53 protein-coding genes and 2 tRNA genes (1 of these 55 cut by a window edge) are annotated in these 56,786 nt (G+C 68.4%); 19 read left to right on the top strand and 36 right to left on the bottom strand.

Annotated elements, in window-relative coordinates; all coding sequences use genetic code 11:
- The 3 genes in view from sdhA to sdhC are tightly spaced (at most 4 nt apart) and all read right to left on the bottom strand, a layout consistent with a single transcriptional unit that may run on beyond the window.
- A protein-coding gene (sdhA, locus tag ASE02_RS04465; RefSeq protein WP_056731555.1) for a succinate dehydrogenase flavoprotein subunit crosses the window boundary here: on the bottom strand, positions 1-515 show its 5' end (the start). Its footprint begins 1,273 nt before the window's first position; 515 of the gene's 1,788 nt are visible here — the first part of the coding sequence; it begins with the start codon at positions 513-515; its stop codon lies beyond the left edge, outside the window.
- 4 nt (positions 516-519) lie between these two features.
- Positions 520-912, bottom strand: coding sequence for a succinate dehydrogenase, hydrophobic membrane anchor protein (sdhD, locus tag ASE02_RS04460; protein ID WP_056731553.1), 393 nt, complete (start codon positions 910-912; stop codon positions 520-522).
- Positions 912-1,310: a succinate dehydrogenase, cytochrome b556 subunit gene (gene sdhC, locus ASE02_RS04455; RefSeq protein ID WP_056731551.1), complete on the bottom strand. Its 399-nt coding sequence runs from the start codon at positions 1,308-1,310 to the stop codon at positions 912-914. The genes sdhD and sdhC overlap by 1 nt, the downstream gene beginning before the upstream one ends.
- Before the next feature lie 178 nt (positions 1,311-1,488).
- On the opposite strand from sdhC, the gene ASE02_RS04450 reads away from it, so the two are divergent.
- Positions 1,489-2,370 (top strand): LysR substrate-binding domain-containing protein, encoded by an 882-nt coding sequence (locus ASE02_RS04450; protein WP_056731549.1) that lies wholly within the window; start codon positions 1,489-1,491, stop codon positions 2,368-2,370.
- An 18-nt stretch (positions 2,371-2,388) separates the two neighbouring features.
- Here ASE02_RS04450 and ASE02_RS04445 read toward each other — a convergent pair whose 3' ends face one another.
- Positions 2,389-3,606, bottom strand: a complete 1,218-nt coding sequence (locus tag ASE02_RS04445) for a PLP-dependent aminotransferase family protein (protein WP_235536609.1) — start codon at positions 3,604-3,606, stop codon at positions 2,389-2,391.
- 196 nt (positions 3,607-3,802) lie between these two features.
- Positions 3,803-4,918 (bottom strand): cell division protein ZapE, encoded by a 1,116-nt coding sequence (gene zapE / locus ASE02_RS04440; protein ID WP_056731544.1) that lies wholly within the window; start codon positions 4,916-4,918, stop codon positions 3,803-3,805.
- A 150-nt stretch (positions 4,919-5,068) separates the two neighbouring features.
- Between zapE and ASE02_RS22210 the strand changes: the two genes are divergently transcribed.
- Positions 5,069-5,236, top strand: coding sequence for a hypothetical protein (locus ASE02_RS22210; RefSeq protein WP_156405904.1), 168 nt, complete (start codon positions 5,069-5,071; stop codon positions 5,234-5,236).
- Position 5,237: 1 nt separating this feature from the next.
- On the opposite strand, the gene ASE02_RS04435 is transcribed toward ASE02_RS22210, so the two are convergent.
- From ASE02_RS04435 to ASE02_RS04425, 3 genes are all read right to left on the bottom strand, one after another.
- Complete coding sequence (locus ASE02_RS04435; RefSeq protein WP_056731543.1) at positions 5,238-6,578, bottom strand: pyridoxal phosphate-dependent aminotransferase; 1,341 nt, start codon at positions 6,576-6,578, stop codon at positions 5,238-5,240.
- A 123-nt stretch (positions 6,579-6,701) separates the two neighbouring features.
- On the bottom strand, positions 6,702-7,343 hold the full coding sequence (locus tag ASE02_RS04430; RefSeq protein ID WP_056731541.1) for a hypothetical protein: 642 nt from the start codon (positions 7,341-7,343) through the stop codon (positions 6,702-6,704).
- A 43-nt stretch (positions 7,344-7,386) separates the two neighbouring features.
- On the bottom strand, positions 7,387-8,898 hold the full coding sequence (locus ASE02_RS04425; RefSeq protein ID WP_056731539.1) for a CoA-acylating methylmalonate-semialdehyde dehydrogenase: 1,512 nt from the start codon (positions 8,896-8,898) through the stop codon (positions 7,387-7,389).
- Positions 8,899-9,033: 135 nt separating this feature from the next.
- On the opposite strand from ASE02_RS04425, the gene ASE02_RS04420 reads away from it, so the two are divergent.
- From ASE02_RS04420 to trxA, 7 genes are all read left to right on the top strand, one after another.
- The gene (locus ASE02_RS04420; protein WP_156405903.1) at positions 9,034-9,912 is read left to right on the top strand and encodes a 1-acyl-sn-glycerol-3-phosphate acyltransferase; all 879 of its coding nucleotides are present in this window, start codon (positions 9,034-9,036) and stop codon (positions 9,910-9,912) included.
- The gene (tsaE, locus tag ASE02_RS04415; protein WP_056731537.1) at positions 9,909-10,391 is read left to right on the top strand and encodes a tRNA (adenosine(37)-N6)-threonylcarbamoyltransferase complex ATPase subunit type 1 TsaE; all 483 of its coding nucleotides are present in this window, start codon (positions 9,909-9,911) and stop codon (positions 10,389-10,391) included. The genes ASE02_RS04420 and tsaE overlap by 4 nt, the downstream gene beginning before the upstream one ends.
- The gene (amgK, locus tag ASE02_RS04410; protein ID WP_156405902.1) at positions 10,375-11,466 is read left to right on the top strand and encodes an N-acetylmuramate/N-acetylglucosamine kinase AmgK; all 1,092 of its coding nucleotides are present in this window, start codon (positions 10,375-10,377) and stop codon (positions 11,464-11,466) included. Before tsaE ends, amgK begins: the two co-directional genes overlap by 17 nt.
- On the top strand, positions 11,463-12,173 hold the full coding sequence (locus tag ASE02_RS04405) for a nucleotidyltransferase family protein (RefSeq protein WP_056731534.1): 711 nt from the start codon (positions 11,463-11,465) through the stop codon (positions 12,171-12,173). The genes amgK and ASE02_RS04405 overlap by 4 nt, the downstream gene beginning before the upstream one ends.
- Positions 12,170-15,166, top strand: coding sequence for a double-strand break repair protein AddB (gene addB, locus ASE02_RS04400; RefSeq protein WP_056731533.1), 2,997 nt, complete (start codon positions 12,170-12,172; stop codon positions 15,164-15,166). Before ASE02_RS04405 ends, addB begins: the two co-directional genes overlap by 4 nt.
- A complete protein-coding gene (gene addA, locus ASE02_RS04395) occupies positions 15,163-18,627 on the top strand; it encodes a double-strand break repair helicase AddA (RefSeq protein WP_056731531.1) in 3,465 nt (1,154 codons plus the stop codon). The genes addB and addA overlap by 4 nt, the downstream gene beginning before the upstream one ends.
- Before the next feature lie 80 nt (positions 18,628-18,707).
- Positions 18,708-19,031 carry a thioredoxin gene (gene trxA / locus ASE02_RS04390; RefSeq protein ID WP_056731529.1) on the top strand — a complete coding sequence of 108 codons (324 nt, stop codon included), beginning with the start codon at positions 18,708-18,710 and terminating at the stop codon, positions 19,029-19,031.
- A gap of 174 nt (positions 19,032-19,205) precedes the next feature.
- Here trxA and ASE02_RS04385 read toward each other — a convergent pair whose 3' ends face one another.
- The 11 genes from ASE02_RS04385 to aroA all read right to left on the bottom strand — a co-directional run bounded on the left by ASE02_RS04385 (position 19,206) and on the right by aroA (position 31,183).
- The gene (locus ASE02_RS04385) at positions 19,206-20,525 is read right to left on the bottom strand and encodes a folylpolyglutamate synthase/dihydrofolate synthase family protein (protein WP_056731527.1); all 1,320 of its coding nucleotides are present in this window, start codon (positions 20,523-20,525) and stop codon (positions 19,206-19,208) included.
- Between the two features lie 114 nt (positions 20,526-20,639).
- Complete coding sequence (gene accD / locus ASE02_RS04380; protein WP_056731525.1) at positions 20,640-21,569, bottom strand: acetyl-CoA carboxylase, carboxyltransferase subunit beta; 930 nt, start codon at positions 21,567-21,569, stop codon at positions 20,640-20,642.
- A 6-nt stretch (positions 21,570-21,575) separates the two neighbouring features.
- Complete coding sequence (gene trpA, locus ASE02_RS04375; RefSeq protein WP_056731523.1) at positions 21,576-22,409, bottom strand: tryptophan synthase subunit alpha; 834 nt, start codon at positions 22,407-22,409, stop codon at positions 21,576-21,578.
- Entirely contained in the window at positions 22,406-23,626 is a 1,221-nt protein-coding gene (trpB, locus tag ASE02_RS04370) for a tryptophan synthase subunit beta (RefSeq protein ID WP_162257134.1), read from the bottom strand. The genes trpA and trpB overlap by 4 nt, the downstream gene beginning before the upstream one ends.
- A 14-nt stretch (positions 23,627-23,640) precedes the next feature.
- On the bottom strand, positions 23,641-24,285 hold the full coding sequence (locus tag ASE02_RS04365; protein WP_056731519.1) for a phosphoribosylanthranilate isomerase: 645 nt from the start codon (positions 24,283-24,285) through the stop codon (positions 23,641-23,643).
- Between the two features lie 55 nt (positions 24,286-24,340).
- Positions 24,341-24,745 (bottom strand): large-conductance mechanosensitive channel protein MscL, encoded by a 405-nt coding sequence (gene mscL / locus ASE02_RS04360; RefSeq protein WP_056731517.1) that lies wholly within the window; start codon positions 24,743-24,745, stop codon positions 24,341-24,343.
- Between the two features lie 78 nt (positions 24,746-24,823).
- Entirely contained in the window at positions 24,824-25,105 is a 282-nt protein-coding gene (locus ASE02_RS04355) for an integration host factor subunit beta (RefSeq protein WP_056731515.1), read from the bottom strand.
- A 252-nt stretch (positions 25,106-25,357) separates the two neighbouring features.
- Positions 25,358-27,072, bottom strand: a 1,715-nt coding sequence (locus tag ASE02_RS23295) for a DUF3857 domain-containing transglutaminase family protein (RefSeq protein WP_369818522.1), incomplete at its 3' end; no start/stop codon positions are given.
- Between the two features lie 291 nt (positions 27,073-27,363).
- Entirely contained in the window at positions 27,364-29,076 is a 1,713-nt protein-coding gene (gene rpsA / locus ASE02_RS04345) for a 30S ribosomal protein S1 (protein ID WP_056731513.1), read from the bottom strand.
- A gap of 154 nt (positions 29,077-29,230) precedes the next feature.
- Positions 29,231-29,864: (d)CMP kinase (gene cmk, locus ASE02_RS04340; protein WP_156405908.1), on the bottom strand; the 634-nt coding region annotated here is incomplete at its 3' end.
- Positions 29,861-31,183, bottom strand: a complete 1,323-nt coding sequence (gene aroA / locus ASE02_RS04335; protein WP_056731511.1) for a 3-phosphoshikimate 1-carboxyvinyltransferase — start codon at positions 31,181-31,183, stop codon at positions 29,861-29,863. The genes cmk and aroA, both read right to left, overlap by 4 nt.
- 123 nt (positions 31,184-31,306) lie before the next feature.
- On the opposite strand from aroA, the gene ASE02_RS04330 reads away from it, so the two are divergent.
- From ASE02_RS04330 to ASE02_RS04315, 4 genes are all read left to right on the top strand, one after another.
- Positions 31,307-31,771, top strand: coding sequence for a TIGR02300 family protein (locus ASE02_RS04330; RefSeq protein ID WP_056731509.1), 465 nt, complete (start codon positions 31,307-31,309; stop codon positions 31,769-31,771).
- A 128-nt stretch (positions 31,772-31,899) separates the two neighbouring features.
- A tRNA-Ala gene (locus ASE02_RS04325) sits at positions 31,900-31,975 on the top strand.
- Between the two features lie 146 nt (positions 31,976-32,121).
- Positions 32,122-32,535 (top strand): Hsp20 family protein, encoded by a 414-nt coding sequence (locus ASE02_RS04320; protein WP_056731507.1) that lies wholly within the window; start codon positions 32,122-32,124, stop codon positions 32,533-32,535.
- Between the two features lie 44 nt (positions 32,536-32,579).
- Positions 32,580-32,834 (top strand): DUF1150 domain-containing protein, encoded by a 255-nt coding sequence (locus ASE02_RS04315; protein WP_056731695.1) that lies wholly within the window; start codon positions 32,580-32,582, stop codon positions 32,832-32,834.
- A gap of 102 nt (positions 32,835-32,936) precedes the next feature.
- On the opposite strand, the gene ptsN is transcribed toward ASE02_RS04315, so the two are convergent.
- The 3 genes from ptsN to ASE02_RS04300 form a co-directional block, all read right to left on the bottom strand.
- Positions 32,937-33,401: a PTS IIA-like nitrogen regulatory protein PtsN gene (gene ptsN / locus ASE02_RS04310; protein ID WP_056731505.1), complete on the bottom strand. Its 465-nt coding sequence runs from the start codon at positions 33,399-33,401 to the stop codon at positions 32,937-32,939.
- 74 nt (positions 33,402-33,475) lie between these two features.
- Complete coding sequence (hpf, locus tag ASE02_RS04305) at positions 33,476-34,114, bottom strand: ribosome hibernation-promoting factor, HPF/YfiA family (protein WP_056731503.1); 639 nt, start codon at positions 34,112-34,114, stop codon at positions 33,476-33,478.
- A 31-nt stretch (positions 34,115-34,145) separates the two neighbouring features.
- The gene (locus ASE02_RS04300; protein ID WP_056731501.1) at positions 34,146-34,769 is read right to left on the bottom strand and encodes an exopolysaccharide biosynthesis protein; all 624 of its coding nucleotides are present in this window, start codon (positions 34,767-34,769) and stop codon (positions 34,146-34,148) included.
- 287 nt (positions 34,770-35,056) lie between these two features.
- On the opposite strand from ASE02_RS04300, the gene ASE02_RS04295 reads away from it, so the two are divergent.
- Complete coding sequence (locus ASE02_RS04295; protein ID WP_056731499.1) at positions 35,057-36,100, top strand: aspartate-semialdehyde dehydrogenase; 1,044 nt, start codon at positions 35,057-35,059, stop codon at positions 36,098-36,100.
- Positions 36,101-36,169: 69 nt separating this feature from the next.
- Here ASE02_RS04295 and ASE02_RS04290 read toward each other — a convergent pair whose 3' ends face one another.
- The 6 genes from ASE02_RS04290 to ASE02_RS04265 form a co-directional block, all read right to left on the bottom strand.
- Positions 36,170-36,973, bottom strand: a complete 804-nt coding sequence (locus tag ASE02_RS04290) for a MetQ/NlpA family ABC transporter substrate-binding protein (RefSeq protein WP_056731497.1) — start codon at positions 36,971-36,973, stop codon at positions 36,170-36,172.
- Positions 36,974-36,990: 17 nt separating this feature from the next.
- The gene (locus tag ASE02_RS04285; protein WP_056731495.1) at positions 36,991-37,647 is read right to left on the bottom strand and encodes a methionine ABC transporter permease; all 657 of its coding nucleotides are present in this window, start codon (positions 37,645-37,647) and stop codon (positions 36,991-36,993) included.
- 3 nt (positions 37,648-37,650) lie between these two features.
- A complete protein-coding gene (locus tag ASE02_RS04280) occupies positions 37,651-38,631 on the bottom strand; it encodes a methionine ABC transporter ATP-binding protein (protein WP_056731493.1) in 981 nt (326 codons plus the stop codon).
- 83 nt (positions 38,632-38,714) lie between these two features.
- Complete coding sequence (locus tag ASE02_RS04275; protein ID WP_056731491.1) at positions 38,715-38,933, bottom strand: hypothetical protein; 219 nt, start codon at positions 38,931-38,933, stop codon at positions 38,715-38,717.
- Between the two features lie 30 nt (positions 38,934-38,963).
- Positions 38,964-40,457 carry an RNA polymerase factor sigma-54 gene (gene rpoN / locus ASE02_RS04270; RefSeq protein WP_056731490.1) on the bottom strand — a complete coding sequence of 498 codons (1,494 nt, stop codon included), beginning with the start codon at positions 40,455-40,457 and terminating at the stop codon, positions 38,964-38,966.
- A 97-nt stretch (positions 40,458-40,554) separates the two neighbouring features.
- Positions 40,555-41,298 carry a glutathione S-transferase family protein gene (locus ASE02_RS04265; protein WP_056731488.1) on the bottom strand — a complete coding sequence of 248 codons (744 nt, stop codon included), beginning with the start codon at positions 41,296-41,298 and terminating at the stop codon, positions 40,555-40,557.
- Between the two features lie 104 nt (positions 41,299-41,402).
- Between ASE02_RS04265 and ASE02_RS04260 the strand changes: the two genes are divergently transcribed.
- Complete coding sequence (locus ASE02_RS04260) at positions 41,403-42,128, top strand: YafY family protein (RefSeq protein WP_056731694.1); 726 nt, start codon at positions 41,403-41,405, stop codon at positions 42,126-42,128.
- 3 nt (positions 42,129-42,131) lie between these two features.
- Here ASE02_RS04260 and lptB read toward each other — a convergent pair whose 3' ends face one another.
- From lptB to ASE02_RS04235, 5 genes are all read right to left on the bottom strand, one after another.
- Complete coding sequence (gene lptB / locus ASE02_RS04255) at positions 42,132-42,890, bottom strand: LPS export ABC transporter ATP-binding protein (protein ID WP_056731487.1); 759 nt, start codon at positions 42,888-42,890, stop codon at positions 42,132-42,134.
- A gap of 8 nt (positions 42,891-42,898) precedes the next feature.
- Positions 42,899-43,441 carry an LptA/OstA family protein gene (locus ASE02_RS04250; RefSeq protein ID WP_056731692.1) on the bottom strand — a complete coding sequence of 181 codons (543 nt, stop codon included), beginning with the start codon at positions 43,439-43,441 and terminating at the stop codon, positions 42,899-42,901.
- 67 nt (positions 43,442-43,508) lie between these two features.
- Complete coding sequence (gene lptC / locus ASE02_RS04245; RefSeq protein ID WP_056731485.1) at positions 43,509-44,126, bottom strand: LPS export ABC transporter periplasmic protein LptC; 618 nt, start codon at positions 44,124-44,126, stop codon at positions 43,509-43,511.
- Positions 44,127-44,133: 7 nt separating this feature from the next.
- On the bottom strand, positions 44,134-44,751 hold the full coding sequence (locus ASE02_RS04240) for a ribonuclease D (protein WP_056731483.1): 618 nt from the start codon (positions 44,749-44,751) through the stop codon (positions 44,134-44,136).
- Positions 44,752-44,980: 229 nt separating this feature from the next.
- Positions 44,981-45,067 (bottom strand) — tRNA-Leu (locus ASE02_RS04235).
- Positions 45,068-45,236: 169 nt separating this feature from the next.
- Here ASE02_RS04235 and ASE02_RS04230 point away from each other — a divergent pair.
- The gene (locus ASE02_RS04230; protein WP_056731481.1) at positions 45,237-46,205 is read left to right on the top strand and encodes a complex I NDUFA9 subunit family protein; all 969 of its coding nucleotides are present in this window, start codon (positions 45,237-45,239) and stop codon (positions 46,203-46,205) included.
- A gap of 140 nt (positions 46,206-46,345) precedes the next feature.
- On the opposite strand, the gene ASE02_RS04225 is transcribed toward ASE02_RS04230, so the two are convergent.
- Entirely contained in the window at positions 46,346-47,146 is an 801-nt protein-coding gene (locus ASE02_RS04225) for an undecaprenyl-diphosphate phosphatase (protein WP_056731479.1), read from the bottom strand.
- A 222-nt stretch (positions 47,147-47,368) separates the two neighbouring features.
- On the opposite strand from ASE02_RS04225, the gene ASE02_RS04220 reads away from it, so the two are divergent.
- Both ASE02_RS04220 and gltB read left to right on the top strand, forming a co-directional pair.
- Positions 47,369-48,805 (top strand): NAD(P)-dependent oxidoreductase, encoded by a 1,437-nt coding sequence (locus ASE02_RS04220; protein ID WP_056731477.1) that lies wholly within the window; start codon positions 47,369-47,371, stop codon positions 48,803-48,805.
- A 77-nt stretch (positions 48,806-48,882) separates the two neighbouring features.
- Positions 48,883-53,466: a glutamate synthase large subunit gene (gltB, locus tag ASE02_RS04215; protein ID WP_369818521.1), complete on the top strand. Its 4,584-nt coding sequence runs from the start codon at positions 48,883-48,885 to the stop codon at positions 53,464-53,466.
- A gap of 71 nt (positions 53,467-53,537) precedes the next feature.
- On the opposite strand, the gene ASE02_RS04210 is transcribed toward gltB, so the two are convergent.
- A complete protein-coding gene (locus ASE02_RS04210) occupies positions 53,538-54,374 on the bottom strand; it encodes a hypothetical protein (RefSeq protein ID WP_056731475.1) in 837 nt (278 codons plus the stop codon).
- A gap of 60 nt (positions 54,375-54,434) precedes the next feature.
- Positions 54,435-55,607 (bottom strand): citrate synthase, encoded by a 1,173-nt coding sequence (locus ASE02_RS04205; RefSeq protein ID WP_056731473.1) that lies wholly within the window; start codon positions 55,605-55,607, stop codon positions 54,435-54,437.
- A gap of 75 nt (positions 55,608-55,682) precedes the next feature.
- On the opposite strand from ASE02_RS04205, the gene ASE02_RS04200 reads away from it, so the two are divergent.
- The gene (locus ASE02_RS04200; protein WP_056731471.1) at positions 55,683-56,768 is read left to right on the top strand and encodes a citrate synthase/methylcitrate synthase; all 1,086 of its coding nucleotides are present in this window, start codon (positions 55,683-55,685) and stop codon (positions 56,766-56,768) included.
- The last annotated feature ends 18 nt before the right edge of the window (positions 56,769-56,786 follow it).

Here is a 56,786-nt window from a genome sequence, read left to right as displayed (position 1 = left end):
AGGTCGAGGGCGAAGTACTCGATGAAGAACTCGGTGTCGTGCGCCAGGCTCTGGCCATACATCGTATGAAGCATGGCGTGGCCGGTGCGGTCGGCCGCCGCGCAGGTGCGCTGGATCGGGGCCTCGCCGAAGTTCTTGGTCATGCCGCCAAAGGCGCGCTGGTAGATCTTGCCTTCCGAGGTGCGCGAGAACGGCACGCCCCAGTGTTCCAGCTCATAGACCGCGGCCGGCGCGTTGCGGCACAGGTACTCGATGGCGTCCTGGTCGCCCAGCCAGTCCGAGCCCTTGACGGTGTCGTACATGTGCCAACGCCAGTCGTCCTCGCCCATGTTGCCGAGCGAGGCGGAGATGCCGCCCTGGGCCGCGACGGTGTGCGAGCGGGTCGGGAAGACCTTGGAGATGCAGGCGGTCTTCAGACCGGCCTGGGCGCAGCCGAGCGCGGCGCGGAGGCCCGAGCCGCCGGCCCCGACCACGACGACGTCGAACTTGTGATCGATGAACTGATAGTTCGCCATGGGATTAGTAAGCGCCTCCCAGCGCGACCTTCAGAATGGAGAACACCGCCAGCGCCCCGACGAGCGAGCAGACGAAGAGATTGAGCAGCAGCAGCCCGGCGCGGGTCAGGTGCTTTTCGATATAGTCCTCGATCACCACCCGCAGGCCGGCGTGCATATGCATGAAGCCGACAACCACGAAGAGGCCCATCAGCACCGGGTTGAGCGCTGAGGAGGTCAGCCACTCCACCGCGCCGTAATAGTCGGTGGCCGCCAGGCGCAGGCCGGCGAACACAGCCCAGATGACCAGCGGAACCAGCGCCACGGCGGTGACCCGCTCGGCGATCCAGGCGCCCACGCCATGCTTGGCGGCGCCGAGGCCGCGAGCGCGGCCCAGAGGTGTGCGATAGCTGGCCATCAGAGCGCTCCCGTCATGCCGGCGATAATCCAGACCGCGAGGGTGGCGGCGATGGCGAAGGCGATGGTGGCGATCGCCCCCATGGTCGCCGTCTTCAGATTGTAGCCGTGACCGGCGTCCCAGATCAGGTGCTGGATACCCTTGGCCAGGTGATAGAAGGTCGCCAGGGTCATGCCGAACATGACGACCTTGCCGAGCGGCGAGCCCATGACCGCCTTGAACATCCCGTAGGCCTCAGGCCCGGCGGCGAGCGTCATCGCCCAGATCGCCAGGATCAGACCCCCGCCATAGAGCGCGCAACCCGAGGCGCGGTGCAGGATCGAGGTGGCCATGGTCAAGTGCCACCGCCAGATCGTCGTATGTGGCGAGAGCGGGCGTTCGCGGGGGGCGTCTGTCATGAGCGTTCCGAACTGGAAGAAGCGGCTCCGCTTTTAAGCCGCAGCCCTTAAGTGTCAACGAAGGCGGCGCGGCGTGGCGAACAGACGTCGCCAAGCCTTCGCCAACGCCGAAGTTTCCCGCATTTTTCTTTTGATGCAATGCGTCTTTCCCGTAAGCATCCTTCGCGGGAGACGAAGGATGCGGTTCGACCTGATCGATCTGAGGCTGTTCTGCGAGGTGGCGGACGCCGGTTCCATCACGCGCGGCGCCGAACGCAGCGCCCTGGCCCTGGCGGCGGCCTCGACCCGCATCCGCAATATGGAGGACGCCTTGGGCGCGCCCTTGCTGGAACGCTCGCGCCAGGGCGTCACCCTGACCCCGGCCGGCCGCACCCTGCTCAAGCACGCCCGCACGATCCTTTCGCAGACCGCACGGCTGCGCGAGGACCTGGGCGCCTATGCCGGCGGCCTGTCGGGCGAGGTGCGGCTGCTGGCCAACACCAACGCCCTGACCGAATTCCTGCCCGAGGCGCTCAGCGCGTTCCTGGCCGGCCACCCCCATGTGAGCGTCAATCTGGAGGAGCGCCTCTCCGACGAGATCGTCGGGCTGGTCGCCGAAGGGGTCGGGGATGTCGGGATCGTCGCCGGCACCGTCGACATGGGCAGCCTGGAAACCTTCCCGTTCCGCTCCGACCGCTTCGTGGTGGTCAGCAGCGCGGTCCATCCGCTGGCCCAGCGCAGCTCGATGACCTTCGCAGACGTGCTCGGCTTCGATCTGGTCGGCCTGGACCGTGCCAGCTCGCTGCAACGCTTCCTCTCGACCAAGGCGGCGCGCGAGGGTCGCCCCCTGCGCCTGCGCGTCCAACTCCGCAGCTTCGACGCGGTCTGTCGGCTGGTGGAGTGCGGGGTCGGGGTCGGGGTGGTGCCGGAAACCACCGCCCGGCGCGCGGCGCGCACCATGTCGCTGGGCATCGTTCAGCTGACCGACGACTGGGCGCGGCGCGACCTGACCATCTGCGTGCGCGACTTAGGCCAGCTCGCCCCCTACGCCCGCGAGCTGGTGAACAGCCTGCGGCCGTAGGAGATCGCCAACGCGCGGCTAGGCTGCGCCCCTCATCGCCCGCTTCACGTTGGAGCCGGGATGGGCGAGCCGCGCTTCAACGACCCGCGCCAGGCGGCGCACGCCCTCGTCGATACCTTCTGGGCTGAGCAGCGAGTAGCTGAGCCGCAGGGTGTTGGCCTGGGGTTCAACGGCGAAGAACGGCGCGCCGGGCACGAAGGCGACCCTCTCCTCCGCCAGCGCCGCCTCCAGCAGGTGGGCGCCGTCGAGACCCTCAGGCGCCTTGAGCCAGACGAACATCCCACCCTGGGGCTTGGACCAGGTGACGCCCATCGGCATGTGCCGGGCGAGCGCGGTCTGCATGGCTGAGGCGCGTTCGCGGTAGTGGACGCGCAAGCGCTCCAGGTGGCCATCATAGTCCTCGGCGATCACCCGCGCGGCGACCATCTGGTTGATCGTCGAGACATGCAGGTCGCAGCCCTGCTTGAGCAGCACGAGCTTGTCGATCACCGGCCTTGGCGCGCAGACCCAGCCGAGACGCAGCGCCGGCGACAGGGTCTTGGAGAAGGTGCCGCAGTAGAGGGTCCGGGCGCTCTCGATCGAGCCTGACCGCGCCACGTCCAGCGCCAACAGCGACGGCTCGCTGGTCCCGGCGAAGCGCAGTTCGCGATAGGCGGCGTCTTCGATCACCACCAGGTCGTGGGCCGAGGCGCGGTCCAACACCGCCTCGCGTTCCCGGCGCGTCATGGTGCGGCCCGATGGATTGGCGAAGTCGGGGACCAGATAGGCCAGCCGCGCGCCGGCCGGGACCTCCTGCGCGTCCAGATCGCCATAGGTCGGCTCATAGGCGTTGAAGGCGCCGAGCGCGCCCATATAGGTCGGCCGCTCGGCCAGCACGGCGTCGCCTCGCGTCAGGAACAGCTTGCCGATCAGGTCGAGCGCCTGCTGGGAGCCGGCGGTGATGACGATATTGCCCTCGTCGCAAGACACGCCGTCGGCGCTCATCCGCGCGGCGATCCAGCGGCGCAACTCCGGCAGGCCCTCGCTCACCGAATACTGCAGCGCCTGGGCGCCAGCCTGCTTCAGCACGTCCTCGTACGCCGACTGGATACGCTCAGCGGGAAACAGCTGCGGATCGGGAATACCGCCGGCGAAGGACAGGATGTCCGGCTGATCCAGCAGCTTCAGCAACTCGCGGATCTCGGAGGCGCGGACATGCGTCATCCGTTCAGCGAAGCGGTCAGTCCAGGTGTTCATGGGAAGCTCCATCGTGTGCGGATGGAGCAATGTCTGGCCAATCCATCCGCAAAATTTGCGGGGATCGGCGGGGTGAGCAGCTAGCTGCGCACGACCTCGCGTCGCCCCGGAAGGGCGGCGGCTACTTTCAGAGAAAGGGCGGGGCGCTGGCTCATAACGGCGTGACCATAGGGGCCTGGCGCGCCGATGTCACCACCTAGGGCCGCTCTTCCAGCCAATCGGCCGAGCGCATTTCCTGCAGGCGCGAGGCGGTGCGCTCGAACTCGAAGGCGCCGTCGCCTTCCGGATAGAGGGCCGCCGGCTCAGCCTCGGCCAGGACGATCAGCCGGACGTGGGCCTCATAGAGGGCGTCGATCAGGATCACGAAGCGCCGCGCCTCCTCCCGGCGATTGGCGGTGAGCTTGGGCAGATCCTGCAGGAACACGGTGTGGAACCGCTCGGCGATGGCCACATAGTCGTTCGGTCCCAGCGCCACCGAGCACAGGCTGGCGAAGGTCGCCCGCACCATGCCGCCGCAGGTGTGCGGCAGGTGGACCTTGCGGCCCAGCACCTCCAGCGTCTCGCCGATCTCCTCCTCGGCCCCCAGCATGTCGCGCCACAGCGCGTCGAAGCAGCGTTGGTTGTCGGGGTCGTTCGGCGAGAACCAGGTGCCCGCCGCCCGCAGGCGGTCCAGCCGGTAGTCGTGCGGGCCGGCCACGCTCACCACCTCCACCTTGCTCTTCAGCAATTCGATGAACGGCAGGAACAGCTGGCGGTTGATGCCGTCCTTGTAGAGCTGGTCGGGCAGCCGGTTGGAGGTCGCCACCAGGGTGACGCCGCGGGCGAACAGCGCCTCGAACAGCCGGCCCAGGATCATGGCGTCGGCGATGTCGGTGACCTGGAACTCATCGAAGCACAGCAGCCGCGCCTGGCCGGCGACCACATCGGCCAGCGGCGGGATCGGGTCGTCACCCTTAGCCTGCCCGAACTTGGCCTTGCGCGCGGCGGCGTCGCCCTTGCGCCAGGCGTCGATCAGCCGGTGGATCTCACCCATGAAGACGTGAAAGTGGACGCGGCGCTTCTTGTCGACCGGCGCGCTGGCGAAGAACAGGTCCATCAGCATGGACTTGCCGCGCCCGACCGGCCCGATCAGATAGACGCCGCGTTGGCCCTCAGGCTTCTTGAAGAAGGCGGCGAAACCGCTGGGCTCGGCGGCGACAAGGTCGCCCTCCAGCCGCACCAGCGCGGCGAGCGCGGCGGCCTGGGCCGGATCGGGGCGTATCTCGCCCTGCGCCAGGCGGGCGTCATAGGCGGCTTGGAGCAGGGAGGCCATCGCGTCGGCCTAACCCGCCCTCGCCGTCGCCTCAAGCGGAACAGTCTTCACGCCTGGGCGGTTGATCTATTCTGACCAAGCCAGGAGCCCGCCATGCCCCCGAGAAAATCCAGTGTCACGGAAGCCCCCTCCTTCCAGCCTGAAGACGGATTGGATCCGGTCGTCACCGACATCGAAGAGATCGACGGGCTTGAGGCGGAGGGCAGTCACCAGGGCATCGGGCGACGCGCGGACAAGCCGCCCTCCGATCGCGAACACGGCCTGAAGACCCGCGCCCGCAACAAGGAGATCAACAGCGGTCGTCCGTTCAGCGGCTGACTTAGCCGGCCGCCGCCAGTTCAACGCCGAGCGGCCGCGCCTGCGCGCCGCTCGCCAGATAAGCGGCGAGCGCCCCGCGCAGGTGCTGCAGGATGGCCTCGAACTTTTGCTCGTCAGGCTCCAGCAGGGTGAAGCGGAAGCCCTCGAGATCGGAGTTGAAGCCGGTGGACAGCGGCACCACGCAGATCCCGGTGTTCCCGAGCAGGTGGTAGACGAACCGGGCGTCGAGCGCGTCACCAAGGTAGGGACCGATGATGGCCTCGACCTGCGGCGCCATGGGCAGGCTCTGGTCCGGCGCCAGGGCGCCCTCGCGGAACACCGCGGTCATGTAGAAGGCGCCGCGGGCCGGATGGATGATCAGCTCGGGCAGGCCGCCCAGCACCTCGACGGCGCGCTGGGCGCGGCGGTCGTAGGCCGAGACGCGGGTCTCCAGATAGGGATAGTAGCGCTCATCGCCCATGACCCGCGGCAGCACCTTCTGCGGCAGGGTGGTGGCGCAGACCTCCAGCATCTTGGCTTCCAGCAGCGACCTGGCGAAGCGGTCGAAGTTCTGGTCCTGATCGCGGTTGTAGATCTCGATCCAGCCGCAGCGCGAACCGGGCCAAGGGAATTCCTTGGAGATGCCGCGCATGGCGATGGCCGGCACCTTGCCGACGACCGAGGCAAGCTTGCGCATGCCGCTGCCGAGGTAGGCCAGGTTCGAGTAGATCTCGTCGGAGATGATGAACAGGTCGTGGCGCGCGGCGATGTCGACGATCGCGGCCAGGGTCTCCTCCGGATAGACGAAACCCGTCGGGTTATCCGGATTGATGATGATGATCGCCGCGATGTCGGGGTTGCCGATCACCTTGGCCTCCAGATCCGCCAGGTCGGGCTTCCAGCCGTTCTCGGGATCGAGGCGATAGGTGATGTGCGGCGCGCCGGCGTGGGCGGCTTCGGCCGACGAGTGGGTCGGATAGGCCGGGTTCGGACCGATGACGCGGGCCTTGGGGTGCAGCGCGCCATAGATGGTCGAGATGGCGTCGCCCAGGCCGTTGAAGAACAGGATGTCGTCCGGCGTGATTTGGATGCCGCCCTCGAGATTCCGCTCGTGGGCGATGTAGGCGCGCGTCTCGTCCAGGCCCTTGGTCGGCGAATAGGCGAAGCTCAGATCCTCGCCCGCGGCCTGGGTGACGATCTCCTTGATCCAGTCCGGGACGCGTTCGCCCTTGGCCACCGGGTCGCCGATGTTCTCCCAGCGGATGGCTGCGCCGGTCGTCTCGATAGCTCGCGCTACCTCCACGATCTGGCGGATTTCGTAGCGCAGGTTGTCCGCGCCGGGATGGACGATTTGCGTTCGCAAGAACTGGATACCCTTAACTCTGCGGGCCTGGCCGCAGCCGTCGCTGATCGACGGCCAGCGGTTCCTAGTCAATTGCGCGCTTGATGTGGAGCAGGAAATGGCTGCGTCCGCGTCGCAGGGGCCCTAGCCCTTCACGCCCAATTCCTTGCGCACGAAGCGATAGGTCTCGCGCTCTTCGCAGGCGCAGCCGCGCATCTTCCCGTCGGCCGTCCACCAGATCAGGGTCGGGTAGGCGAAGTTTATGCCGTTGGCCTTCAGCAGCGGCTGCAGATCGGTGACCATCTTGCGACCGGCCTCCACCACCGCGGTGCGGGCCATGTCGCCGTCGGCCGGGGCGATGCCTGGCGCCTTCCAGGCCTCGGCCGGGACGGACTCCCAGCGCTCCATCAACGGCCAGGAGCGGTTGAGCCAGATCTCGGCGACGGTCGAACGCTCCGCCGGCGTCGACTTGGACACGCCGTTGTGGTCGGCCCGGGCGATCTCGATCACGCGGGTGTCGACATTGGCGGCGTGCAGCAGCGGGAACTCCTCGGCCTTGAACTGCACGCAGTCCGGGCAGGTGCGGAACGAGACCATATAGAGCTTCGGCCCGGTCTTGCCGGGCGACACCCAGCCGGAGGTCTCTAGGATCTTGGTGATCTCGGCCTGGTGCTTGGTGATGGTCTTCGGGCGCCAGCGGAGCTCGTAGTTCCAGTAGGCCCAACCGCCGACCACGACGAGCGCCCCGACCAGGATCAGGATCGCCCACAACTGGAACCGCTTCATCTCAACCCCGTCACTCGACCCACGAACACCTACAGTAGAGGCGTCACTTCATGGTGGGAATGACGAAGGCGCTGTCCTCGCTCATGCCCTCCGGCCAGCGGGCGGTGATGGTCTTGACCTTGGTGTAGAAGCGCACGCCTTCGAGGCCATGCTGGTTGACGTCACCGAACGCCGAACGCTTCCAGCCGCCGAACGAGTGGTAGGCGACCGGCACCGGGATCGGCACGTTGATGCCGACCATGCCGACCTGCACCCGGCTGGCGAACTCGCGCGCCGCGCGGCCGTTGCGGGTGAAGATCGCCACGCCGTTGCCGTACTGATGTTGGCTGGGCAGGGCCAGGGCCTCTTCGAAGCTCTCGGCGCGGACGATCTGCAGCACCGGCCCGAAGATCTCCTCTTGATAGGTCCGCATCCCGGCCTTGACCTGGTCGAACAGGCTGGGGCCGATGAAGAAGCCCTGCTCGAAGCCCTGCAGCGAGAAGCCGCGGCCGTCGACCACCAGCTCGGCGCCCTCGTCGACGCCGAGCTGGATGTAGTCGGCGATCTTCTGGCGATGGGCGGCGGAGACCACCGGGCCGTATTGGGCGCCCGCGTCGGTGGAGATCCCCACCTTCAGCGAGGCGATCTCGGCCACCATCCGCTCGCGCAGTTCATCGGCGGTCTTCTGGCCGACCGGCACCACCACCGGCAGCGCCATGCAACGCTCGCCGGCCGAGCCGAAGGCCGCGCCCGACAGGTCCTTGATCACCTGGTCGAGATCGGCGTCGGGCAGGACGATGCCGTGGTTCTTGGCCCCGCCCATGGCCTGGACGCGTTTCCCGTGCGCCGTGCCGGTCTGGTAGACGTAGTGGGCGATGTCGGAGGAGCCGACGAAGCTCACCGCGGCGATGTCCGGATGGGTCAGGATAGCGTCGACCGCGACCTTGTCGCCGTGCACCACGTTCAGCACGCCCTTCAGGTCCATGCCCAGATTGGCCCCGGCCTCCATGAACAGCTCGGCCAGCCGCACCGGCAGGGTCGGGTCCTTCTCCGAGGGCTTCAGGATGAAGGTGTTGCCGACCGCGATGGCGATGCCGAACATCCACATCGGGATCATGCCGGGGAAGTTGAACGGGGTGATCCCCGCCGCCACGCCCAGCGGCTGGCGCATCGAATAGACGTCGATGCCAGGGCCGGCGCCCTCGGTGTATTCACCCTTCAGCACATGCGGGATGCCGCAGGCGAACTCGATCACTTCCAGCCCGCGCTGAATGTCGCCCTTGGAGTCGGCCACCACCTTGCCGTGCTCGGAGGACAGCAGTTCGGCCAGTTCCTCCATCCGCGCCTCGACCAGACGCTTGAACTCGAACATCACCCGCGCCCGGCGCTGGGGATTGGTCGCCGCCCAGGCCGGCTGCGCGGCCAGCGCCGCCTGCACCGCACCATCGACCTCCGCCGCCGTAGCCAGGGCGACTTTTGCCTGAACCTCACCGGTGTTGGGGTTGAAAACGTCGCCGAAACGGCCCGAGACGCCAGCAACCGCCACGCCGGAGATGAAATGTTGGATATCGCGCATACCGAAGTTCTAGGCCTTCGCGAAGCGCCTGGGTAGACCTGACGGGGCGTCAAACAAACACGGTGCGCGCCGGCGCGCCGAAAGCCCAAGCGCCCCTTGCCCTGGCGGCGAGGCGCGGCGCATTCTGGCGTGACTATGACGAGCGCCGCATCCACCGCTTCGGCCCTGCCTGCGCGCAGCGCCTATCACGACCACATCATCGATGTGCTGATCGCCGAGCGGGCGCCCAAACTGTCGGGCGGCGCGGCCTGGCCGATGATCCGCCCCCTGCTCTATCGCCTGCTGGACTACCGCAAGGCGCGCGCAATGGCGCAGGCGATCGGCCCGCTCTCGGGCCGCGCGGCGCTGGACTATGTGTCCGACATGCTCAGCGTGAAGGTGACGGCGTCCGGCCTGGACCGCGTGCCGAGAACCGGCCGGGTCATCTTCGTCTGCAATCATCCAACCGGCATCGCCGACGGGATCGCGGTGTTCGACGCCCTGAAGGGGGTTCGGCCCGACGTCTGCTTCTACGCCAATTCCGACGCCCACCGGGTGGTCCCGCGCTTTGACGAGGTGCTGATCCCGGTCGAGTGGGTGGAGGAAAAACGCACCCGCGACCGCACCCGCCTGACCCTGCAGCTGACCCGTGAGGCCATGGAGGCCGAACGCGCTCTGGTGATCTTCCCGTCCGGCCGCCTGGCCCGGCGCGGCGCCAACGGCGTGCTGGCTGACCCGCCCTGGATGCCGAGCGCGCTCTCCATCGCCCGCAAGTACGAGGCGGTCGTCGTGCCGCTGCACCTGACCGGGCCGTGGTCGACCCTGTTCCACCTGTTCAACCGCATTTCGCAGGAACTGCGCGACATCACCCTCTTCCACGAACTCTTGAACAAGCGCGGCCGCGAGTTTTCGCTGATCATCGGCCAGCCGATCGCGCCAGACGCCCTGGACCCGGACGCCAACACCGCGACCCTGGCGCTGAAGGCCTATGTGGAGAACACCTTGCCCCGACATCCCGACCGGCCGTTCGCATGATCGCCCCCGCCGACGGCGAGTTCCGCCTTGACGACGAGGCCGCCACCGCCCGGCTCGGCGCGGCGCTGGCCGCCGAGCTGAAGCCTGGCGAGGCGATCTGCCTGACCGGGCCGCTGGGCGCCGGCAAATCGACCCTGGCCCGCGCCCTGATCCGCGCCCTGACCACCGCGACCGAGGAGGTGCCCAGCCCAACCTTCACCCTCGTGCAGTTCTATGAGGGCGCGCGGCTGAAGGTCGCGCATTTCGACCTCTACCGCCTGACCTCCGCCGACGAGGCCTATGAGATCGGTCTCGACGAGGCGCTGGAGGACGGGGCGGCTGTGATCGAATGGCCCGAGCGGCTTGACGGCCACCTTCCTCCCGACCGACTCGATATAGAGATCGCCATCGATTTGGCCCCGGACGGGGGAGAGGCGCGCCGCGCCCGGCTGACGCCGGCGGGCGCCTGGGAAGGACGTGGGCTTGAGTTCCGATCGTGAGGGCCGCAAGGCCGAGTTCCTGAAGGCTGCCGGTTTCGAGGGCGCGCGCCGTGAGCCGCTGGCCGGCGACGCCTCGACGCGCGCCTATGAGCGCCTATATCGGCCAGACGGCTTGGCGGTGATCTTCATGGATCAGCCCCCGGCCCTGGAAACCACCGTCTGCCCGCCCGGCGCCACGAACGCCGAGCGCCTGGCCATGGGCTACAACGCCGCCGCGCGCCTGGCCGCGGGCTCCGTCGCCGCTTTCGTCGCCACCGCCGCCTTCCTGCGCGAGCGGGGCCTGTCGGCGCCGGCGATCCTGGCCCACGACATCGAACATGGCCTGGCGGTGCTGGAGGACCTGGGCGATGGCCTGTTCGCCACCCTGATCGCCGAGGGTCAGGCCGAGACGCCGCTCTATGAGGCGGCCGTCGACGTCCAGATCGCCCTACAATCCGCGCCGCCGCCGAAGGTCCTGACCACCGATGGCGCAAGCTGGCCGCTACTGGCCTACGACGCCCTGGCCCTCAAGGTTGGAACCGACACCTTCCTCGAATGGTGGCCGAAGTTCAGCGGCCTGCCGGCCCTAGGCGCCGTCGCCATCGCCGACTGGGACGCGCTGTGGGCGCCGATCTTCGCGCGCGGCGAGGCCGGGGCCAGCGTCTTCACCCACCGCGACTTCCACGCCCAGAACCTGCTGTGGCTGCCGGACCGGAACGGCGTGGCCCGCGTCGGCCTGCTCGATTTCCAGGACGCCCTGCGCGCCCACCCCGCCTGGGACCTGACCCACCTGCTGCAGGACGCCCGCCGCGACGTCTCGCCGGAGCTGGAAAGCGCCATGCTGGATCGCTTCCTCGCCGCCCGCCCGAGCCTGGAGCGCGAGGCCTTCATCGCCGACTACCGCGCCCTGGCCGCCTCCAACGCCGCGCGCATCCTGGGCCGGGTGTTCGCCCGCCAGGCCCTGCTGGGCCGGACCCAGTACGAAGAGTTCATGCCGCGCACCTGGCGCTATCTCGAACGCAACCTCGCCGATCCGCAGCTAGCTGGTCTGAAGGCCTGGTTCGACCGACACATCCCCCAGAGCGCCCGCCGATGAGCCAGATCAAGACCGCCATGGTGCTGGCCGCCGGGATCGGCTCACGGATGCGCCCGCTGACCGACGAGCGGCCCAAGGCCCTGGTCGAGGTGGCTGGCCGCACCCTGATCGACCGGGTGCTGGACCGTCTGGTCGAGGCCGGGATCGAGACCGCCGTGGTCAATGTCCACCACTTCGCCGACCAGATGGAGGCCCATCTGGCGGGGCGCACCGACCTCAAGATCCTGATCTCCAATGAGCGCGACGCCCTGCTGGATTCCGGCGGCGGCATCAAGCGCGCGCGGGCGATGTTGGGCGAGGACCCCATCTTGGTCGCCAACATCGACTCGCTGTGGATCGAGGGCGAGACCCCGGCGCTGGAAACCCTGAAGGCGGCCTGGAACCCCGAGATCATGGACCTCTGCCTGCTGCTGGTGCGGCGCGGCCATGGGATCGGCTTCGAAGGACCGCGCGGGTTCTTCATGGACGAGGCCGGGCGGGTCACCCATTCGGCCGAGCCGGAGCCGCCGACGCCCTACGCCAATGTCGGCTTCCAGATCCTCAAGCCGCAACTGGTCGACGACCAGCCGGACGGGCCGTTCTCCATCCTGCCGATCTGGTGGGAGCTATCGAAGCAGGGCCGCCTGTTCGGCGCGGTGATGGACGGCTTCTGGATGCATGTGGGAGATCCCGCCGCTCGGGAGGCGACGGAAGCGCGGCTCAAGTGAGCAGCCTTTTCACCAGCCCCGCCCCGCGCTGGTTCAGCATCCCGGCGCATCGCCCCTTCGTCCAGGACCTGGCTCAGGGCCTCTATGACGCGCTCATGCCGCTTGGCCCCGAGGCCTTGTCCCAGGCGGTGATCCTGACCCCGACCCGGCGCGGCGCCCGCTCGCTGGCCGACGCCTTCATCGCCGCGGGCGGCGGCGTCGCCGTGCTGCCGCCGCAGATCCGGCCGCTGGGCGACCTGGACGAGGGCGAGCCGCCGTTCGAACCGGGCGACCTCGCCGTCGACCTGCCCGCCGCCATCGCCCCCCTGCAACGCCGCTTCGAGCTGACCCGGCTGGTCAAGGAGAACGAGCGCGCGCTCGGCCGCGACCTCGACGCCTCGGCGGCGCTGGAACTGGCCGACGCCCTGGGCGGCTTCCTCGACAGCCTGCAGATCGAGGAGGTGCCCGGCGACGGGCTCGCCGATCTGGTCAGCGCCGACCTCGCCGAGCACTGGCAGGTCAGCCGCCACTTCCTGGAGACCGCGCTCAACGAATGGCCCAAGCGGCTGGCCGCCATGGGGCTGGTGGACACCACCCGCCGCCGCGTCGCCCTGCTGCGCCGCCTCGCCGAAACCTGGACGGCGAATCCCCCGCAAGGCGTGCTGATCGCCGCCGGCTCGACCGGCACGGCGCCGGCCACCGCCGACTTGCTGCGGGTGATCGCCCAGGCGCCGCAGGGCGCGGTGGTCCTGCCCGGCCTCGACGACAGCCTGGCCGCCGAGGCCTGGGACGAGGTCGGCGAACAGCATCCGCAGGGCGCGATGAAGCGCCTGCTGACCCGCGCCGGCATCACCCGCACCGAGGTCATGCCCTGGCCCGCCTCCCATAGCTTCGATTCCCGGGGCCGTTGGCGTCGCCGGGTGATCAACGAGGCCCTGCGGCCGGCCGAGCGCACCGCCGACTGGCTGACCGTGATCGAGAACCTGCGCGCCGAGGGCCAGACCGAGGGCGTCGATCCCATCGCCGAGGGCCTGGCCGGCCTTTCCGTCATCACCGCCCGCGCCGAGGAAGAGGCCGCGACCATCGCCGCCCTGCTGCTACGCGAGGCCCTGGAAACCCCCGGCAAGACCGCCGCCCTGGTCGCGCCCGACCAGACCCTGGCGCGCCGCGTCGCCGCCAAGCTCGCCCGCTGGGGCGTGGCGGCCGACTCCTCGGCCGGCCTGGCCTTGTCGGGCTGCCCAGGCGGGGCGCTGGCCGGGCTGGTCGCCAAGGCCGCCGTCGATCCGCTCGATCCCATCGTGCTGCTGGCGATCCTCAAGCACCCGTTCACGCGGCTCGGCCTCGACGCCGAGACCCTGGAACGCCGCCGGATCGAGCTCGAGCTCCAAGGCCTGCGCGGCCCGCGCCAGACCAGCTGGGAGGCGCTGGAAACCCAGCTCCGCCGCAAAGACGCGGGCGAGGCGCTGCTGCTCGTGGCCGATCTGCGCGCCGCGCTCACGCGCCTGGAAATCGAGGCCGAGACCCAGCCTCCGGCCGAGGCCGCGCGCCGCCTCACCGAGACCCTGGAAGCGCTATCGGCCGATCCGCTGGGCGACACCGGCGACCTCTGGGCCGGACATGGCGGCGAGACCCTGGGCCGGCTGCTGGCCGGGTTGATCGACGAATCCCACGGCCTGCCGCAAACCTCGCCCCGCGGCTTCGCCGACCTGCTGACGCGGCTGATGTCGGGCGAGTCGGTGCGGACCGGCGGCTCGACCCATCCGCGCCTGCGTATCCTGGGCGCCATCGAGGCCCGCCTGACCCGTGCCGACCGGCTGATCGTCGCGGGCCTGGAGGAAGGCACCTGGCCGCAGGGCGCGCCGCTCGACCCGTTCCTGTCGCGGCCGATGCGCGCCAAGCTCGGCCTGCCGCCGCCCGAGCGCCGCGTCGGCCTGGCCGCTCACGATTTCGCCCAGGCCGCCTGCGCCCCCGAGGTGATCCTGCTGCACTCCGAACGCCGCGAAGGCGGACCGGCGGTGAAGTCGCGCTGGCTGTGGCGGTTGGAGACCCTGGCGCGCGGCGCGGGGATGATCCTGCCCGGCCGCCCGGAGGTCATCGACTGGGCGCGCGGCCTCGACGCCGCCGGCGGCTACGCGCCGGCCAAACGCCCCTCTCCCAACCCGCCGATCGCCGACCGACCCCGCGTGATGGCGGTCACCCGCATCGAGGCCCTGACCCGCGATCCCTACGCCGTCTGGGCCCGCGATATCTTGAAGCTCTACCCGCTGGAGCGGCCCGACGAGGCGGTCGAGGCCAGGGCGCGCGGCACCGCGATCCACAAGGCCTTCGAACGGCTGGCCGAAGATCATCCTGACGAATTGCCGCCCGACACCGCGGCGATCTTCGAAGGGCTGTACGTCGCCGAACTGGAAGCCGCCGGCATGCCGCACGAGGCCCTGGCCCGCGAGACCGCCCTGGCCAAGGAGGCCGCCGCCTGGGTCGCCGACCTGGAGCGGCGCCGCCGCGCCGACGGCCGCACCATCCATGTCGAGCTGAAGGGCGAAATGACCATCGAGGCGCCCGCCGGTCCGTTCACCGTCAACGCCCGCGCCGACCGCATCGAGATCGACCCGCAGGGCTACGGCCACATCCTCGACTACAAGACCGGCAAGGCGCCGTCGAAGAAGGTGGTGGAGACCGGCTTCTCGCCGCAGCTCACCCTGACGGCGGCGATCCTGCAGTCCGGCGGCTTCCCGACGCTGGGCCATCCCGAGCCCGGCGAGCTGACCTATCTGGAGATCACCGGCCGCAAGCCGGCCGGGCGCGAGGAAGTCCGCGCCATGCCGGGCGACGAAAGCGCGCTCGCCGCCGCCAACGCCTATGAGGGCCTGGTCAAGCTGGTCAGCCAGTTCGACCACGGCCGGCCCTACACCTCGCGGACCGCCCCGCAGTTCGTGAAGCAGTACATGAGCGACTACGACCACCTGGCCCGGGTCTTCGAGTGGTCGACCAGCGGCGAGGAGGACGGCGAATGAGTCCCGATCCTCAACGGCTAGCCGCCGATCCCGGCCTCTCGGCCTTCGTCACCGCCAACGCCGGGTCAGGCAAGACCAAGACCCTGATCGACCGGGTCGCCCGCCTGCTGCTGGCTGGGGCCCAGCCCGAGACCATCCTCTGCGTCACCTACACCAAGGCCGCCGCCGCCGAGATGCAGCGCCGGCTGTTCCTGCTGCTGGGCGACTGGTCGGTCTGCGACGACGTCAGCCTGCGCGAGGCCCTGGCCAAGCTGGAGGGTGCGACCCCGGACGCCTACGACCACCGGGGTCTGTCGAAGGCCCGCGCCCTGTTCGCCAGCGCCCTGGAGACCCCCGGCGGCCTGAAGATCCAGACCATCCACGCCTTCTGCGAAAAGCTGCTGCGGCGCTTCCCGCTGGAGGCCGGCGTCTCGCCCGGCTTTAGAGTGATGGACGACGCCGCCTCGGCCGCCATCGCCGACGCCGCCCGCAAGGCCGTGGCGCGGCACGCCTTGAAGGGCGAGGGCCTGGTCGCCGAGGCCTATGCGCGGTTCTCCATCGCGCTCGACTTCGGCAGCTTCCAGTCGATGTTCGGGTCGTTCGAGTCCGCGCGCGGCCGCCTGGCCGACTACATCGCCCGCAACGGCGGACTGGCCGGGACGATGGACGACGTCTGGTCCGTCTGCGGCTTCGATGAAGCGACTGATCCGGACGCCCTCGAAAACGCCGTCATGGCGCAGCTCGACCGCCGGGCCTGGACCGAGTGCGCCGAGGTGCTGGCCCTGGGCACCAAGACCGACCAGAAGAACGCCGCCGCGCTGAAAGCCGTCGCCAGCAATCTCGCCGCGACGCTCGCCGACTGCCTGGCCGCCCTGTTCACCGAAAAGGGCGAGGGCACGCCCGCGACCTGGGTCGCCAAGACCAGCGGCCTGAAGCCCCGCGAGCAATTGCGGATGTTCCTGCTGTCCGAGCAGGACCGATTGGAGCAGGCCCGCGACCAGATGCGCGCCGCCCAGGTGGCGATCGACACCGGCTCGGCCCTGATCCTCGCCAACGCCTACCTGACCGCCTACGGCATCGAGAAATCCTCGTCCGGCTCGCTCGACTTCAGCGACCTGATCGAGAAGACCCGCGACCTGGTCGCCTCCCGCCCGATGGCCGCCTGGGTGCTGTTCAAGCTGGACGGCGGCATCGACCACATCCTGGTCGATGAGGCGCAGGACACCGCGCCCGAGCAGTGGGAGATCGTCCGCGCCCTGACCGAGGAGTTCTTCTCCGGCGTCGGCGCGCCCACCGTGCGCGAGCGGCTGGAACGCAACATGTTCGTCGTGGGTGACGAGAAGCAGTCGATCTACTCGTTCCAGGGCGCGCGGCCCGAGCTGCTGATCCAGGAATTCGAGTTCCACAAGGACCGCGCCACCGGCGCCGGGTTCCGGTTCGAGCGGGTGGACCTGCTGACCTCCTGGCGCTCGACGCCCCAGGTGCTGCGGTTCGTGGACGCGGCCTTCGCGCCGCCTGAACTGGCCGGCGCCGTCCTGCCCCGCGTCGAGGTCGAGCCCATCGTCCACACCGCCGTGCGCACCGACCATGGCTGCGTCGACCTGTGGCCGCTGGAGCGCGAGGAAAAGATCGAGATCCACGACGCCTGGGACGCGCCCCTCGACCAGGAGAGCGAGGGCAGCGCCAACAAGCGGCTGGCCGAGAAGATCGCGGGCGAGATCGCCGCCCTGATCGCCCGCGGCGACGGCGTGTTCGACAAGGATCTGCGGCAATGGCGTCCCGCCACCGCCGGCGACGTGCTGATCCTCGTGCGGCGGCGCAAGGCGCTGTTCGAAGAGATCCTGCGGGCCCTGAAGCACCGCAAGATCCCGGTGGCCGGCGCCGACCGGCTGGCGCTGTCCGAGCACATCGTCTTCGACGACCTGGTGGCCATCGCCCGCTTCGCCCAGTTCCCGTCCGACGAACTGACCCTGGCGGCCCTGCTGCGCAGCCCGTTCTGCGACCTCTCCGACGACAGCCTCTACGCCCTGGCCAAGGGGCGCGGCCGCGAGAACCTGATCGCCGTGCTGCACCGCCGCCAGGACGAGGCGCCGGAGTGGCGCGCGGCGGCGCAGCTGCTGACCTGGGTGCGCGACGCGGCCAAAACCCAGCGGCCGTTCGAGCTCTATTCGCGGCTGCTGGGTCTGCGCGACGGCGCCGGGCGCTCGATGCGTCAACGCCTGCTGGGCCGGCTGGGCAGCGAGGCCGAGGACGCCCTGGACGAATTCCTGGCCCAGGTGCTGGCCGCCGAGAACCGGGGCGTCGAGGACCTGGAGAGCCTGGCCGCCGCCTTCGCCAACCTCGACATCACCGTGAAGCGCGAGATGGAGTCCGGCCGCGACGAGGTCCGGGTCATGACCGCCCACGGCGCCAAGGGGCTGGAGGCGCCAATCGTCTTCCTGCCGGAGACGACGCTGTCGCGGACCGCGCGCGGCTCGCCGCTGCTGGCGACGCAAGATGGCGGCTTCCTGTGGAGCGCCTCGAAGGCCGGCGACTGCGAGGCCTCGGGCCGCGCCCGCGAATGGCGCGCCAAGAAGGACGAGGACGAGGCCTATCGCCTACTCTACGTCGCCCTGACCCGCGCCCGCGACCGGCTGGTGCTCTGCGGCCGGGTGGCGGCCAACGCCAAGGAAGAAAACATCAAGGGCTGGTGGGGCGCCATCAACGACGCCTTCGAACATGCCGACGTTTCCGGCGACAAACGGGCGATCCGCGCGAACGGCATGGAGATCGTGCGTTTCGGCCCTGATCCGCAGGCCCTGGGCGCCGGCGCCGCGATTGTGAACACGGTCTCGCCGGTCCCCGCCTGGGCGTCGATCGAGGCCAAGGCCGAGGCCTACGCCCGCTACGCCTCGCCCTCGCAGCTGGGCGAGGACGTCGTCACCCCAGCCGCCTCGCCGCTGATCCGCGCCCAGGGGCTGGGCCGGTTCCGACGCGGCGACCTGATCCACCGCCTGCTGCAGATCCTGCCCGACCTGACCGTCGCCGAACGCGCCTCGGCCGCCGGGCGCATCTTGGCCCGCGAACGCGACCTGACCGACGATCAGCGCGCCGAGATGATCGGCGCGGCGCTTGGCGTGCTTGAGGATGCAAGGTTCGCCGAGGTGTTCGGGCCCGGCAGCCGCGCCGAGGTTTCGGTGGCCGGGACCGCCAGCCGCCTGCCCCCTGGCCTGGCGATCTCGGGCCGGATCGACCGGCTGGTGGTGTTGCCAGACCGCGTGCTGGTCGCCGACTTCAAGACCAACCGCCCCTCGCCGCAGCGCATCGAGGACGCCGACCCCGCCTATCTGCGGCAGATGGCGATCTATGCGGCGGTGCTGGCCGACATCTTCGAAGGCCGCACGATCGAGGCCGCATTGGTCTGGACCGACGGGCCGAAGCTGATGGCGGTTCCAGAAAAGCTGTTGGCCGAAACCCTTGCTCAGCTTCACCGCGAAGGTTGATACCAGGGGCCGGCCCGCTTACATCGCGGACTGAGAGTCGTGGCCACGCGTTTTCCAGGCCGCGCTATGAGGAGCTTTTCATGAGCACCGTGACGGTCACCGACGAGTCCTTCGACAAGGACGTTCTGCAGGCTTCCAAGCCCGTGCTGGTGGATTTTTGGGCTGAATGGTGCGGCCCGTGCAAGCAGATCGCCCCTGCCCTGGAGCAGATCGCCGCTGAACTCAGCGATCAGGTCACCGTGGCCAAGCTGAACATCGAAGACAGCCCGACCACCCCTTCGCGCTACGGCGTGCGCGGCATCCCCACCATGATGCTGTTCAAGGACGGCCAGATGGCCTCGATGAAGGTCGGCGCCATGCCCAAGCAGAAGATCCTGGAATGGCTGAACGAGGCGGGGGTCTAACAGCCCTCGCAACGAGCCACGGTGTCACCCCGGAAGTCGCGCAGCGGCTGTCCGGGGCCCATGAACACCTGATGGCTCAAGATATCCGAGGCCTCGCCTCTTCCGGTGAGCCTCGCGCGAATGGGTCCCGGACAAGCGCTTCGCGCTTTCCGGGATGACATTCAGCACCGTGACCTAGCTCGGCCAGGTCTCCGGGCTCATGGCCAGCACCTCGCCCGCGAAGTGCAGCCCCCCGCAGATCAGCACGTGCGGCGCGGGACCCGGCGCCGCCAGCGCCCGTCGCAGCCCTTCCTCGACATTCGCAACCTGCTCGGCCGCCAGCCCGGCCTGCGTCGCCGCTGTCGTCAGTTCATCAGCGGGCGCGGCGTTCGGGGAATCGAAGGTCGTGGTGAAGACCTGCGGCTTCAGGTCGCCGAAAGGCTGGAAGAAGCCCAGCGCGTCCTTGCGGGCGAACATGGCGGCGACCAGCACCAAGGGCCGCGGATCACGCGCCACGAGGCGCCCGGCGGCCTCGGCCAAGGCGCGGCCCGCATGGGGGTTGTGCCCGCCGTCGAGCCAGAGGTCAGCGCCGCGCTCGGCCGCCAGCCGGGCCATCGGGCCATCGGTCAGGCGTTGGAACCGCGCCGGCCAGACCGCGCTGGAAACGCCCTTGGCCAGGGCCTCTTCATCAATGCGGGGATCATTCAGGGCCAGGGCCGCGGCCACGGCCAGGCCAGCGTTGGCGAACTGATAGCCGCCGAACAGGCTGGGGCCCGGCAGGTCGTAGAGCTGGTCCGGCATCTGGACGAGCAGACGACCGCGCTCCTCCCAGGCGTCGAAATCGCGGCCCATCAGGGTGGCGGGCGCCGACAGCTTCTGCGCCTCCTCCAGGATCACCGCCTCGCCCTCCTCGATCTGGCGGGCGATCACGACAGGGCGGCCCTGCTTGATGATCCCGGCCTTCTCCCAGGCGATCTTGGAAAGCTCGGGGCCGAGCATCTCCAGATGATCGTAGTCGACCGGCGTGATGACGGTGACGGCCGGTGCGGCGAAGATGTTGGTGGCGTCGAACCGGCCGCCCAGGCCGACCTCGACGATGCAAAGATCGGCCGGCGTCTCGGCGAACGCCTGGATCGCCAGCACGGTGGTGATCTCGAAGAAGCTGATCGGCTGGCCGGCGTTGGCCGCCTCGACCTTGTCGATCAGCACCGATAGCTGCTCGTCGGTGATCAGGGTTCCGGCCAGGCGGATACGCTCGGCGAAGCGGACCAGGTGCGGCGAGGTGATGGCGTGAACCCGCAGGCCCGCCGCCTCAGCGATGGCCCGCAGATAGGCGACGGTCGAACCCTTGCCGTTGGTGCCGGCCACGTGGATCACCGGCGGCAGCCGCTTCTCAGGATTGCCCAGGGCGTCCAGCAGGCGCTCCACCCGGCCCGTGGTCAGGTCGATCAGCGACGGGTGGTTGGCGCGCAGACGCAGGATCACCTCGTCGGAGGCGCGGATCGGATCATACATGGGCGTCTGGCTCGCGGTCGGTTCGTGCGCCTCTGGTCGCCCCGGCGCAGGCCGGGGCCCAGGTCGCAGAGGTCTGAGCCGGAGCGCAGACCTCGCAATGTTCAAGATGTGGCCTTAGGCGGCTTTCGAGCGATCGCGTCCCATCATCAGGGTCTTGAGGATCGAACCGAGCACGTCGCGCATTTCCGAACGCTGGACCACCCGGTCGATCTGACCGCGCTCGACCAGGAATTCGGCGCGTTGGAAACCCGGAGGCAGGACCTCGCGAATGGTCTGCTCGATCACCCGGCGGCCCGCAAAGGCGACCATGGCGTTCGGCTCGGCCAGATGGATGTCGCCCAGCATGGCGTAGGAGGCGGCGACGCCGCCGCTGGTCGGATCGGTCAGCACCACGATGTAGGGCAGGCCCGCGGCCTTGACCTCGTTCAGCGCCAGGGTCGTGCGGGCCATCTGCATCAGGGAGAGCGTGCCCTCCTGCATGCGGGCGCCGCCCGAGGCGGTGAAGATCACATAGGGGCAGTTGCGCTTCACAGCTTCCTGCGCGGCCTTGATGAAGGCCTCGCCGGCGCCCATGCCGAGCGAACCACCCATGAAGCTGAAGTCCTGCACGGTGACCACGACCGGCAGGTCCTGGATCTTTCCGTAGCCGCTGGTCATCGAATCCTGGGCGCCCGTCGCCTTGCGGGCGGCTTTCAGCCGGTCGCCGTAGGAGCGGTCGTCAGGGAACTTGAGCGGATCGTCGACCACGCCGGTCGGGAAGGGCAGCTTCTCGTACTGGCCGTCGTCGAAGGTGTAGCGCAGGCGCTGTTCGGCGCCGATCCGCATATGGCTGCCGGACGGCGTCACCCAGAGGGCGGCTTCCAGGTCCGAGCGATAGATCATTTCGCCCGTGTCCGGGCACTTCACCCAGAGGTTCTCGGGGGTCTCGCGTTTGGTGACGAGATTGCGCACGCCGGGCGCAATGCGCGACAGCCAGCCGCGCCGCTCCTTCGGACCCTGGGGTCCCTTGCCGGTCTTGTCGTTTCGCTGTTCAGCCATCGCCATGGGGTTCTACACCGTGAGGCTTTCGACTCGCGCGGAGCGCACAGCCTTAGCCAAGGATTCGACTTTGGAAAGAACCCGGTCAGTCACAGATTCGTTCATTGCCAAGCCTGTCGCAATCTCTTCGACCAGCGCCGAGCCGACCACGACGCCGTCGGCGACCCGCGCGATGGCGGCCGCCCGTTCCGGCGTCTTGATGCCAAAGCCCACCGCGACCGGCAGGCCGCCCGCCGCGCGCACCCGCGCGACATGGGGGGCGACGACATCGGCGTCGGCTTCCTTCACGCCGGTCACACCCGCGACCGAGACGTAATAGGCGAAGCCGGAAGTGCGGCGCAGGATGATCTTCAGCCGCGCGTCGTCGCTGGTGGGCGTCGACAGCAGCAGCAGGGAGAGTTGTTCAGCGTCCAAGGCGTCGGCCAGCGGATCGGCCTCTTCGGGGGGGATATCCACCACGATCAGACCGTCGGCGCCGGCGGCGGCCGCGTCATGGGCGAAGGTTTCGAAGCCGCGGTTCACCAGCGGGTTGGCGTAGCCCATCAGAATGACCGGCGTCGTCTGGTCGCCCTTCCGGAACTCGGCGATCATCGCCAGGGTCTTGGAGAGCGTCATGCCGTTCTCAAGCGCCCGCAAGGCGGCGCGCTGGATCGGCGGGCCTTCGGCCATCGGATCGGAGAACGGGAAGCCGACCTCGATCAGGTCAGCGCCGGCGGCCGGCAGGCCCTTGAGGATCTCCAAGCCGGTGGCGTAATCGGGGTCGCCGGCCATGATATAGGCCACGAAGGCCGCGCGGCCCTCGGATTTCAGGGCGGCGAAGCGCGCGTCGATACGAGCCTTGGTCAAATCGTGCGTCCCAGATGCGCGGCGACGGTCGCCACGTCCTTGTCGCCACGGCCGGACAGGTTCAGCACCACGATCCCGCCCTTGCCGACGTCCTTGGCGACGTCCGGCAGGCGGGCCAGGGCATGGGCCGACTCGATGGCCGGCAGGATGCCTTCCAGTTCGGCGCACAGCTTGAAGGCGTCGAGCGATTCGGTGTCGGTGGCGGTCAGATAGGTCGCCCGGCCGACATCGTGCAGCCAGGAATGTTCCGGGCCGATACCGGGATAATCGAGGCCGGCCGAGATCGAATGGGCCTCGGTGATCTGGCCCTCATCGTCCTGCAGCAGATAGGTCATGTTGCCATGCAGGACGCCCGGACGGCCGCCATTGATGGCCGCGGCGTGACGCCCCGTCTCCATGCCCTCGCCCGCCGCTTCGACGCCGATGAGCTTGACACCCTCGTCGTTGAGGAACGGATGGAACAGGCCGATGGCGTTGGAGCCGCCGCCCACGCACGCCACCACGGCGTCAGGCAGTCGGCCTTCCAGTTCCATTACCTGACGGCGGGTTTCCTGGCCGATGACCGATTGGAAATCGCGCACCATCTCCGGATAGGGATGCATCCCCGCCGCGGTGCCGATCAGATAATAGGTGTCGTGAACATTGGTGACCCAGTCGCGCAGGGCCTCGTTCATGGCGTCCTTCAGGGTCGCCGACCCCGAGGTCACCGGCTCCACCTGGGCGCCCAGCAGGTTCATGCGGAAGACGTTGGGCTTTTGCCGCTCGACGTCCACCGCGCCCATATAGACCACGCAGGGCAGGCCGAAGCGGGCGCAGACCGTGGCGGTCGCCACGCCGTGCTGACCCGCGCCGGTCTCGGCGATGATCCGGGTCTTGCCCATGCGGCGGGCCAGCAGGATCTGGCCCATGCAGTTGTTGATCTTGTGCGAGCCGGTGTGATTCAGCTCTTCGCGCTTCAGATAGATCTTCGCGCCGCCGAAATGCTCGGTCAGCCGCTCGGCGTAATAGAGCGGGCTGGGACGGCCGACATAGTGGGTCAGGAAGCTGTTCAGCTCGGCCTGGAACGCCGGATCGGCCTTGGCGGCGCTGTAGGCCGCGTCCAGGTCGTGGACCAGCGGCATCAGGGTCTCGGGCACGTAGCGGCCGCCGTAGTCGCCAAATCGCCCTGCGGCGTCGGGATAGGCGGTGTAATCGTTGGGTTTGGCTGGAGCGTTCACGGGGCTTTGCAACTTCAAGCGCGGCGGACAGCGTCTAGAAACGCCGTGATCAGAGCCGGGTCCTTTAGTCCGGGACCGCGTTCCACGCCAGAGGAAACGTCCACCAGGCCCGCGCCCGACAGCCGCACGGCCTCGCCGACGTTCCAGGGATCCAGGCCCCCGGCCAGGAACCACGGACGCTCGAAACGCCGTCCGGCGGTCAGGGTCCAGTCGAAACGAGAGCCGGTGCCGCCCGGCAGAACCGAATCCTTCGGCGGGCGGGCGTCGAACATCAGGTGATCGACGACGGTCTCATAGGCCTTGGCCGCGTCGAGATCAGCGGCGTCCGACACCGGCAGCGCCTTGATGATCCCAGCGCCCGTGCGGACCCCCGCCTGGCGCGTGCGGGCCGGGGTTTCCTTGCCATGCAGCTGAATGAAGTCGGGTTTCAGCGTGGCGGCCAGCCGGTCCAGCAGGACGTCGTCGGGATCGACCGTCACCGCGACGATCTTGACGCCGGCCGCCCGCGCCGGGGCGGCCAGGCGATCAGCCGCCTGCGGATCGATGTCCCGCGGGCTCTTGGCGAAGAATACGAAGCCGATATGACTCGCCCCGCCCTCGAGGGCGGCGCGAACCGCCTCGGGCGTGGAGAGTCCGCAGATCTTGGCGCGCGCCGTCATGCCCGGGAATTAGGGCGTTGCACGCGCCAAGCCAAGCCGATTACCGGCTTTTAGGCTAACGGGCCTTCAGCAGGTCGCGGATCTCGACCAGCAGGGCTTCGCTCGCGGAGGGCGCGGGAGGCGCTTCCGGGGCCTGGCTGCGCATGCGGTTCACGCCCTTGACCAGCATGAAGATCACCCAGGCGACGATCAGGAACTGGATCAGGGTGTTGATGAAGGCCCCGTACTGGATGGCCACCAGCTCACTGACCTTGGCCGTGGCCGGATCATCGGCCCTCAGCACCCACTCAAGCTTGGAAAAGTCCATGCCGCCCATCAGCAGCCCGATCGGCGGCATGATGATCTGGTTGACCAGACTATCGACGATCTTGTTGAACGACGCGCCAATGATCACACCGACCGCCAGGTCGATGACATTGCCGCGCGCGATGAATTCGCGGAATTCAGAGAAGATGCTCATGGTCCACCGTTGATCAGTGAAGATCAGGCAGGATCGACCCGCCCGTTCCCTCAGGTCAACTGGAAAGCAAAAACGATCTTAGTCGGCGTTCAGCCGCTCGCGGAGCTCTTTGCCGCTTTTGAAGAACGGCACATGCTTGGCGCGGACGTCGACCGCCTCGCCGGTGCGCGGATTGCGGCCGGCGCGCGCATCGCGCGAACGGACCGATAGGGCGCCGAAGCCGCGCAGCTCAACCCGGCCGTCAGTCTCCAGCGCTTGGATCATGCGCTCAAGAATGACACCAACCACGCGCTCGATGTCGCGTTGGGTGAGATGCGGGTTCTCCTCCGCCAGTTGGGCGATAAGTTCCGACTTGATCATGCCTATTTCCGGGTCCCCGAGCCGTTGGGGAGACGGCTCATAGGCGTTCAACTAGCAGCAAGCACTGCGCCAAGCGGGCGCTCTCCCAAAAATCGCTGGGAGCGAGCGGGACCATGGTCGAGTCCCGGAGGATGTTCAAGGCGCAAAGAGGGTTGATCGCCCATACACCCTTCCCCAGGGGCAGGTTTTCGGCCCGCCTGACCCCTGTTCGGTGTCAACGAGACTAACAGGCCCTATTTCGGGGCGCGCACNATTTCGGGCGACACCGAGCGAACGTCGGTGAAGAAACGGGCGACCCCGCCCTCGACCTTCGACACCTGCTTCAACTCGTAGCCGCCGATCATCTGCACGCCGTTCGGACCTCGGATCGTGAAACCGCGCCCGCCGCTCGGCAGCACCACCTCGACGCTGGAGCGCGAGAACATCGGATAGGCCAGGACGTAGGGCGCGTCGCGGTTGGGCCCGGGCTCCCGGCGCGGGAAGGCCTGCGCGCCGCCGGCGCCCGAACCCGGCAGCCGGAACTCCCGCACGCCCAGATCGGGGTTCTCGCGCCAGTCGACATCGGCCTCGCCGGTGATCACCAGCGAGAACGCGTCCTCGGCGGGGGCGTCCTCCCAGGTCACGGTCTTCAGGTCGATCCAGCTGAAGGTCGTTGAAAAGGTCTGGCGAACGGCCCGCTCCAGGTCGGGCTTGGCCGAGCGGGCGATCATCTGGCGCATGCCGTTGGCGGCGTCGCCCTGCATCCGCATGGTGATCTTGGCCGGCGCGGCGACCTCCAGCCCCTTGGAGGCGTCCAGCCGGATCGCGGCGGTCATTTGCGGGTTGTCGAGCGGCGGTTCGATCACCCGCTCAAGTTCCGCGCCCTGATCGCGCAGCGGCAGCGCCCAGCGCCAGTTCGGCGACCTCAGCGCGTCCAGCCCGCCCCGGTCGCCGGTCCGCGTGCCGTCCAGCCAATAGGTCTTTCCGTCGATCACCGCCCGGACCAGGACGTGGTTGAAGGCCGAGAGCGAGGGCAGGCGCTCGTCCATGCCGTCGCCGCCGCCCAGCGAGACCAGCGCCGCCTCGCTCTCGATCCCCAGCTCCTTGAGCAGGGCCGTCAGCAGGACGGTCTTGGCCTTGCAGTCGCCGAACCGGCGCTCCCAGGTCTCATCGGCGGTGGCCGGGATGTAGCCGCCCTCCCCCATGCCCAGGAACAGATAGCGGGTCTGGTCCTCGACCAGCTTCAACGCCGCGAAGGCGCGCGCCTTGGGGTCCTTCGACGCCGCGGCGATCTTGGCGGCCTCCTGGCGCACGGCCGAGCCGGGCTTCAGCACCGCGGCGCGGGCGAAGTGCGGGGCCATGATCTGCGAGACGTCGCCCCAGCTGGCGTAGCTGGAGGTCTCCAGCTCCCCCAGGCGCCGGAAGCGGGCCGGGGCACCCTGCGGCGGCTTGGGAGCCACGGCCTGCAACACGTCGCGCTCCAGCACCGTCCAGCCGTCCCTGGTCGTCACGGTCGGCTCGCCAAACCCCTCGGTCGCTTTCCAGCGCAGGGATCTGGCCTCGGGCCAGGACACCCGCACCCGGTAGCGGCCGGCGGTCCCGGGAAACGCCATCCGCTCGAAATCGAAGGAGCGCCCCTGGGTGATCGGATCGCGGCGGGTCACGGTCCAGGACATGTCGACGGCGTCGCCGACCTGCAGCCCCTCGATCTGGCGGTTGGCGGTCAGCCGTCCGTCCAGCATGGCGCGTTCCAGGCTGGTCTCGCGGCGCAGGACCAGCATGTCCTTGCCACCCTTCAGCAAGTCGATGGTCTTGCCGCCGCGAAGGATCCGCAGGCTATGCCAGACGACGGTTTCGGAGGCCGGGTCCCAGGTGATGCTGCGCGACTGGAAGCCTGGCAGGCCCTCGGTCTTGGTCACCTTGTAGATGCGGCGGTTGTAGTAGGAATCCCCGTCCGGCGCGAAGCGGGTCTGGTTGTCGTCCAGCACCAGCTGGACGGCCGCGGCCCCATCCTCGGGCGGCGCCTGCGGAACCTCGGCGCCCTGGATCCAGGCGGCTGGCGCGGCGTAGGAAATCTTGTCAGCGGCCAGGGCCGGAGAGATCGCGAGGATCTGCGCGGCGACCACGCCGGCGATCACGGGACGATAAAACACGCGCAGCACCTCGGAAGTCCCACCCGAACGCGGGCCGGGCACGATAGCGGCGGTGGCGAAAAAGAAAACGGCGGACCGGTTACCCGATCCGCCGCCAGCTCTAGGCGAAATTACCCGCCGTGAAGCTTAGTCCTTGCCGGCGTTCTTCTCGCGAAGAGCCGCGCCGAGGATGTCGCCCAGCGAGGCGCCCGAGTCCGAAGACCCGAACTGCTCGATGGCTTCCTTCTCGTCGGCCATTTCCAGAGCCTTGATCGACAGAGCGACGCGGCGCGCGGCCTTGTCGATGCTGGTGATCTGGGCGTCGACGCGGTCGCCCACGGCGAAGCGCTCGGGGCGCTGATCGCCACGGTCGCGCGACAGGTCGGACTTGCGGATGAAGGCCGTCATCGGGGCTTCTTCGTCGCCGAACTTCACTTCGATACCGCCCGAGGTGATCTCGGTGACGGTGACGGTGACGGTCTGCTTCGAACGGTAGGTGTCGCCCTGCATCGGGTCGCCGGCGAGTTGCTTGATGCCGAGCGAGATGCGTTCCTTCTCGACGTCGACGTCGAGAACGCGGGCCTTGACCATGTCGCCCTTGTTGTACTTGGCGATGGCTTCTTCACCCGACACGGTCCAGTCGAGATCCGACAGGTGCACCATGCCGTCGATGTCGTTGTCGAGGCCGATGAACAGACCGAATTCGGTCGCGTTCTTGACTTCGCCTTCGACGGTCGAGCCGATCGGATGAGCCGCCACGAAGGCGTCCCACGGATTGGCCATGGCCTGCTTCAGGCCGAGCGACACGCGACGCTTGGACGGATCGACGTCCAGCACGACCACGTCGACTTCTTGCGAGGTCGAGACGATCTTGCCGGGGTGGACGTTCTTCTTGGTCCAGGACATTTCCGAGACGTGCACCAGGCCTTCGACACCGGCTTCCAGCTCCACGAAGGCGCCGTAATCGGTGATGTTGGTGATGCGGCCCGTGAACTTCGCGCCGACCGGGTACTTCGCTTCCACGCCGTCCCAAGGATCGGACTGCAGTTGCTTCATGCCGAGGCTGATGCGCTGGGTGTCCGGGTTGATCTTGACGATCTGGACCTTAACCGTGTCGCCGACCGCGAGCACTTGGCTCGGGTGGTTGACGCGCTTCCAGCTCATGTCGGTGACGTGCAGCAGGCCGTCGATGCCGCCCAGGTCCACGAACGCACCGTAGTCGGTGATGTTCTTGACCACGCCTTCGCGGACTTCGCCCTCTTGCAGCTGGGAGACCAGCTCGGTGCGCTGTTCGGCGCGGGCTTCTTCCAGGATGGCGCGACGCGAGACGACGATGTTGCCGCGCGGACGGTCCATCTTGAGGATGGCGAAGGGTTGTTCCTTGCCCATGAGCGGGCCGACGTCGCGCACGGGGCGGATGTCGACTTGCGAACCCGGGAGGAAGGCCGAGGCGCCGCCGAGGTCGACGGTGAAGCCGCCTTTGACGCGACCGACGATCGAACCCATGACCGGCTCGTTCTTCTCGTACACGCCTTCGAGGCGCGTCCAAGCTTCTTCGCGACGAGCCTTGTCGCGGCTGATGACCGCTTCGCCCATGGCGTTTTCGACGCGTTCCAGGAACACTTCGACGGTGGCGCCGATGACGATCGGCGACTTGCCGTCGTCGTCAACGCCGAATTCCTTCACCGACACGCGGCCTTCGGTCTTCAGACCGACGTCGATGATCGCGAAGTCTTTTTCGATCCCAACGACGATGCCTTTGACAACCGTGCCTTCCATGAAGTCACGGCCGCCCATGCTCTCGTCGAGCAGGGCGGAGAAGTCGTCGCGCGTCGGGTTCAGGCTCATATCGTCAGCCATTGATGTTCTTTCGTCTTTAAATGACGTCGCCCCTGGAATGGGGAATGGCCCCGCCAACGCGCCATGGCGTTGAGACGGAGTCTCGGCGTCGGGTTAAGGGTTGCGACCGATAGCGCAGAGACCTGCGCCGGTGATTTGCCCGCGGCCGTGCGANGCGCGCGCGCCGCCTCGACGATACGGCGGGCCGCATCGGTGGCCTGGTCTATAGTCATTTCGGTGGTGTCCAGCAAGACGGCGTCGTCAGCGGGCCGCATCGGCGAGTCGGCCCGGCCGCCGTCACGGGCGTCACGCTTGCGGATATCGTCGAGGATATCCTCATAACTCACCGCCTCGCCCTGTCCCTGAAGCTGCTTCCAACGGCGCTCGGCGCGAACCTCCGGGGTGGCGGTGACGTAGAGCTTGGCCGGCGCGGCCGGCGCGATCACCGTGCCGATGTCGCGACCGTCGATCACCGCGCCGTCGGGCCGCAGGGCGAAGGCCTGCTGCATGTCGCGCAGAGCCAGGCGCACCGAGGGATGGATCGCCACGCGGCTGGCGGCCTCGCCGGCCTCCCGGGTGCGGAAGGCCGGATCGGTCAGCATCTCGGCGGTCAGGTCGCGCGCCACCTGGGTGGCCGCGGCGACATCGTCGAAATCGCCGCCATGCCGGGCCAGCAGCACGCCGACCGCCCGATAGAGCAGGCCCGAATCCAGCATGGGCATGTCGTAGGCGCCGGCCAGCCGACTGGCGATCGTGCCCTTGCCCGAGGCGGCCGGCCCATCGACGGCGATAACGAAGGGCGGCTTCACGAGATCTCGGCCCCCAAACCGCGCATCAGCGGCTCGAAGCCCGGGAAGCTGGTGGCGATCATGCCCGGCTCGTCCACGGCGACCGGCTGGTCGGAGGCCAGCCCCATGATCAGGTGCGACATGGCGATCCGGTGGTCGCCCTTAGTCGTCACCCGCGCGCCGCCGGCGACCGGATGGTTGCCGCGCACGGAGCCGATGACGATCAGACCCTCGGGCTCTTCCTCGACCCCGACGCCGCAGGCGGCCAGGCCGTTGGCCATCAGGGCGATGCGGTCGCTTTCCTTGACGCGCATCTCGCCGATGCCGCGCATGATCGTCGAGCCCTCGGCGAAGGCCGCGGCCACCGCCAGGATCGGATATTCGTCGATCATCGCCGGCGCCCGTTCCGGCGGAACCGAGACGCCCTTCAGCGCCGAGTGGCGCGCGGTGACGTCGCCCACCTGTTCGCCGCCCTCTTCACGGACATTGGAGACCACCAGGTCGCCGCCCATTTCCTGCAGCGTCGTGAACAGCCCGGTGCGCAGCACATTGAGCAGCACGCCCTCGACCGTGACCTCAGATCCCGGGGTCACCAGCGCCGCGACCAGCGGGAAGGCGGCCGAGGACGGATCGCCCGGCACCCGCACGGTGGTCCCGGTCAGTTTCTGGCCGCCGGCCAGCGTGATGTAGCGGCCGTCAGCGCGATCCTCGACCTCCACCACGGCCCCGAAGGCCCGCAGCATCCGTTCGGTATGGTCGCGAGTGGCTTCCGGCTCGATCACCTGGGCGCCGGCGCTGGCCTGCAGGCCCGCCAGCAGCACCGCCGACTTCACCTGGGCCGAGGGCTCGGGCAGCCGATAGGAGAGATAGGCGAGGTTGCCGCCTTGCAGGGTCAGCGGCAGCCGGCCCTTGGAGCGACCCGTCCAGGTCGCGCCCATCTGGCCGAGCGGCCCCAGCACCCGGCGCATCGGCCGGCCGCGCAGGGATTCATCGCCCGTGAAGGTCGCCGCGAAGTCGAAGCCGGCCATCGCGCCCATGATCAGGCGCACGCCGGTGCCGGCGTTGCCGCAGTCGATCACGTCGGACGGTTCAGAAAATCCGCCGCGTCCTTCGACCCGCCAACGGCCCTCGCCCAGGCGTTCGACGCCCGCGCCGAAGCTGCGCATGGCCTGGGCGGTGCGAAGCACATCGTCCCCTTCAAGAAGCCCTTCGATCTCCGTGACGCCTTGCGCCAGTGCGCCCAGGATCAGGGCGCGGTGTGAGATCGACTTGTCGCCTGGGGCGCGCACGCGGCCCCGCAGCGGGCCGCCGCGTTGCGCGGTCAGTCCTGCTGACGTCATGGGATTGCCAAGCCTCCTTAAGGCCGTGCTGTTGTCTGAAAGGGGTTTGCTTTTGACAGCGCTCTCCGCGCATGGCAAGGGAGCCGGCTTCAATTCGAAACCCGCTCTAAGAGGCTCAGCCCTTTGGCTAATCCCGAACTGGGCGCAAAGCAAATTTGCCCCAACTGCCAGGCCAAGTTCTACGACCTGACGCGACGGCCCGCCCATTGTCCGAAGTGCGGTCACGAGTTCGACCCGGACGAAGCCGTTCGTAATCGTCGTGTCCGCGCCCGCGCGGCGCCCGCCGACCACGATCATGAGGACGCCGAGGATCAAGTCCGCGGCAAGCCCGAGGCCGAGGACGACGAGGAAGACGAGGTCAAGACCCCGGAACTGGACGAAGTCGCCGACGAGGTTCCCCTCGTTTCCGACGACGACGACGAGGCGCCCGACGCCCCGGCGGAAGACCAGCTCTCGGAGTTCACCGAGGACGATCTCGAGGACGAGGATGACGCCGATGTGCCGTTCCTCGAAGACGAGGAAGACGACGACTTCGACGACACCGAAATCGAAGGCCTTCCCGGTGAAGGCGATGAGGACGATCGCTAAAAACCGTTAGAGAATAAGGGCTCGATCAACTCCGAAAAAAAACTTTCAGAGTGGGTTGATCGAGCCAAACTCTCAGACTAGGTTCCGCGCCTCTTCGGGGGGCGACCTACGAAGAGCCGGAAGACCCCGGGGCTATAGCTCAGCTGGTAGAGCGCTTGAATGGCATTCAAGAGGTCAGCGGTTCGACTCCGCTTAGCTCCACCATGGAGGCCCGCAGTTAGCGCTGCGGGCCTTCGCCTTTTCAGGCTCCCGTTGAAATCCTCACCGTTCATCGCCACATGAGTTCCAATCGGAACCCGCGCCTCGTTTTGGGCGGGAACCGGCGAGTCGCTTAAACTGAGGACTCTGGAATGAACCGGCCAATCGTCTTCGACAGCCCTTTCCTGCTGGGCTTCGATCACACCCGTAGCCTGATCGAGCGCGCGGCCAAGGCCGCCGCCGAGGGCTACCCGCCCTACAATGTCGAAGATCGCGGCGAAGGCTCGCTGCGGATCACCTTGGCCGTGGCCGGGTTCACCCCCGACCAGCTCCACGTCACCGTGGAGGATCGCCAGCTGATCGTGGCCGGCAAGCGCGAGAGCATCACCGACGAAGCCTACCTGCACCGCGGCATCGCCGCCCGCGGCTTCATGCGGACCTTCATCCTGGCTGACGGGATGATCGTCGAGGGCGCGACTCTCGAACATGGACTGCTGCACATCGACCTGTCCCGGCCCGAGCCGGAGCGGCGGATACAGCAGATCCAGATCAAGACGGCCGGCTGAACCGGCGGCCGTTCGACGCGTTGAGTTTTATGGAGGTGGTCATGATGACGCCGAATCTTACGACTGAAGCCTTTGCCGCCCTGGGTGCGCCGGACCTTGTCTATGTCCGTCCGATCCGGGCGTCCGAGATCATTGCGAACACGCCTGCGTCGCAGATCCAGGGCTTTCAGCTCGATCCCGATCAGGTCCTCTACGCGGTCCACCGCGCCGACGGCGAACGCCTGGCGGTGATGACCGACAAGGACTCGGCGATGGCCGCGGCCCTGGCCCACGAACTGGCGCCGGTGTCGGTGCACTGACCCCTACGCGCAGACCAGGCCCGCTTGGCGGGCCTGGCGAGGCGCTGAGCCCATTTAATGGATAACCGGAGCAATTCCCGCCTGACGTCGGCGGGAAGGCTCCTAGGCGGCCGCTGAGGGCCGCTCCTGCACCAGCAGGGCATGGATGGCGTCCGGCGTCCGCGCCTGGCGCAGGTGCTCACGCACATCGCCCTGACGCAGCATCCGCGACACCCGGGCCAGCGCCCGCAAATGTTCGGAGCTGGCGTTCGGCGGCGCGAACAGCGCGAAGATCAAATCGACAGGCTGATCGTCGACCGACTCGAACGCCACCGGCTGATCGAGACGCACGAAGACGCCGCGCATCCGGGTGAGGCCTTCGAGCCGGGCGTGGGGAGCCGCGACCCCGTAGCCGACGCCGGTCGACCCGGCGGCTTCACGCTCCATCAGAGCGTCCAGCACCACGCCGGCGTCCAGGCCGAAGTTCCGGGCGGCGATCTCCGCCACCACGGACAGGGCCTGGCGCTTGTTCGGCGCGCTCGCACGCGCCGCGATCGCGGCGCGCTCCAGTATATCGCCTATCTGCATAGTCTCGTGACGCCCAAACTCGAAAACAGCCCCGCCCGTACGCTTGGCTCGGGGAAAGGACCGAAGTCCAGCGCCTAGGCGCTGACTCCGTTCACTCCGGTCCCATTGAGCGATTTCGTACGTTCAGGATCGATCCAGCCGATATGTCCATCCGGCCTGCGGTACACCACGGACAATCCCCCGTGAGCGGCGTTCCTAAACACGATTGTTTGAGATTCCGTCAAGTCCAACTCCATGACCGCCATGGAAACAGTCATCTCGCGAACCGGCTTTTCGGTTTCCGCAATCACCATTCCAGACGGAGGAGTCTGGGAATGCTGCGACATTTCGCCATCATCCCACTCGACATCTTCTTCGCCCTCGGGCGCCCTGATGACGAAGTAGGAGGCGGTTTCGGCCTGCTTGGCCGTAGCCGCGGCCGAGTGACTCTTCAGCCGCCGCTTGTAGCGGCGTATGCGCGTCTCGATCTTGGCGAGCGCGGCGTCGAAGGCGCCGTGCGCGTCCGTGCCTAGGCCATGAGACTGCAACGCCTGGCCTGAGGCCAGCTTCACCGCACAGTCGACCCTGAAGGAATGGCCCTCGCGGCTCACCACGACATCGGCGTTGCCGCCACGGTCGAAGTATTTACCGATTGAACCGGTGATTTCGTCGGAGACCCGCTCGCGCAGGGCCTCTCCAACGGCGACATGCTTGCCGGACACTAAGACTTGCATGCCCTATCAACGCGCCGCTGCGGGGAAGGTGTCAAGCACCCCCGAGCCAGTTCACGAGAAGGCGAACACCGGCGATCACAGCGTCGGCGGCGAGGTACAGAAGCAGGGTGCTGAAGGCCGCCAGAACGTAGCCGGCGACGGCGAAAAGCCCGTCCCGCTGGAACAGTGAAAACCCCAGTACGCCGATGGTCAGGGCCGGCAGCAGGTTGCCCAGCGGGATCGGCAGAATCAGCACGAAGGACAGCAGCGCGCAGACCACGCCGATGGCCCGGTCGCCCACCGTCCCGAACATGAATCCCAGCCGCGGGCGGGAAATCTTTTCGATCCGCTCGACCCAAGGCAACAGCCGATTGAACACGCGGTTGATGTCGGCGCCTGAAATTTCACGGTCGTCCAGCCACCGGGGCAGCCACGGCGCATGGGCGCCCAACGCCACCTGCGGCGTCAGCAGCAGCAGCGGGGCCCCCAGCACGGTGGAGGAGCCCGGCGGCAGCGGCAGCAGGTTCGGGATCGCGAAGACGAAGAGCAGCGACCCGAAGGCCCGCCGGCCGAAACGATCGACGATATCGCCCAGCCGCATGCTGTCCTCGGCGCCGAGTTCACGCAGCACTGCGGAGATCGGTTTCTGTTGTTCCTCAGCCCAGCTATCCGACATCTAACTCTGCAGCAGCCCTTGTCAGCACCAGTCCCAGGATGAACGCGCCAGCACCCTGTTGGATTTGAGGCGACGCAGCCTGTTTACAAACAGGGTCTGTTTGGCATATCGGAGCGGCATGCGTCGTTCGACCATTAAAAGCGCGATTAAAACCACCATGCCCGCGGGGCTTGGGGGTTGGCGCGCGCACGCCGCGTAGCACCCCAAGGACCCCGCCGGCAGGCCGGGGTCGCACTTCCAACAGCGAAAGCCCTCGGCCTCTGGTTCAAACTGGAGAAGAGACCCCTATGCTTTCGACCAAGACCGACCTCCCCGCCAGCCAGCGCCTGTTCAACATCGCCATCGTCGGCGCCACCGGCGCGGTCGGCGTGGAGTTGATGGAGTGCCTGGCGCGTCGCAACTTCCCGGTTCGCTCGCTGAAGCTGCTGGCTTCGCCGCGCTCGGCCGGCCGCACCTACAGCTTCCAGGGCCGCCAGGTGGCGGTCGAGGCGCTGAGCGCCGACAGCTTCACCGGCGTCGACATCGCCATCTTCGCGGCCGGCGCCTCGATCAGCCGCGAGTTCGCGCCGATCGCCGCGGCCAAGGGCGCCCTGGTGGTCGACAACTCCTCGGCCTTCCGCATGCAGGTCGACATCCCCCTGGTGGTGCCCGAGGTGAACGGCGGCCTGCTGGCCGAGCGTCCGTCCATCGTCGCCAACCCCAACTGCGTCGCCGCCATCGCGGTGATGGCGCTACAGCCCCTGCACGCCCAGAACCCCATCCAGCGGGTCATCGGCGCCACCTATCAGTCGGCGTCCGGCGCCGGCGCGGCGGCCATGGAGGAACTGCAGCAGTCGACGGCCGCCTATCTGGCCGGGGAAGCCTTCGCCCCCAAGATCCTGCCGCACCCCTACGCCTTCAACCTGTTCAGCCACAACGCCGGGATCGAGGCCGACACCGGCTACAACGGCGAGGAGATGAAGGCGATGGAGGAGATCCGCAAGATCATGTCCACGCCCGACATGCGCCTGTCCTTCACCTGCGTGCGGGTGCCGGTGCTGCGCGCCCACTCGATGGCCCTGACCATCGAGTTCGAGCGGCCGATCACCCCGGCGGAAGCCGAAGCCTGGCTGGCCGAAGCCCCCGGCGTGCGCCTGGTCAACGACGCCCTGCGCAATCACTACCCGATGCCGAACGAGGCCTCGGGCCAGGACGACGTGCTGGTCGGCCGCATCCGCAGCGACCTCTCCGACCCGTCAGGCCGCACGCTCAGCATCTTCGCCGTCGGCGACCAGCTGCTGAAGGGCGCGGCGCTCAACGCCGTCCAGATCGCCGAGCGCCTCGCGGCTTAGGGGATTGTAGGGGCGGCGGGACTCCCCCGCCCCCTGATCGTCATGGCCGGCATGACGATTTTGAAGCAGCTAGAACGCCGGCTGGACGGCCCCGCCGTAGGTCTTCTCGATGAAGGCGCGGACGGCGGGGCTGGTCAGGGCGGCGGCCAGTTTCTGGACGCGCGGGTCGTCCTTGTTGTCGGGCCGCGCGACCAGGAAGTTCACATAGGGGCTCTTGCTGTCTTCCAGCAGCAGGGCGTCCTTGGTCGGGCTCAGCTTGGCGTCGAGCACGTAGTTGGTGTTGATCACCGCCAGGTCCAGTTCGCCCAGCACCCGCGGCAGGGTCGCGGCCTCCAGCTCGCGGAACTTAAGCCCCTTCGGATTGGCGACGATGTCGCTGAGCGTCGAGAGCGGATTGGCCGGGTCCTTCAGGGTGATCAGCCCGCCCTTCTGCAGCAGCAGCAGGGCGCGGCCGCCATTGCTGGGCTCGTTGGGAATGCCGACGCTGGCGCCCTGCGGCAGGTCGGCGAGGGTCTTCACCTTCTTGGAATAGGCGCCGATCGGCTCGATATGGACGCCGACCACGCGGACCAGGTTGGTGCCGCGCGCCTTGTTGAACTCGTCCAGATAGGGCGCGGTCTGGAAGTAGTTCACGTCGAGCTGCTTCTGGGCGACCTGCAGGTTGGGCTGCACGTAGTCGTTGAACACCCGGATATCGAGCTTCACGCCCTGCTCGGCCAGGATCGGGCGGACGGCCTCGAGGATCTCGGCGTGCGGCACCGGCGTGGCGGCGACCACCAGGGTGTCGGCGGCCCCGGTCTTGGCCGGCTGCCGGCCGCAGGCGGCGAGCGCCAGGGCGGCGACGGCGAGAACGAGCGTGCGGATGACAGGCATCGGAATTCCTTGGCAGGTCAGCGTCGGCTGACCTTGATGATCAGGCGGTCGCCCGCCCATTGCAGCCCTTGGACCAGGGCCAGCAGCATGACGACGGTCACCACCATGACGTCGGTCTGGAAGCGTTGATAGCCAAAGCGGATGGCCAGGTCCCCCAGGCCGCCTGCGCCCACCACCCCAGCCATGGCGGTGTAGGACACCAACGCGATGGCGGTCACCGTGGCCCCGGCGATGATCCCGGGCATGGCCTCGGGCAGCAGGGCCCCGAACACGATCTGGCGCGGGGTCGCGCCCATCGCCTGGCCGGCCTCGATCACGCCCTTGTCGACCTCGCGCAGCGCCGTCTCCACCAGCCGCGCATAGAAGGGCGCGGCGCCCACCACCAGCGGCGGGATGGCGCCGGCCACGCCCAGCGAGGTCCCGACCAGCAGCACGGTCAGCGGGATCATCACGATCAGCAGGATCACGAACGGCACCGAGCGCAGGACGTTGACCACAAAGGACAGCGCCATGTTGGCCGGCCGGTTGGCCAGCAGCTGCCTTGGCCCCGTCAGGAACAGGATCACCCCCAGCGGCAGGCCGAGCAGCACGCTGAACGCCAGCGACCCGCCCAGCATCACCAGGGTGTCGAGCGTCGCCTGGCCGATGTCGGCCCAGTTGATGTTGGCGAGCATCCCTTAAGCCTCCTCGACGCGAACGCCGGCCGCGCTCAGCCGCGCGCGGGCCTGCGCCACATCACCGCCCACCAGCGAGACCAGCAGTTGGCCATAGGGTTCGTCGCGGATCCGGTCGATGCGGCCGGCCAGGATCGAATAGTCGACCCCGGTGTCGCGGGCGATGCGGCCCAGGATCGGCTCATAGGTCGCAGCCCCCCGGAAGGTCAGCCGCAGGGTCGGCCCCGCGCCCAGCCCCTGGGCCACGAGCAGACCGGCGGCGTCGGCCACCAGGGCGCGGGTGACGGCGTGTTGCGGATGCAGGAAGACCTCGGCCACCTCGCCGCTCTCGACCACCGCGCCGGCGTCGAGCACGGCCACGCGATGGCAGACCCGGCGGATCACCTCCATCTCGTGGGTGATCAACACGATGGTCAGGCCCAGCTCGCGGTTCAGCCGGGCCAGCAGGTCGAGGATCTGTTCGGTGGTCTGCGGATCGAGCGCGCTGGTCGCCTCGTCGCACAGCAGGATCTTCGGGCCGTTGGCCAGCGCCCGGGCGATGCCCACCCGCTGCTTCTGGCCGCCGGAAAGCTGGGCCGGATATTTATGCGCCTGGTCGGCCAGGCCGACACGGTCCAGCAGCTCGGCGACACGCGGGCCAATTTCGCCGCGCGGTACGCCGGCCACCTTCAGCGGGAAGGCGACATTGGCGGCCACGGTCTTGGACGACAGCAGGTTGAAGTGCTGGAAGATCATCCCGACCCGGCGGCGCAGGTCGCGCAGCGCCTGCGGGTCCAGCGCCCCGACATCGGCGCCATCGGTGAGGACGTGGCCCGAGCTGGGCCGCTCGATGCCGTTGATCAGCCGGATCAGGGTGGACTTGCCCGCCCCCGACTGGCCGATCACCCCGAACACCTCGCCCGGCGCGATCTCTAGACTGACACCGACCAGGGCCGGCGCAGGCGCGCGGGCGAAGGTCTTGCCGACGGATTGAAAGCTGATCACGCGCTCTCCTAGCCCGCCGGCCGCGATCCTCAAGACAGAATTTCTCGGAAAGGGCTCAGATGGCGGGTCGATCCTGCCTCAAGCTACTTGATCGTGGTCACCTTGTAGACCGCGCCCGTGCGGTCATAGGTCGTCCACTCGCCGACCTGCTCGCCGCGCTCGAAGTGACCCGAGCGCAGCTTCGTCCCGTCCTTGCGGAACCATTCCCAGTAGCCGGTCGGCAGGTCGTCCAGGGTCTGGCCGCGCGCCCACAACGAGCCGTCCTTATGGAGTTTCTCGAACGGAACCGGCTTGGTCGGCATGTCTCGCTCCAGGGCTGGCCGCCCTGCGGCCTAGGCGGTTTCCTTCAGCATACGCCGTCGCTCGACCGAGGACGGGATGCGCATCGCCTCGCGGTACTTGGCCACGGTGCGCCGGGCGATGTCGACGCCGGTTTCCTTGAGGATGTCGACGATGCGGTCGTCGGAATGCACATCGACGTCGCTGCGTTCGGTCTCGATCAGCTGCTTGATCTTGTGACGCACGCTCTCGGCCGAGTGGGCCTCGCCGCCCGAGCTGGAGGCGATCGACGAGGTGAAGAAGAACTTCAGCTCGAACATGCCGCGCGGGGTGGTGATGTACTTGTTCGAGGTCACCCGGCTGACGGTGGATTCGTGCATGCCGATGGCGTCGGCCACGGTCTTCAGGTTCAGCGGCCGCAGATGTTCGACCCCGAAGGCCAGGAAGCCGTCCTGCTGACGGACGATCTCGCTGGCGACCTTGAGGATGGTCTTGGCTCGCTGGTCCAGGCTCTTCACCAGCCAGTTGGCCGAGGCCATGCAGTCGGCGACGAAGACCTTTTCCTGATCTGTCCGCGCGCCGCTGGAGACGCGGGCGTGATAGCGCTGGTCGACCAGCAGCTTGGGCAGGGTGTCGGTGTTGAGCTCCACGTGCCAGAGGCCGCCCAGGCCCTCGCGCACGAAGACGTCCGGGGCCACCGGCTGGCTGGGTTCGCCGCCGAAAGCCGCGCCGGGACGCGGCGTCAGGGCGCGCAGCTCCGCCACCATCTCGCGCATGTCTTCTTCGTCGACGCCGCAGATCTTGCGCAGGGCGTTCATGTCGCGGCGCGCCAGCAGGTCGAGATTGTCGAGCAGGGCGACCATGGCCGGATCGCAGCGGTTGACTTCCTTGAGCTGAATCATCAGGCACTCGCGCACGTCGCGGGCGAAGACCCCGGTCGGCTCGAAGCCCTGAAGGCTGGTCAGCACCTCTTCGATCGCGCTGAGCTCGCAGCCCAGGCGCTCGGCGGTCTCGACTAGGTCGCAGCGCAGATAGCCGCCCTCGTCGACCGAATCGATCAGCACGGCGGCGATCACGCCCTGGCTCGGCGAGAGGCCGGCCACGGAGAGCTGGTCGTGCAGATGTTCGCTGAGCGTCTTCTCGCGGGTCAGGCGACCTTCGAAGTCGTCGGAATCCTCGAACCCGCCGCCGCCCTTGCCGGCCTTGGACCAATCGATGGCGCCGCCGGCGTGCTGGGCTTCCTGGGCGTCGCCGGTGGCGTGCTCGCCGGGCGAGGCCTGGTCATGGCTGACATCCATGTCGGCCGCCGCGGCGTGGTCGGAAAGGTGCTCAGCGGAAAAATCTTCCGAGTCACGAGGCGCTTCCTCGCGGTCCGCCTCTGATTCGCGCTCGTCGCGCTGGAGCAGCGGATTGCGCTCCAGCTCGCCCTCGACATAGGCCTCGAGCTCCATATTGGAGAGCTGCAGCAGCTTGATAGCCTGCTGCAGCTGGGGCGTGATGACCAGCCCCTGCCCCTGACGAAGCTCCAAACGCGCGCCGAGCGCCAAATCCGCCTCCTGGCCTGAATCTTGCGTCCAAGCTAGGCGAGCTTCCCCCACCGATTAGTTAACTTCCGCGAACAAGCTTTGCGGCGGGATCGATTTGTCACGCCGCGACCGGCTGGGCCGGATGGCGCAGCGGCGTCCAGGCGAACTCCGGATAGATCCCGGCCATCATGCGATCAACATAGGCGGTCAGGTTGCCGAAGGTCATGGCGCGGTCGCGCAGCGGGCCGTCGAAGAACGGCGTCAGTACGCCGGCCAACACGCCGAAGGCCGCCGCATCGACGCTGGTTGGGCGCAGCCCCATCAGAAACGGCTTGTCCCCCAGCAGCGCCGACAGGGCCGCCAGCGACCGCGTGCCCAGGGCCAGGATCTCGGCCTCGGAGTGACGGCCGATTCCAACGGCGCGAACGTTTTCGGCCACCTGGCCCAGGGCCGCGCGGCGCACGTCCTCCTGAACGGTCGGGGGCAGTTGGTCGAAGAAATGGGCCGGGCCCTTGGCGAAGTTCTCCGGCGTCAGCCAGCGCATATGGATCAAGGTCCAGGCGAAGTGGTTCTCGACCATCCGCTCGAGCGCCCAGGCCTGGGCGCGTTCGACGACGCCGAGCCCCTCGTCGAAGTCGATCGCGTATTTCCGTTCAAGGTGCAGGCGGATGAAGTGGCTGTCGGCGATCAGCTCGCCGTCGTCGTCCATCCACGGCAACTGGCCCTTGGGCGAAGACTGCGGCCCGGTGGTTTCCTTGACATAGGGCAGGCCCGAGAGCCGCAGCTGGACCTCGGCCTTGGTGACATAGGGGCTGACTTCGGGAAGGCCGAAATTCTCGCCAAATCCGTAGAGCGTGATCATCAGGGTCTCTCCGCTTGAAACGACCCTGTTGGCTTAGGCGCGCGCTGCTGCCACCATGCTGTCAGCATCGACCGGCGATGCTCTCCTTCATGAAGCGGCTTTCCATGCGACGCGCCGACCGCCTGTTCCAGATCATCCAGATCATGCGGCGCGCGCGCGCGCCCATCACCGCCGACAAGATCGCCGAGGAGCTGGAGACCTCCAAGCGCACGATCTATCGCGACATCGCCACCCTGATGGGCCAGCGGGTGCCGATCCGCGGCGAGGCCGGGATGGGCTATGTGCTGGACCAGGGCTTCGACCTGCCGCCCCTGATGCTGACCCCCGACGAGATCGAGGCCGCGGTGCTGGGCGCCCAATGGGTGGCGACGCGCGGCGACCCGGCGCTGGCGCGCGCCGCCCAGGACCTGATCGCCAAGATCGCCGTTTCGGTGCCCGAACGCCTGCGCCCCTTCGTGCTCGAACCCACCGGCCGGGCCGTGCCCGCCTGGCGTCAGGTCGAACCCGACCGGCTGGACATGGGCCAGGTGCGCGCGGCGATCCGCGGCGGCCGCAAGATCACCCTCGACTATCGCGACGAACAAGACCGGGCCAGCCAACGGACCATCTGGCCGATCACCGTGGGCTATCATGAGACGGTGCGGCTGCTGGTGGGCTGGTGCGAGCTGCGCGCCGACTTCCGCAACTTCCGCACCGACCGAGTGGCGGGCGCCGAGTTCCTAGAGGAACGCTACCCCGAACGCCCCGCCGTGCTGCGCGCCCGCTGGCGCGCCAAGATCGAGGCCGAGCACAGACGCCACGCCGCCAAGAACGCGGCGTCGGCGGCGTAGACCTTAGCCGAAGTGGTCGCCGAGATAGACGCGGCGGACCTCGGGGTCGTCGACGATCTGGTCGGGGGTGCCTTCGAACAGCAACTCGCCCGAGGCGATGATCGAGGCGCGATCGATGATGTCCAGGGTTTCGCGGACATTATGGTCGGTGATCAGGATGCCGATGCCGCGGCCCTTGAGGTAGGTGATCACCTCGCGGATGTCGGCGATGGCCAGCGGATCGATCCCGGCGAAGGGTTCGTCCAGCAGCATGAACGAGGGCTCGCTGGCCAGGGCGCGGGCGATCTCGACCCGGCGACGCTCGCCGCCCGACAGTGAAATGGCCGGCGAGTTGCGCAGGTGCTCGATGCGCAGTTCGCCGAGCAGCTCGGTGACCGTGGCCTTGGCGCGCGACTGGCTGCGCTCGCGCAGCTCGACCACCGCCATCACGTTTTCCTCGACCGTCATGGCCCGGAAGATCGAGGTTTCCTGCGGCAGGTAGCCCACGCCCATGCGGGCGCGCTGGTACATCGGCTGGCGGGTGATGTTCTCACCGTCCAGATAGATCGAGCCGTAGTCGGCCGGAATCAGGCCGGTGATCATGTAGAAACAGGTGGTCTTGCCCGCGCCGTTAGGGCCGAGCAGGCCCACGACCTCGCCGCGCGCCAGGCGCAGCGAGACGCCCTTCACGACCGGGCGGCCCCGGAACGACTTGCCGACGTTATCGACGACCAATCCCTGGCCCGCGAGGGCCGGAAGCGACTCAAAGCGTTCCGGTTTCAAGGGCGCGCCTAACGTCGCGGGGCGGGCTGGGCCGCCGTTTGCTGGTTCGGATAGATGACGGCGCGGGGGCGGGCCTTGCCGCGCCCCTTGGCGCCGGACTCCATCTGGGCGTCGCCGGTGGCCACGTTCACCGTCAGCCGGTCGCCGCGGATCACGTTCTGGCCGGACACCGCGACCACGTCGCCGGTGATGACGATCTTCTCGGAGGTCACGTCGTAGTTGGCGTTGTTGCCGCGCACCCGCTGCTGCGGGGTGACGTAATAGACGTTACCGATCGCTTCCATGCGTTCGAGCGCGCCGCAGGGGGCCGATTGGCCGTTCGGGCGGGCGGCGCCCTTGGCGTTGTAGGTCTTCAGCACATCGGCCCGCAGGCGGGTGCGGTCCTGCAGCGCCTCGGCCGACCCGCTCCAGATCGACAGGCACTGGGTGTTGACCACCTCCAGCGCGTCAGCGGTGATATCCACGGGGGCGTCGGAATTCTGGGCGAGCTGCGCCGCAGCAGGCCCGGCCAGGCCCAAGGCGAGGACCGCAACGGCCACCAGCTTCGTCATTTCAAGCCCGCTCATGCTCATGAAGCCCATCTGGGAAGCCCAACGCCAAAGTTCGAGTGCTCAAGCTCTACTTCGAATCGAGGCGTCCGCGCACCCCGCCCTTGAAGACCAGGCGTTCACCCTTGTCGTACACGCCATAGGACTTTGCGGTGATTTCGCCAAGCGATCCGACGCCAGAGATCTGTCCCTGGCCCTCCAGTTCGCCCGTCGCGGTGTTGAATATCGAACTGGCGGTGTCGAAGTCGACATTGCTGCCGCTCATCTTGACGCCCCCATCCAGGTTCAACACCCGCCGATCCTCACTATAGACCCCGGTCTTGGCCGTCACCTTGCTCGGGCTGATGCCCTCGGCGTCGAGAACCAGCGACGGGTCCTTCAATAGCACCCGCTGATAGTCGCTTTCATCCCGCTCGGCCGAGGCGGCGGTGATGACGAAGGCGCGGCCCTTGTCGTCCTTGCCCACGAAGCGCGGATTGACCAGTTCGATCGGCGCGTCGCCCTTGGCCGGCGCGGCGTCGCGTCCCAGGAACGTGGTCTGCGCCACGAAACCCAGCATGCTGATCAAGATCGCGCCGATCGTCGCCGGCAGGATCACCCGCAGCTTGCGAATCAGCCGCGAGCGCCGACGCCAGCGTTCGAAGTCGCTTCGGATCTGCGGAGCTTCGGGCAGGGCGACGGCGGTCATGCCGGCCTCACGAATGGGAGAAGATGTCGACCTCTTCCCAGCCTCTGACGTCGAGCAGGGCGCGGTGAGGCAGGAATTCGAAACAGGCGCGGGCCAGGCCGTCGCGGCCCTCGCGGACCAGCATGGCGTCCAGCTTGGTCCGCAGGGCGTGCAGATGCAGCACGTCCGAGGCGGCATAGGCCTGCTGCTCGGGCGAGAGCGTGGTCGCTCCCCAGTCGGAACTCTGCTGGGCCTTGGACATGTCGACGCCGATCAGCTCCTTGGTCACGTCCTTCAGGCCGTGACGGTCGGTATAGGTCCGCGCCAGCTTGGAGGCGATCTTGGTGCAGTAGACGGGCGCGGTCACCACCCCAAGGTGCAGGTGGAACATGGCGATATCAAAGCGGCCGAAATGGAAGATCTTCACGACCTCCGGATCGGTCAGCAGCCGCTTCAGATTGGGCGCGTCATAGGTCGAGCGATCGAGCTGGACGATGTGGGCGTCGCCCTTACCGTCGGACAGCTGGACCACGCAGAGCGGATCGCGCCCCAGCGCCAGACCCATGGTCTCGGAGTCGATCGCGACGGCCTCGGCGCCGTCGAGGACGCCGTCGGGAAGGTCGCCCATATGCAGGTAGTTGGCCATGGGCCTCTCGCTCCGAACTGAACTTGTCTCTCTCCTATATAGAGAGAGGGACGGTCCCCAGGAAAGGACCGGGCCTGACCGATCCGAAGAACCGGGAAATGAAGCGCGCTGAAGCTCGCCTCGTTCCGCCTTGCGGATTTCAATGGATACTGCGGCTTCTTACGGCGCGCCGGGCGCCAGACATCTGCTGGCGCTAAGAAAACTACGAACACCATCCCTTGGAAAGGGATGGTGCCCAGGAGAGGACTCGAACCTCCACGACCTTACGGCCACTGGCACCTGAAGCCAGCGCGTCTACCAATTCCGCCACCTGGGCCCGACCCGCTTTGGATCGCGCGAGGGGCGTCTCTTAGGGCGCCGCCTGTTCACGGTCAACGCCCTCATTGCGAGATATGTAAGTCGCATTGCGGCGCGGGGCTGCATCGTCTATCCGAGCGGCTCCAAACCCCTTCGTTTTCAGCGCTTTTTATTCGCAGGCGGACGACATGCAGGATCTGGTCACGGTTTTCGGCGGATCGGGCTTTATCGGAACTCAGATTGTGCGGGCGCTCGCCAAGCGCGGCCTGCGCATCCGCGTCGCCGTTCGCCAACCGCACCTGGCCCACACCATGCGCCTGATGGGCGATGTCGGTCAGGTCGAGGTGGTCCAGGCCAATATCCGCGACGAGGCCTCGGTGCGCCGGGCGCTGCGCGGGGCCCAGGCCTGCGTCAACGCCGTCGGGGCCTTCTATGAGACGGGCCGCCAGAAGTTCGGCAAGCTCCATGTCGAAGGCGCGGCCAATGTCGCCCGCCTCGCCCGCGAGGCTGGTGTCGAGCGCTTGGTGCTGATCTCGGGCATCGGGGCGGACCCGGAGTCGCCCAGCGACTACATCGCCTCCAAGGGCCAGGGCGAGGTCGTGACCCGCGAAGCCTTCCCAGGCGCCGTGATCCTGCGGCCGTCGGTGGTGTTCGGCCAGGGCGACAGCTTCTTCAACAAGTTCGCCCAGATGGCGGTGTTCAGCCCGGTCCTGCCGTTGGTCGGCGGCGCCACGCGACTGCAACCGGTGTTCATCGGCGACGTGGCGCGCGCGGCGGCGACGGCTGTGGTCGATCCGACCTGCGCCGGCCGCACCTATGAGCTGGGCGGACCTGGCGTCTATACCGGCCGCGAAGTTCTGGAACTGGTCCTAGCCGAAACCGGCCGGCGTCGGGGCATCGTTCCTCTGTCATTCCAAGTCGCCGGAATGCTGGGCAAGCTGATGGCCCCCATCGCCCTCTTCACCCCCATCGCCCCGCCGATCACGTCTGGCCAGGTCGAGCTGCTGAAGAGCGACAATGTGGTTGATCCGGCTCTGCCCGGCCTGGCCGACCTGGGCGTGACCAACCCGATCAGCGCCGAGGCGATCCTGCCGACCTATCTCTACCGCTTCCGCAAGGGCGGCCAGTTCGCCGATCAAGTGGCTCCAGCGGCCTAAGCTGGCACACCGCAGATCCTCCCCCGCTGGGGGAGGTGGCGCGCGCAGCGCGACGGAGGGGGCTTACTGAAGAAGCCGTGGCCCCCTCACCCGGCCAATAGGCCGGGAGCTCCCCCAGCGGGGGAACATCTGGCGCTGGCCTAGGCTAGGGCCAGCACGCCTAGGCCGATCACCCCGACTGCGATCCGCCACCAGCCGTATGGCGCCAGGCCGTAGCGGTTGATGAAGTCGAGCATGGTCCGCACCACAACCACGCCGGACACGAAGCTGACCACGAAGCCCAGGGCGATGATCCCCAGATTGTCGCCGGTCAGCACGTCCTTGTTCTCCCAGAAATCGAGGACGAAGGCTCCGACCATGGTCGGAATGGCCATGAAGAACGAAAACTCCGCCGCCGCCCGCCGGTCGATGCCCAGATACATGCCGCCGACGATGGTCGCGCCCGAACGCGACACGCCGGGCACCATGGCCAGGCACTGACAGAACCCGATCCCCAGCGTCCGCTTCCAGGACAGCTGCATCGCGTCGTCCTCCTTGGGCGCGGGCGCGAAGCGATCGGCGAACAGCAGGATGATCCCGCCCAGGATCAGCATCACGCAGATCAGTTCGGCGCTCTCGAACAGCACCCTCTTGATGAAGTCGTGGGCGAAGAAGGCCGCGGCCATCGACGGGATCACCGACAGCACCACGCTGGCGGCGAACCAGCGCGCCTTGGGATCGCTGGGCAGGCGGACGAACACCCCCCACAGCCTTTGGAAATAGATCACCACCACAGCCAGGATCGCGCCCAGCTGGATCATCACGCTGAAGGTGTCCCAGAACCCGCTGGGCAGGCCGAGCAGCTTCTTGGTCAGCAGCAGGTGGCCCGTCGAAGACACCGGAATGAACTCCGTCAGGCCTTCGACAAGACCAAGAATGACGGCGGCGATCCAATCCGGCACGGGCGACTCCTTTGGGCGAAGATGGACGAACAGGGGCCGTGAACAGGGTAAATTTCACGTTCATCCCATTTATGGACTAATTGTCGAGAGCGGAACTCCCTGTCGCCACGCGTCGCGACCGATCTGCGCATATTAGTCTCACTATTTGACCATGCCGTTTCGCGACCCTGATTTCGCGTCTAGAACGCCTTCGCCCGAGGTTTGGGCGTGGAGGGTGCGGCCATGGCCGAGCGGATGCTGAAGTTCACGACGGTCCAGCGGACCACCCCGGCCAAGCGGGTGGCCGAAGCGCGCTCAGGCGACTTCCACGAAATCTACGCCGACTTCATCGACGCCAAGGCGAGCGAGCAGGCGTCGCGCTGCTCGCAATGCGGCATCCCGTTCTGCCAGACCCACTGCCCGCTCCATAACAACATCCCCGACTGGCTGCGGATGACCGCCGAGGGCCGGCTGGAAGAGGCCTACGCGCTCTCCCAGGCGACCAATTCGATGCCGGAGATCTGCGGCCGCATCTGCCCGCAAGACCGGCTGTGCGAAGGCTCCTGCACCATCGAGCAGTCGGGCCACGGCACCGTCACCATCGGCGCGGTCGAGCGCTACCTGACCGACAAGGCCTGGGAAGAAGGCTGGGTTCGACCGCTGGTCGCCGGCAAGCCGCGTGGCCAGTCGGTCGGCGTGATCGGCGCGGGCCCGGCCGGCCTGGCCGCCGCCGAGCGGCTGCGCGAGGGCGGCTATGAGGTCACTATCTATGACCGCCATGACCGGGCCGGCGGCCTGCTGATCTACGGCATCCCCGGCTTCAAGCTGGAGAAGGACGTGGTCGAGCGCCGCACCCGCCGGCTGGCCGAGGGCGGGATCGAATTTCGCCTGAACTTCGAGGTCGGCCGCGACGCCTCGCTGGAGCAATTGCGCCAGCAGCACGACTCCGTCCTGATCGCCACCGGGGTCTACGCCGCCCGTGAACTGGCCCTGCCCGGCGCGGGATCAGCCGGCGTCACCCCGGCCCTGGACTATCTGATCGCGTCGAACCGCACCGGCCTGGGCGACCAGGTTCCGGCCTTCGAGAGCGGCGAGCTGAACGCCGCCGGACGCGACGTGGTGGTGGTCGGCGGCGGCGACACCGCCATGGACTGCGTGCGCACCGCCGTGCGCCAGGGCGCCAAGTCCGTCACCTGCCTCTATCGCCGCGACCGCGCCAACATGCCGGGCTCGGTGCGCGAGGTCGGCCACGCCGAGGAGGAAGGCGTGGTCTTCGAATGGCTGGCCGCGCCCCGCGCCGTGCTGGGCGAAGCCGACCGCGCCGCCGGCGTGCGCGCCGCGCGCATGCGGCTGGGTCCGCCCGACGCCACCGGCCGCTCGGCGCCCGAGGAAATCGAAGGCGGCGACTTCGAGCTGCCCGCCGGCCTGGTGATCAAGGCGCTGGGCTTCGACCCCGAAAACCTGCCCCAGCAGTTCGACGCCCCCGACCTGGCGGTCTCGCGCTGGGGCACGCTGAAGGCCGACTTCAAGACCATGCAGACCAGCCTGCCCGGCGTGTTCGCCGCCGGCGACATCGTGCGCGGCGCCTCCCTGGTGGTCTGGGCCATCCGCGACGGCCGCGACGCCGCCGACGCCATCCACGAACACCTTTCGCAGCGCGCGCTGCTGGCCGCGGAGTGATCAATATGAGCGACCACCTCTCCCCCGCTCATCCCGGCGAAGGCCGGGACCCAAGCGACCTCGAAACCACGCAGGCGATGCAGAACCAAACCTCAGCCTGGGCCCCGGCCTTCGCCGGGGTGAGCGAGGATCTGGACCGATATGCGCAGAACCGCGCCGCCCTTATCGACGGTCACGCCTACAGCCCCGGCGACGAGCGCGACGCCTGCGGAGTCGGGCTGGTCTGCGCCCTGGACGGCAAGCCGCGCCGTGAAGTCGTCGAACTGGCGCTGCGCGCGCTGAAGAGCGTCTGGCACCGCGGCGCGGTCGACGCCGACGGCAAGACCGGCGACGGCGCGGGCGTACTGCTATCGGTGCCGCAGGACTTCTTCGCCGACCAGGTGACCCGGATCGGCCACACCCTGCGCCCCGGCCCGATCGCGGTCGGCCAGGTGTTCCTGCCGCGCAACGACCTGTCGGCCCAGGAGGCCGCGCGGACCATCGTCGAGGCCGAGGCCCTGCGGTTCGGCTTCTACATCTATGGCTGGCGCCAGGTGCCGGTCGACACCTCGGTGATCGGCGAGAAGGCCAACGCCACCCGCCCCGAGATCGAGCAGATCATGCTCTCGCCGCCGCCCGGCCTGTCGGGCGAGCCGCTGGAGCGGGCGTTGTTCCTGTGCCGCAAGCGCATCGAAAAGCGCGTCGCCGCCGCCGGCATCCAGCACTTCTACCTGTGCTCGTTCTCGGCCCGGCAGCTGATCTACAAGGGCATGTTCCTCGCCGAGCATATCGACGAGTTCTATCCCGACCTGCGCGACGAGCGGTTCTCGGCCGCCGTGGCGATCTTCCACCAGCGCTATTCGACCAACACCTTCCCTGAATGGCGGCTGGCCCAGCCGTTCCGGATGCTGGCCCACAACGGTGAGATCAACACCAAGAAGGGCAACGTCAACTGGATGAAGTCCCACGAGATCCGGATGGCGGCCGACGCCTTCGGGGAACTGGGCGACGACGTGAAGCCGGTCATCCAGGACCCGCACGGTTCGGACTCGATGGCGCTCGACAACACCTTCGAGGTGCTGGTCCGCGCCGGGCGCGACGCCCCGATGGCCAAGGCCCTGCTGATGCCCGAGGCCTGGAACGCCCGCTCCAACGAGCAGATCAAGCCGGCGCACAAGGCGCTCTACGCCTATTGCAACGCGGTGATGGAACCCTGGGACGGGCCGGCCGCCATCTGCGCCAGCGACGGCCGCTGGGTGGTGGCGGGCAAGGACCGCAACGGCCTGCGCCCGCTGCGGGTGACCTATACCGACGACGGCCTGCTGATCATGGGTTCGGAGGCCGGCATGTGCCGGATCGACGAGTCGCGGATCGTCAAGAAGTCGCACATCGCCGCCGGCCGCATGCTGGCCGTCGATCTGGCCGAGGGCCGGCTCTACGGCGAGGACGAGATCATCGACCACCTGGCCGGACGCCACCCCTACGACCAGTGGCTCGGCAACATGACCGACCTGGAGACCAAGATCGCGCCCGGTCCCGAGCCGCGCGCCTATGGCCGCGAGGAGCTGGTCCGCCGCCAGGCCGCCGCCGGCCTCAGCCTGGAGGACATCGAGTTGATCCTCGCCCCGATGGTCGAGGACGGTAAGGAAGCCGTCGGCTCGATGGGCGACGACGCCCCGCTGGCGGTGCTCAGCGACCAGTACCGGCCGCTGTCGCACTTCTTCCGGCAGAACTTCAGCCAGGTGACCAACCCGCCGATCGACAGCCTGCGCGAAACCTCGGTGATGAGCCTGAAGACCCGGTTCAAGAACCTCGGCAACATCTTGGCCCAGGAGGAGGCCCAGACCGACGTCTTCGTGATGGAAAGCCCGGTCCTGACCACCGGCATGTACCAGCGCATCGTCGAGTTCATCGGCGAGAAGAACGTCGCGGTCATCGATTGCACCATGCCGATCCCGGCGCCGGAGAGCCGGCCGGGCGACGCCCTGCGCGCCAATCTCGACCGCATCCGCGCCGAGGCCGAGGACGCCGCCCTGCGCGGCTGCGCCACCATCGTGCTCAGCGACGAAGCCTGCAGTCCCGAGCGCGTAGCCCTGCCGATGATCCTGGCGACCGGCGGGGTCCACGCCTGGCTGGTGGCCAAGGGCCTGCGCTCCTACGTCTCGATCATCGTCCGTTCGGCCGAGTGCCTCGACACCCACTATTTCGCGGTGCTGGTCGGGGTCGGGGCCACGGCGGTCAACGCCTATCTGGCCCAGGAGAGTTTCCAGGACCGGCTGGAGCGCGGCCTGACCGGCGAGCTGTCGCTCCGCGACGTCTGCACGAACTTCAAGCACGCCATCGAGGGCGGGCTGCTGAAGATCATCGCCAAGATGGGGATCGCGGTGATCTCCTCCTATCGCGGCGGCTACAACTTCGAGGCCGTGGGCCTGTCGCGCGCGCTGGTCGCCGAGTTCTTCCCCGGCATGCCCTCGCGCATCTCGGGCATCGGCCTGGCGGGTCTCGAGGCCAAGGCGGTCGAACTGCACCGCAAGGCCTGGGACGCCTCGGCCATCAGCCTGCCGGTCGGCGGCTTCTACAAGGCGCGGCGCTCGGGCGAGAGCCACGCCTTCGAGGCGCGGATGATCCACACCCTGCAACGGGCCTGCGACACCGGCGACTACGGAACCTACAAGGCCTTCTCCGAGGGCATGCGCCGGATGCCGACCATCCAGCTGCGCGACCTGCTGGACCTGCGCTCCGCCGCCCGCCCGGTGGCGCTGGACGAGGTCGAGAGCGTCAACGAAATCCGCAAGCGCTTCCTGACGCCCGGCATGAGCATGGGCGCCTTGAGCCCTGAGGCGCACGGCGTGCTGAACATCGCCATGAACCGGATCGGCGCCAAGAGCGTCTCCGGCGAGGGCGGCGAGGACCCGGCCCGCTACAAGCCGCTGCCCAACGGCGACAACCCGAACTCGGCCGTGAAGCAGATCGCCTCGGGCCGGTTCGGCGTCACCGCCGAATACCTGAACCAGTGCCGCGAGATTGAGATCAAGGTCAGCCAGGGCGCCAAGCCCGGCGAGGGCGGCCAGCTGCCCGGCTTCAAGGTCACCGAACTGATCGCCAAGCTCCGCCACGCGACGCCCGGGGTGATGCTGATCAGCCCGCCGCCGCACCACGACATCTATTCGATCGAGGACCTGGCCCAGCTCATCTACGACCTGAAGCAGATCAACCCGGACGCCCGGGTCTGCGTGAAGCTGGTCGCCATGACCGGCATCGGCGCCATCGCCGCCGGGGTGGCCAAGGCCAAGGCCGACGTGATCCTGATCTCCGGCAATGTCGGCGGCACCGGCGCCTCGCCCCAGACCTCGATCAAGTACGCCGGCGGCCCCTGGGAGATGGGGCTGTCGGAGGCCAACCAGGTCCTAACCCTGAACAACCTGCGCCACTCGGTCCGCCTTCGGGCCGACGGCGGCATGCGGACCGGCCGCGACATCGTCATCGCCGCCATGCTGGGCGCCGAGGAGTTCGGCATCGGCACCGCCAGCCTGATCGCCATGGGCTGCATCATGGTGCGCCAGTGCCATTCCAACACCTGCCCGGTCGGGGTCTGCACCCAGGACGAGGCGCTGCGGGACAAGTTCGCCGGCAGCCCGGAGAAGGTGATCAACCTCTTCACCTTCATCGCCGAGGAGGTCCGCGAAATCCTCGCCGGCCTGGGCTTCCGCTCGCTGACCGAGATCGTCGGCCGCACCGACCTGCTGCAACAGGTTTCGCGCGGCGGCGAACACCTCGACGACCTCGACCTCAACCCGCTGCTGGTGAAGGCCGACCCCGGTCACAACGCGCCATACTGCACGGTCGAGGGCCGCAACGAAGTGCCCGACACCCTGGACGCCCAGATCGTGCGTGACGCAGCCCCGCTGCTGGAACGCGGCGAGAAGATGCAGCTGACCTACACGGTGCAGAACACCGCCCGGGCCATCGGCTCGCGGACCTCCTCGCACATCACGCGGCGGTTCGGGATGCACGGCTTGCCGGCCGGACACCTGACCGTGCAGCTCAAGGGTTCGGCCGGCCAGAGCCTGGGGGCCTTCGCGGTCCAGGGCCTGCGCATCGAACTGACCGGCGAGGCCAACGACTATGTCGGCAAGGGCCTGTCGGGCGCGACGATCATCATCCGACCCTCGCCGCAGCTGGCGGCGCCGGAGACCAACGCCATCCTTGGCAACACCGTCCTCTACGGGGCGACCAGCGGCAAGCTGTTCGCCGCCGGCCTGGCGGGGGAACGGTTCGGGGTGCGTAACTCCGGCGCGACCGCCGTGGTCGAGGGCATGGGCGCCAACGGGCTGGAATACATGACCGGCGGCCGCGCGGTGGTGCTGGGGCCGGTCGGCTTCAACTTCGCCGCCGGCATGACCGGCGGCATGGCCTTCGTGCTCGATCTGCACGACCGCTTCCTGACCATGCTCAACACCGACAGCGTCGTGGTGCAGCGGATCGGGACGCGCGCCTGGGAGGCCGAACTGAAGGCCCTGGTCGAGGAACACGCCCGCGAGACCGGCTCAGCCTTCGCCGCCGGCATTCTGCGCGACTGGGACCGCCACCTCGGCAAGTTCTGGCAGGTCGTGCCCAAGGAGATGGTCGGCCGCCTGGACAGACCGCTGGCCGAGGAAGAGGCCGTGCACCACCGGGCCTAAAATAGCTCGTCATCCTCCGGTCGCCGAAAGGCGATCCGGGGGACCCAAGCGGCCTTCGCCACTTCTGAGACTCAGCTTGGGTCCCCCGGATCAGCCTGCGGCTGACCGGAGGATGACGAGTTGAGCTTCGCCGCCATCTTCACCACCTGGTCGCTGACCTGTTCCATCGGCGCCTGGGGCACGCGGACGCTGCCGACGCGCGGGCTGTCGAGGTCGATGATCAGGCTGATCGCCATGGCCACCAGCACAAAGAGCCCCGAGGTCGCGACCAGGTGCCGGCGACCGCCCGGCGCCAGGCCGTGGCCCATGATCGCCGCCGCCACGATCGCGTAGAGGATCAGCACGTGCAGCGCGCGGGCCGGCACCCGGGCGTCCAGCGCCGCGTGACGCGACGTCGCCAGGTCGAACATCTCGTTGGTGGCGTTGATCACCAGGTTCACCAGCGGCTCGCCCTGCGGCGTGCGCACCGCTGCGCCGGCCTCCGCCCAGATCTGGCCCTGCAGCTCGTCGGTGCGCGCCTCGGCCGCCTTCACCTGGGCCATGTCGTCGCCGAAATCGAAGAACTCGCGCCGGACCTTCACATAGTCGGCCATGGTTTGGATCAGCTGCGTGCGGTGCGGCTCGGGCAACAGGTCGTAGCGCAGCACCGCCGTGGAGATCGCATTGGCCTCCTGCAGCACCAGTTGGCGGCGGCCCTCGTAGCGGTCGGCGGCCATGCCGAACACGAAAGCGATCAGCAGACCGAGCAAGCCGAGCGCCGCGCTGAGCACGTAGCCAGATCCGGCATCGTCTTCATCTTCGTTTTTGACGCGCTTTCGAGCCCATAGATGGATCCGGTAGCCAGCCTCCGCGGCCAGGATCAGCACCAGGGCCAGCATCAGCCAGCCCAGCAAGGTCGCACCCAGCATCTCGTCGTCTCCCGCAATCCTGACGAGAGCATTGGCCGCGAATCGCCTCGGCCGCCAGGGCTAGCCCACCAGAGCGCCGATGTAGCGGGCGCGGGGCCGGATCAGCTGGTCGGTCTGGCCCTGCTCGATGGCGTGAGCGATCCAGCCGGCGCAGCGGGCCACCGCGAACAGGGCGAACGGCGCGTCCTGCGGCAGTTTCAGGCTGTCGGCCATGGCCACCAGGGCGAAGTCGACATTGGGCTGCAGGCCGGTCATCGCCGTCACCGCCGAGCGCAGCCCCGCCATCTCCGGCGTCGCCTCGACCCGCTCCAGCAGCGCCTCGGCGCGCGGGTCGGTATCGGGATAGAGCTGATGGCCAAAGCCCGGGATCAGGCGATCCTCGGCCAGCCGCGCGGCGATGGCGGCGCGTGGCCCGGTCTGGGCCGCTTCGCGCGCCAGGCTCTGGATCGCCGCCGCCGCCCCGCCGTGGCGCGGACCCGACAGCGCCGCCAATCCGGCCAGACTGGCCGCCGCCAGCGAGGCGCCGGTCGAGGCCGCCACCCGCGCGGCGAAGGCCGAGGCGTTCAGCTCGTGATCGGCCAGCAGCACCAGCGCCCTGCGGATCAGGTCGGCCCCCGGCCCGCCGGGACCAAGCCCCCAGGCCAGGGCCAGGCGGTTGGCGATGGCCCCGCCCCCCACCTGCCCGGCCATGGCGTCGGTCAACACGTCCAGCAGGGTCGCGGCCTCCACGGCCAGGGCCAGGGGGTTGCGGCCGCGCGCCGGCGGATCGGTCCCGGCCCGAGCCGCCAGGGCGGTAAAGGCGCGGCTGCGCATGTCGCCGCCCTCCGGCGGTTGCGGACGGTCGGTGCGCTTGAGCGCCGCGCCATGTCCGCCGCGCAGCAGCCGGGCCACGGCCTCCAGGGTCTCGGCTTCGGCGAGTTCGACGGCGTCGCGGCCGCGATAGAACAACCTCCCGCCAGACACCGTGGTGATGGCCGAGGACAGCACCGGCTCGCCCCAGGCGATGGCCCCGGTCGCGACGTCGGAGACCTTGCGGCTGCGACTCTTGCGATCGGCCAGCGAGGCGATGTCGGCGGCGCGATAGAGGCTGCGGCGCGGATCATGCGGATCGGCCCGCACCTGCACCCGACCCCGACTGACATAGGCGTAGAGCGTTTGAGGACGCACACCCAGGCGCGACCTGGCCTCGTCGGCGGCGATCCAATCGGCGGGCTTGGCGTTCTGGGCGGTCATACGTTGATTATATTGATCAAGATTGACGCATGCAGCTTGGAGGCAAATATCGCGGCGAGCAAGAGGAGATGCGCCATGTCCGATGGCCTTGAAGACGTCGTCGCCGCCCACACCGTGATGTCCGAAGTGGACGGCCAGCGTGGGGTGCTGATCATCCGCGGCCGTTCGCTGGACGAACTGGCCGGCCGCACGCGTTTCGAAGACCTCGCCGGCCTGCTGTTCGACGGCTTCTTCGACGATCTGCCCACCGATCTGACCGCCGCCTTGGGCACGGCCCGGGTCGAGGTGTTCTCCGAGGTCGCCGGTCTCGACACCGGCCTGCTGGATCGCTCCCCGGTCGAGGCCATGCGCGCCCTGACCGCGCGGCTGGCCGATGGCGACGACCTGGCCACGGCCCTGCGGCTTCTGGCGGCGCCGGCGGTCTTCACCGCCGCCGTGGTCCGCGCCCAGGCCGGCGAGGCGCCGGTGGCCCCGGACGCCAACCTGACCCACGCCGCCGACATCCTGCGGATGCTGCGCGGCAAGTCGGCCACCAAGGCCGAGGCCGATGCGCTCGACACCTATCTGGTCACGGTCAGCGACCACGGCCTGAACGCCTCGACCTTCGCCGCCCGAGTGATCGCCTCGACGCGAGCCGGCCTGACTTCGGCGGTGCTGGGCGGGATCAGCGCGCTGAAAGGCCCGCTGCACGGCGGCGCACCCGGGCCGGTGATCGAGATGCTGGACGAAATCAGCCGGCCCGAAAACGCCCGAGCCTGGATCGAAGAGGCCCTGGCGCGCGGCGACCGGCTGATGGGCTTCGGCCACCGGGTCTACCGGGTGCGCGACCCCCGCGCCGACGCGCTGAAGACCGCCGTGCGCCGCATGAGCGAAGGCTCCAACAGCCACCCCGGCCGCATCGCCTTCGCCGAGGCGGTCGAGGCCGCCGCGCTCGCCATCCTGAGGGAACAAAAGCCCGACCGGGCGCTCGACACCAATGTCGAGTTCTACACCGCCCTGCTGCTGGAGGCCCTGGCCTTCCCGCCCGCGGCCTTCACCTGCGTCTTCGCCATGGGCCGCGTCGCCGGCTGGATCGCCCACGCCCGCGAACAGGTCGCCGGCGGCCGCCTGATCCGGCCGCAGTCGGTCTATGTGGGGCCGGCGCCGCGCCGAGCCGCGTAGTCCTTTTCCTCCCCCATC

The organism is Phenylobacterium sp. Root700 (genome assembly GCF_001429025.1).
Lineage (GTDB): Bacteria > Pseudomonadota > Alphaproteobacteria > Caulobacterales > Caulobacteraceae > Phenylobacterium.
Note: the sequence above shows the minus strand (reverse complement) of the source record. Positions and strands in the feature narration are given on the sequence as shown.

Coding starts and splice junctions, on each gene's coding strand:
- ASE02_RS04240 (WP_056731483.1), bottom strand. CDS start 44,751: ATGGCCAACTACCTGCATATGGGCGACCTTCCCGACGGCGTCCTCGAC.
- ASE02_RS04420 (WP_156405903.1), top strand. CDS start 9,034: ATGACGAGCGCCGCATCCACCGCTTCGGCCCTGCCTGCGCGCAGCGCC.
- trxA (WP_056731529.1), top strand. CDS start 18,708: ATGAGCACCGTGACGGTCACCGACGAGTCCTTCGACAAGGACGTTCTG.
- ASE02_RS04290 (WP_056731497.1), bottom strand. CDS start 36,973: ATGCCTGTCATCCGCACGCTCGTTCTCGCCGTCGCCGCCCTGGCGCTC.
- ASE02_RS04250 (WP_056731692.1), bottom strand. CDS start 43,441: ATGACGAAGCTGGTGGCCGTTGCGGTCCTCGCCTTGGGCCTGGCCGGG.
- ASE02_RS04425 (WP_056731539.1), bottom strand. CDS start 8,898: ATGCGCGATATCCAACATTTCATCTCCGGCGTGGCGGTTGCTGGCGTC.
- ASE02_RS04230 (WP_056731481.1), top strand. CDS start 45,237: ATGCAGGATCTGGTCACGGTTTTCGGCGGATCGGGCTTTATCGGAACT.
- ASE02_RS04260 (WP_056731694.1), top strand. CDS start 41,403: ATGCGACGCGCCGACCGCCTGTTCCAGATCATCCAGATCATGCGGCGC.
- ASE02_RS04210 (WP_056731475.1), bottom strand. CDS start 54,374: ATGCTGGGTGCGACCTTGCTGGGCTGGCTGATGCTGGCCCTGGTGCTG.
- ASE02_RS04385 (WP_056731527.1), bottom strand. CDS start 20,525: ATGTATGATCCGATCCGCGCCTCCGACGAGGTGATCCTGCGTCTGCGC.
- rpsA (WP_056731513.1), bottom strand. CDS start 29,076: ATGGCTGACGATATGAGCCTGAACCCGACGCGCGACGACTTCTCCGCC.
- sdhD (WP_056731553.1), bottom strand. CDS start 912: ATGGCCAGCTATCGCACACCTCTGGGCCGCGCTCGCGGCCTCGGCGCC.
- ASE02_RS04450 (WP_056731549.1), top strand. CDS start 1,489: ATGCGGTTCGACCTGATCGATCTGAGGCTGTTCTGCGAGGTGGCGGAC.
- sdhC (WP_056731551.1), bottom strand. CDS start 1,310: ATGACAGACGCCCCCCGCGAACGCCCGCTCTCGCCACATACGACGATC.
- ASE02_RS04405 (WP_056731534.1), top strand. CDS start 11,463: ATGAGCCAGATCAAGACCGCCATGGTGCTGGCCGCCGGGATCGGCTCA.
- ASE02_RS04295 (WP_056731499.1), top strand. CDS start 35,057: ATGCTTTCGACCAAGACCGACCTCCCCGCCAGCCAGCGCCTGTTCAAC.
- ASE02_RS04315 (WP_056731695.1), top strand. CDS start 32,580: ATGACGCCGAATCTTACGACTGAAGCCTTTGCCGCCCTGGGTGCGCCG.
- ASE02_RS04445 (WP_235536609.1), bottom strand. CDS start 3,606: ATGAACACCTGGACTGACCGCTTCGCTGAACGGATGACGCATGTCCGC.
- ASE02_RS04265 (WP_056731488.1), bottom strand. CDS start 41,298: ATGATCACGCTCTACGGATTTGGCGAGAATTTCGGCCTTCCCGAAGTC.
- aroA (WP_056731511.1), bottom strand. CDS start 31,183: ATGACGTCAGCAGGACTGACCGCGCAACGCGGCGGCCCGCTGCGGGGC.
- mscL (WP_056731517.1), bottom strand. CDS start 24,745: ATGAGCATCTTCTCTGAATTCCGCGAATTCATCGCGCGCGGCAATGTC.
- zapE (WP_056731544.1), bottom strand. CDS start 4,918: ATGGCCTCCCTGCTCCAAGCCGCCTATGACGCCCGCCTGGCGCAGGGC.
- hpf (WP_056731503.1), bottom strand. CDS start 34,114: ATGCAAGTCTTAGTGTCCGGCAAGCATGTCGCCGTTGGAGAGGCCCTG.
- ASE02_RS04430 (WP_056731541.1), bottom strand. CDS start 7,343: ATGAAGCGGTTCCAGTTGTGGGCGATCCTGATCCTGGTCGGGGCGCTC.
- ASE02_RS04220 (WP_056731477.1), top strand. CDS start 47,369: ATGGCCGAGCGGATGCTGAAGTTCACGACGGTCCAGCGGACCACCCCG.
- ptsN (WP_056731505.1), bottom strand. CDS start 33,401: ATGCAGATAGGCGATATACTGGAGCGCGCCGCGATCGCGGCGCGTGCG.
- ASE02_RS04320 (WP_056731507.1), top strand. CDS start 32,122: ATGAACCGGCCAATCGTCTTCGACAGCCCTTTCCTGCTGGGCTTCGAT.
- ASE02_RS04200 (WP_056731471.1), top strand. CDS start 55,683: ATGTCCGATGGCCTTGAAGACGTCGTCGCCGCCCACACCGTGATGTCC.
- accD (WP_056731525.1), bottom strand. CDS start 21,569: ATGGCGATGGCTGAACAGCGAAACGACAAGACCGGCAAGGGACCCCAG.
- ASE02_RS04365 (WP_056731519.1), bottom strand. CDS start 24,285: ATGACGGCGCGCGCCAAGATCTGCGGACTCTCCACGCCCGAGGCGGTT.
- ASE02_RS04355 (WP_056731515.1), bottom strand. CDS start 25,105: ATGATCAAGTCGGAACTTATCGCCCAACTGGCGGAGGAGAACCCGCAT.
- addA (WP_056731531.1), top strand. CDS start 15,163: ATGAGTCCCGATCCTCAACGGCTAGCCGCCGATCCCGGCCTCTCGGCC.
- ASE02_RS04285 (WP_056731495.1), bottom strand. CDS start 37,647: ATGCTCGCCAACATCAACTGGGCCGACATCGGCCAGGCGACGCTCGAC.
- ASE02_RS04205 (WP_056731473.1), bottom strand. CDS start 55,607: ATGACCGCCCAGAACGCCAAGCCCGCCGATTGGATCGCCGCCGACGAG.
- ASE02_RS04300 (WP_056731501.1), bottom strand. CDS start 34,769: ATGTCGGATAGCTGGGCTGAGGAACAACAGAAACCGATCTCCGCAGTG.
- lptC (WP_056731485.1), bottom strand. CDS start 44,126: ATGACCGCCGTCGCCCTGCCCGAAGCTCCGCAGATCCGAAGCGACTTC.
- ASE02_RS04275 (WP_056731491.1), bottom strand. CDS start 38,933: ATGCCGACCAAGCCGGTTCCGTTCGAGAAACTCCATAAGGACGGCTCG.
- tsaE (WP_056731537.1), top strand. CDS start 9,909: ATGATCGCCCCCGCCGACGGCGAGTTCCGCCTTGACGACGAGGCCGCC.
- gltB (WP_369818521.1), top strand. CDS start 48,883: ATGCAGAACCAAACCTCAGCCTGGGCCCCGGCCTTCGCCGGGGTGAGC.